The sequence below is a fragment of the Burkholderia sp. ZZQ-2 genome (assembly GCF_050768715.1).
GTDB lineage: Bacteria > Pseudomonadota > Gammaproteobacteria > Burkholderiales > Burkholderiaceae > Burkholderia > Burkholderia cepacia.
The window spans coordinates 57,407-99,266 of record NZ_LDVA01000386.1; the positions used below are offsets into that span (position 1 = coordinate 57,407).

General features: G+C 65.2%; 35 protein-coding genes and 1 pseudogene (1 of these 36 only partly in view). 18 read left to right on the forward strand and 18 right to left on the reverse strand.

Features of this window, described 5'->3' with window-relative positions; genetic code table 11:
- Window positions 1–26, reverse strand: the 5' portion of a protein-coding gene (locus tag ABY44_RS40160) for a glutathione S-transferase (protein WP_060174765.1). Its footprint begins 658 nt before the window's first position; 26 of the gene's 684 nt are visible here — the first part of the coding sequence; the start codon lies at window positions 24–26; the stop codon falls past the left edge of the window.
- 135 nt (window positions 27–161) lie between these two features.
- Here ABY44_RS40160 and ABY44_RS40165 point away from each other — a divergent pair, with 135 nt between their 5' ends.
- Complete coding sequence (locus ABY44_RS40165; protein WP_060174789.1) at window positions 162–737, forward strand: TetR/AcrR family transcriptional regulator; 576 nt, start codon at window positions 162–164, stop codon at window positions 735–737.
- 354 nt (window positions 738–1,091) lie between these two features.
- On the opposite strand, the gene ABY44_RS40170 is transcribed toward ABY44_RS40165, so the two are convergent.
- Together ABY44_RS40170 and ABY44_RS40175 are read right to left on the reverse strand one after the other, a co-directional pair.
- On the reverse strand, window positions 1,092–1,664 hold the full coding sequence (locus tag ABY44_RS40170) for a cupin domain-containing protein (protein WP_060174764.1): 573 nt from the start codon (window positions 1,662–1,664) through the stop codon (window positions 1,092–1,094).
- Window positions 1,665–1,745: 81 nt separating this feature from the next.
- Window positions 1,746–2,156 carry a hypothetical protein gene (locus tag ABY44_RS40175; RefSeq protein WP_027792411.1) on the reverse strand — a complete coding sequence of 137 codons (411 nt, stop codon included), beginning with the start codon at window positions 2,154–2,156 and terminating at the stop codon, window positions 1,746–1,748.
- A gap of 227 nt (window positions 2,157–2,383) precedes the next feature.
- On the opposite strand from ABY44_RS40175, the gene ABY44_RS40180 reads away from it, so the two are divergent.
- A complete protein-coding gene (locus tag ABY44_RS40180; RefSeq protein WP_060174763.1) occupies window positions 2,384–3,223 on the forward strand; it encodes an AraC family transcriptional regulator in 840 nt (279 codons plus the stop codon).
- 103 nt (window positions 3,224–3,326) lie between these two features.
- On the opposite strand, the gene ABY44_RS40185 is transcribed toward ABY44_RS40180, so the two are convergent.
- From ABY44_RS40185 to ABY44_RS40200, 4 genes are all read right to left on the reverse strand, one after another.
- On the reverse strand, window positions 3,327–3,899 hold the full coding sequence (locus ABY44_RS40185) for a Fur family transcriptional regulator (protein WP_081072834.1): 573 nt from the start codon (window positions 3,897–3,899) through the stop codon (window positions 3,327–3,329).
- Between the two features lie 123 nt (window positions 3,900–4,022).
- Window positions 4,023–5,492 carry an efflux transporter outer membrane subunit gene (locus ABY44_RS40190; protein ID WP_230948911.1) on the reverse strand — a complete coding sequence of 490 codons (1,470 nt, stop codon included), beginning with the start codon at window positions 5,490–5,492 and terminating at the stop codon, window positions 4,023–4,025.
- Window positions 5,479–8,613, reverse strand: coding sequence for an efflux RND transporter permease subunit (locus ABY44_RS40195; RefSeq protein ID WP_414143100.1), 3,135 nt, complete (start codon window positions 8,611–8,613; stop codon window positions 5,479–5,481). Before ABY44_RS40195 ends, ABY44_RS40190 begins: the two co-directional genes overlap by 14 nt.
- Window positions 8,585–9,733, reverse strand: a complete 1,149-nt coding sequence (locus tag ABY44_RS40200; protein ID WP_060174760.1) for an efflux RND transporter periplasmic adaptor subunit — start codon at window positions 9,731–9,733, stop codon at window positions 8,585–8,587. Before ABY44_RS40200 ends, ABY44_RS40195 begins: the two co-directional genes overlap by 29 nt.
- Window positions 9,734–10,071: 338 nt before the next feature.
- Between ABY44_RS40200 and ABY44_RS40205 the strand changes: the two genes are divergently transcribed.
- Complete coding sequence (locus tag ABY44_RS40205) at window positions 10,072–12,357, forward strand: TonB-dependent receptor (protein WP_081072831.1); 2,286 nt, start codon at window positions 10,072–10,074, stop codon at window positions 12,355–12,357.
- Window positions 12,358–12,537: 180 nt separating this feature from the next.
- Window positions 12,538–12,828 (forward strand): annotated as a pseudogene (locus ABY44_RS40210) (MFS transporter); the annotation flags it as partial.
- A gap of 118 nt (window positions 12,829–12,946) precedes the next feature.
- Here the strand turns inward: ABY44_RS40210 and ABY44_RS40215 are convergent.
- A complete protein-coding gene (locus ABY44_RS40215; RefSeq protein ID WP_060174757.1) occupies window positions 12,947–15,058 on the reverse strand; it encodes a hypothetical protein in 2,112 nt (703 codons plus the stop codon).
- Between the two features lie 460 nt (window positions 15,059–15,518).
- On the opposite strand from ABY44_RS40215, the gene ABY44_RS40220 reads away from it, so the two are divergent.
- On the forward strand, window positions 15,519–16,355 hold the full coding sequence (locus ABY44_RS40220; RefSeq protein WP_060174756.1) for an alpha/beta fold hydrolase: 837 nt from the start codon (window positions 15,519–15,521) through the stop codon (window positions 16,353–16,355).
- A gap of 130 nt (window positions 16,356–16,485) precedes the next feature.
- Here the strand turns inward: ABY44_RS40220 and ABY44_RS40225 are convergent, their stop codons facing one another.
- Window positions 16,486–17,373 (reverse strand): LysR substrate-binding domain-containing protein, encoded by an 888-nt coding sequence (locus tag ABY44_RS40225; protein WP_431643640.1) that lies wholly within the window; start codon window positions 17,371–17,373, stop codon window positions 16,486–16,488.
- Between the two features lie 198 nt (window positions 17,374–17,571).
- Between ABY44_RS40225 and ABY44_RS40230 the strand changes: the two genes are divergently transcribed.
- Complete coding sequence (locus tag ABY44_RS40230; RefSeq protein WP_060084123.1) at window positions 17,572–18,222, forward strand: LysE family translocator; 651 nt, start codon at window positions 17,572–17,574, stop codon at window positions 18,220–18,222.
- Between the two features lie 56 nt (window positions 18,223–18,278).
- Entirely contained in the window at window positions 18,279–18,653 is a 375-nt protein-coding gene (locus ABY44_RS40235; protein ID WP_059697202.1) for a gamma-glutamylcyclotransferase family protein, read from the forward strand.
- 42 nt (window positions 18,654–18,695) lie between these two features.
- Here ABY44_RS40235 and ABY44_RS40240 read toward each other — a convergent pair whose 3' ends face one another.
- The gene (locus tag ABY44_RS40240; RefSeq protein ID WP_060174754.1) at window positions 18,696–19,385 is read right to left on the reverse strand and encodes a DUF3142 domain-containing protein; all 690 of its coding nucleotides are present in this window, start codon (window positions 19,383–19,385) and stop codon (window positions 18,696–18,698) included.
- A 43-nt stretch (window positions 19,386–19,428) separates the two neighbouring features.
- The gene (locus ABY44_RS40245; protein WP_060174753.1) at window positions 19,429–21,609 is read right to left on the reverse strand and encodes a hypothetical protein; all 2,181 of its coding nucleotides are present in this window, start codon (window positions 21,607–21,609) and stop codon (window positions 19,429–19,431) included.
- A 431-nt stretch (window positions 21,610–22,040) separates the two neighbouring features.
- On the opposite strand from ABY44_RS40245, the gene ABY44_RS40250 reads away from it, so the two are divergent.
- The 3 genes from ABY44_RS40250 to ABY44_RS40260 all read left to right on the forward strand — a co-directional run bounded on the left by ABY44_RS40250 (window position 22,041) and on the right by ABY44_RS40260 (window position 25,124).
- Window positions 22,041–23,558 (forward strand): hypothetical protein, encoded by a 1,518-nt coding sequence (locus ABY44_RS40250; RefSeq protein WP_060174752.1) that lies wholly within the window; start codon window positions 22,041–22,043, stop codon window positions 23,556–23,558.
- A 32-nt stretch (window positions 23,559–23,590) separates the two neighbouring features.
- A complete protein-coding gene (locus tag ABY44_RS40255) occupies window positions 23,591–23,923 on the forward strand; it encodes a hypothetical protein (protein WP_034196211.1) in 333 nt (110 codons plus the stop codon).
- 148 nt (window positions 23,924–24,071) lie between these two features.
- Complete coding sequence (locus ABY44_RS40260; protein WP_431643641.1) at window positions 24,072–25,124, forward strand: AraC family transcriptional regulator; 1,053 nt, start codon at window positions 24,072–24,074, stop codon at window positions 25,122–25,124.
- A 45-nt stretch (window positions 25,125–25,169) separates the two neighbouring features.
- On the opposite strand, the gene ABY44_RS40265 is transcribed toward ABY44_RS40260, so the two are convergent.
- Window positions 25,170–26,582: a hypothetical protein gene (locus ABY44_RS40265; RefSeq protein ID WP_060174787.1), complete on the reverse strand. Its 1,413-nt coding sequence runs from the start codon at window positions 26,580–26,582 to the stop codon at window positions 25,170–25,172.
- A gap of 573 nt (window positions 26,583–27,155) precedes the next feature.
- Window positions 27,156–27,917, reverse strand: coding sequence for a 2-keto-4-pentenoate hydratase (locus tag ABY44_RS40270; protein ID WP_060125431.1), 762 nt, complete (start codon window positions 27,915–27,917; stop codon window positions 27,156–27,158).
- 366 nt (window positions 27,918–28,283) lie between these two features.
- On the opposite strand from ABY44_RS40270, the gene ABY44_RS40275 reads away from it, so the two are divergent.
- The gene (locus ABY44_RS40275) at window positions 28,284–28,757 is read left to right on the forward strand and encodes a universal stress protein (protein WP_027792431.1); all 474 of its coding nucleotides are present in this window, start codon (window positions 28,284–28,286) and stop codon (window positions 28,755–28,757) included.
- Window positions 28,758–28,772: 15 nt separating this feature from the next.
- Window positions 28,773–28,964: a DUF2964 family protein gene (locus tag ABY44_RS40280; RefSeq protein WP_021157890.1), complete on the forward strand. Its 192-nt coding sequence runs from the start codon at window positions 28,773–28,775 to the stop codon at window positions 28,962–28,964.
- Window positions 28,965–29,052: 88 nt separating this feature from the next.
- Here ABY44_RS40280 and ABY44_RS40285 read toward each other — a convergent pair whose 3' ends face one another.
- Window positions 29,053–29,256, reverse strand: coding sequence for a hypothetical protein (locus ABY44_RS40285; RefSeq protein ID WP_060174749.1), 204 nt, complete (start codon window positions 29,254–29,256; stop codon window positions 29,053–29,055).
- 105 nt (window positions 29,257–29,361) lie between these two features.
- Here ABY44_RS40285 and ABY44_RS40290 point away from each other — a divergent pair, with 105 nt between their 5' ends.
- Window positions 29,362–31,098 carry a site-specific integrase gene (locus ABY44_RS40290; RefSeq protein ID WP_060174748.1) on the forward strand — a complete coding sequence of 579 codons (1,737 nt, stop codon included), beginning with the start codon at window positions 29,362–29,364 and terminating at the stop codon, window positions 31,096–31,098.
- Window positions 31,099–31,134: 36 nt separating this feature from the next.
- Here the strand turns inward: ABY44_RS40290 and ABY44_RS40295 are convergent, their stop codons facing one another.
- A complete protein-coding gene (locus ABY44_RS40295) occupies window positions 31,135–31,851 on the reverse strand; it encodes a DJ-1/PfpI family protein (protein WP_060174747.1) in 717 nt (238 codons plus the stop codon).
- Between the two features lie 83 nt (window positions 31,852–31,934).
- On the opposite strand from ABY44_RS40295, the gene ABY44_RS40300 reads away from it, so the two are divergent.
- The 3 genes from ABY44_RS40300 to ABY44_RS40310 all read left to right on the forward strand — a co-directional run bounded on the left by ABY44_RS40300 (window position 31,935) and on the right by ABY44_RS40310 (window position 34,427).
- Window positions 31,935–32,867, forward strand: coding sequence for a GlxA family transcriptional regulator (locus ABY44_RS40300; RefSeq protein ID WP_060174746.1), 933 nt, complete (start codon window positions 31,935–31,937; stop codon window positions 32,865–32,867).
- Between the two features lie 238 nt (window positions 32,868–33,105).
- Window positions 33,106–33,429 carry a TfoX/Sxy family protein gene (locus ABY44_RS40305; RefSeq protein WP_021157895.1) on the forward strand — a complete coding sequence of 108 codons (324 nt, stop codon included), beginning with the start codon at window positions 33,106–33,108 and terminating at the stop codon, window positions 33,427–33,429.
- A gap of 89 nt (window positions 33,430–33,518) precedes the next feature.
- Window positions 33,519–34,427, forward strand: coding sequence for a hypothetical protein (locus ABY44_RS40310; protein ID WP_060174745.1), 909 nt, complete (start codon window positions 33,519–33,521; stop codon window positions 34,425–34,427).
- A gap of 30 nt (window positions 34,428–34,457) precedes the next feature.
- Here ABY44_RS40310 and ABY44_RS40315 read toward each other — a convergent pair whose 3' ends face one another.
- A complete protein-coding gene (locus ABY44_RS40315; protein ID WP_027792437.1) occupies window positions 34,458–35,609 on the reverse strand; it encodes a branched-chain amino acid ABC transporter substrate-binding protein in 1,152 nt (383 codons plus the stop codon).
- A 40-nt stretch (window positions 35,610–35,649) separates the two neighbouring features.
- On the reverse strand, window positions 35,650–36,879 hold the full coding sequence (locus ABY44_RS40320) for an NAD(P)/FAD-dependent oxidoreductase (protein ID WP_060174744.1): 1,230 nt from the start codon (window positions 36,877–36,879) through the stop codon (window positions 35,650–35,652).
- 231 nt (window positions 36,880–37,110) lie between these two features.
- Here ABY44_RS40320 and ABY44_RS40325 point away from each other — a divergent pair, with 231 nt between their 5' ends.
- Window positions 37,111–38,523, forward strand: a complete 1,413-nt coding sequence (locus ABY44_RS40325) for a PLP-dependent aminotransferase family protein (RefSeq protein WP_021157899.1) — start codon at window positions 37,111–37,113, stop codon at window positions 38,521–38,523.
- 10 nt (window positions 38,524–38,533) lie between these two features.
- Here the strand turns inward: ABY44_RS40325 and ABY44_RS40330 are convergent, their stop codons facing one another.
- Window positions 38,534–40,711: a DUF4132 domain-containing protein gene (locus ABY44_RS40330; protein WP_060174743.1), complete on the reverse strand. Its 2,178-nt coding sequence runs from the start codon at window positions 40,709–40,711 to the stop codon at window positions 38,534–38,536.
- Between the two features lie 553 nt (window positions 40,712–41,264).
- Between ABY44_RS40330 and ABY44_RS40335 the strand changes: the two genes are divergently transcribed.
- On the forward strand, window positions 41,265–41,860 hold a 596-nt coding region (locus ABY44_RS40335; protein WP_431643642.1), incomplete at its 3' end, for a GntR family transcriptional regulator.

Genomic DNA, 41,860 nt, shown 5'->3' on the forward strand with positions numbered 1-41,860 from the left:
TCGAAATCGGTGGTGCTGAAAGCCATGCGTGCCTCTCTATGCGGTTTGTCACACGGGGTCGGACGATATGGGGAGTGGATATCCACATCTACCTAACGTTCGTTAGGTTTACGGTAGAAGGTATAATTGCCGGTGTCAACAGTCGTGGAGGCGGTAGCAGAGTGAAGAACGAGTCAGGCCTGAGTTCCAGGGAGCGAATCCTGGTGGCCGCCACAAAGATTGCCCAGGCGCACGGCTACAGCGGGCTGAACTTTCGTGATCTCGCTGAAGCTGTCGGCATCAAGGCCGCGAGCATTTACCACCACTTCGCAAGCAAGGCCGATCTTGGCGCAGCGGTGGCGAGGCGGTATTGGGAGGAATCGGCAGCTGCGCTGGATGCGATTTTGGCCGAATCCGCAAATCCGATCGATTGCCTGCGCCGCTATCCCGATACGTTTCGCAAAGCGCTTGAGCATGGCAATCGCATATGCCTGTGCAGCTTCATGGCTGCCGAATCTGATGACTTGCCGGAAACGGTGACGAAAGAGGTCCAGACTTTTGCCGATGTGAATGTTGCGTGGCTGAGCAAGGTGCTGTCCGACGCGGCCGTGGTCAGCGCCGAGGATAGCGAACGGCGTGCTCGCGCCATCTACGCCGCCGTCGCTGGCGCTCAGCTCATTGCCAGGAGTCGCTCCGATATTTCTGTCTATGACGGGTTAATTGAAAGTTATCGCATTGCGGGTCTTCTGCCGGCATAGCCGCATCGAGCAAGTCGGCTTTGCGGACTTTCGTCTCAGCGAGGTACGGACGGCCGCTTTTCGCAGTGAACGGATCTACGAACGTAGGATCCGGCGTCACCATGATGTCGCTTCCTGATCGAATGGGGCCGGCCGCTCCGTGACGGATGACCGGCGCAGATCGACCCACTCCAGCCGGTCGCCGTGCCAACAGTGTAAGGGCAGGTAACGGAGCACTCCGGCCGGAAACGCCGTTCGACGGGGGAAAGGAGTCGAGGTACGGATCGGAGGGGGGCGGAAGCGATGGTGGGGGCACGAAAAGCGTCTACGGCCTCACAAGAGTCGCCGCGCGTCCATGTGCGCGCCGCGCGCCGGTCAAAGCAGCCGTGGCGTGCCGACCCAGACCAGCACGGCTTCGTCGTCGCGCGTGTTGGTCCAGATAGGCGGAATTGTCGATTCATAGTGCGCGCTGTCACCCACGCCGAGCACGAACGTTTTGCCTTCCAGCGTGATCGTCACTTCACCGCTGAGCACATGCACGAATTCCTCGCACGCGTGCGTGGTTTCTTTGCCTGGTCGCTCGCCGGGCGACATGCGCACGAGAATCGCTTCGAGTTGGCGGTCGCCCGGCCGAATCGACAGGCGCGCGAGCAGATCGGCGGAATCGGCGAAGGCGAAGTACCGCAGATCCTTACGGCGTCGCACGCAACTTTCCTCGGTCGGCGTATCGATGAAATAGCTGGCGGACACGCCCAGCGCTTTCGCGATGCTCGCGAGCGAAGTGATCGACGGGCTGGCGTGATCTCGCTCGACCTGCGAAAGAAAGGGCTTGGAAAGCTGCGAGACGGTCGCGACGTCGTCCAACGTGCGACCCTGGCGCTGTCGCAGCAAGCGAATCTTGCTGCCGACGGAGACGGAGCGCCGGGTTTCGACCGTTTTCGATGCCATTGACCTGCCTCATTTCTTCAGTGCTCGTACCGCCTCTTAACGCGCCGGCCTCCAGATTCCGACCGACCTCATTAGTCGGGCCTAGTGCGACCATGCATCCGTTTGCTCGCCCAGCAACAACCTCCGCGCCAGGGCCAGCGCCTCGTCTTTCGTCGCAACCGTGAGCATGGGATAGCCCCAAAATTTTTCGTATACCAAAGCGAACGCCTTGGTCGCCAGTCGCTTGGCGGTATTCGGTTCGATGTAGATCCCTGCCTTGACGAAGGTCCGCAATTCGCTCTTGTGGCGTTTCATCCAAAGCGAGGTTTGCTTCCTTTCTTCCGGCGAATGTTCGTGTTCGCCTTTATCAAGCCCCTCGTCGTTGAGTAAGACGAAAACTTCCTTCCGTGCGAGCAATCCCTCGAACTCGGCAAAAGGCGAGACTGTGGGGTCGGTGCCTGGTGCGTTTAGTCGCATCCAGACCAAGGGGAACTTCGAGGCGTCAATCAACATGCCAATACTCCTTCGGCGCATCACGGGAAATAGCTGGCAGCCCCACTTCGTCAAGAAAAATGGGATACCCCTCCGGACCGGCAGCGCAATAGCCCTGGCGAGCAGAACGACCAGCATGGTCAATCACACGATACCGGCGGAATAGCTGGACGTCATTGCACAAGTTGGCCATAATATTTTTCAATTAGGCCAGCGCCTCATCTTGGATCCGAAGCCCGATACGCATCATGTCAAGCATTGCCATCACCGATCCGGCCGTGGCCAAGGACGTGGATAACCTGCCCCGGCCCGTTGTCGCCCTGAGTGCCATGTCGGTAGCCAAGGGCTGGGAACATGCGAGGCATCGGCACCGCAGGGCGCAACTGCTTTACTCCGTCCGTGGCATCCTCAACTGCGAAATCGAAAACGGTGTCTGGATCGTGCCGCCGCAATGCGCGGTATGGATACCGGGAGACTTGCCCCACTCGGCACGGGGATCCGGTGAAACCGAATGTCATTGCCTGTTCGTGGAGCCTGATGCCGCACCGGATCTTCCGAAAACCTGCTGCACGATCTCCGTCTCGCCATTGCTGCGCGAGTTGCTTCTGAAGGTGGCCGGCTTCCCCGCGTCATACCCGTCGGGCGGCCGGGAAGACCGACTGATTGCCGCGTTGCTGGATGAGTTGGCGGCGGCTCCGGTAGAAGACCTGCATTTGCCGATGCCGCGTGATCCGCGATTGCGCCGACTCGCGGAATTGCTGTTGGCCGATCCTACCGACAAAACCTCAAAGGGCGATTGGGCCACCCGCATTGGCATGAGCGAGCGAAGCATGAGCCGGCTTCTGCTGCACGAAATCGGCATGAGCTTCGGACGCTGGCGCCGGCAACTGCATGTGATCCTTGCGCTTCAACGCCTGACCATCGGCGAAAGCGTGCAAACGGTGGCGCTGGAACTGGGCTACGAAAATGCCAGCGGGTTCATCACCATGTTCCGCAAGGCGGTAGGCAAGCCGCCAGCACGATACCTTTCCGATCGAACGACAAACGCGCAGTCTGATGCCGTACGCGGCATCGTGCTTCCCGATTAAGTCTCACCTTGAGTGGAGCGTGCCGTCGTCCACCGAGCATGGAGGCCAGGCAGCAAAAAGCGGTGAGGCGCTGTCAGATCGGGCGACCTCGGTTTAAGGTCACCTATTCTCTTCTCCTGTGGAACGGCCGACATTCCGCACACGTCACGGTGATGGTAAAAGCTGGCTCGTTGTCGAGATCGAAGCCTTCCTTGGTCGCCAGTGATCGGAGATGCTCGTGCAATGCCCGATCCTCAATAAAAACCAATCGCGCGCCACAGCGGCAGCGCACGGTGTCGTTCTGAAGGTTCTTCCTGTCCGGCTTGAGCGCGTAGAGTGCGCGGCCTTGTGCGCCCTCCGTGCGGACCAGCAAGCCGGAGGTCCATAAATCATTCAGCGCACGGTAGATCGAGGCCGGTTTGAGGCTGTCGAGTTGCGTGCAGAGGATGCGATACATTTGACTGGCATCCAGACAGCGCGGCGCCGCCTGTTCCAGTACGGACAGGACACGGGTACGAGCGATCGTCGGTCGCAGTCGGCTGGCCGCCAATCGTTGTTCCTGAGACGACATCGGCGGTGTGGTCGCCGGACAGGCTGATGTGGTGTGCTTCATCGTGTGTTTGCCAGACGGCAGGCTCTTGCTACCGAATGATGTAATCAGGTCAATGATCCGAGGCGGGTCGTCGCGCGGGTCCATATCCATATTCCTTCGCTATGCAGAACTTCCGGTTGTTCGCGACAACGCGGAGCCGCGTGGCTAATGGTTGGCATCAGACATCGGCGCGACGGTGAGATCGCCCACGCGCCGATGCCCTCAGCATTACTGCGTACTGGCCTGTTCCCAGCCACCGCCAAGCGCCTTGAATACGCTGACTCGCGCAGAACCGACTCGCTGGTCAGCAGCGGCCACCTGGGCTTTCGCGTCGATCAGACTGGTCTGTGCCACGATCACGTCGAGGTAGCTGATGGAGCCGGCGCGGTAGCGCTGGTCGGCCAGCCGGAAGGCATTCTCGGCACGGTTACGCGCCTCTACCAGCGCATCGCGCTGCTGCATCGCCGCGCCATAGGCGCTCAACGATTGCTCCGACTCCTTCAGTGCATTCAGCACGGCACCGTCGAAGCTGGCCAGCGACGCCACGCTTTGTGCCTTCGCCTGCGCAATGCGACTTCGAGCCACCATCATGTTGGGGAACGTCCACGAGATGAGTGGCCCAAAAGAGAAGGACAGGGTGCGATTGCCTTTCAGGTAGTCGTTGCGCAGGTAGTTACCCGAAGCGCCCAGCGTGACACGCGGATAGAGATCCGCCACGGCCACGCCGATGCGGGCGGTATCCGCCGCCAGTTGGCGCTCGGCCTGACGCACGTCGGGGCGACGACGCAGCAGCGCAGTGCCATCGCCGACCGGCAACGCACCGGAAATCTCGGGAGCCTTGGTGCAGGCACGCGCCGGTTCCGGCACTTGCGAGGGCGTGCGCCCCGTCAACGCGGCCAGCTCGAACAGTGCGGCTTCGCGCTGGCCTTGCAAGGGCGGCAATGCGGACTGGGCCTGGGCTAGCGTGAGGCCAGCCCGTTCGACATCCAGATGCGACGCCGAGCCCGCGTGCGCCTGGCTGTCGATGAGATCCAGGCTGCGCTGTGCCAGCTCGATGGACGAGCGCGCCACGCCGATGGACTCACCGTAGCTGCAGGCGTCCACATAGGCCCGCGTCGTCTCCGCAACAACAACGACCCTGGCGGCATCGTAGGCGGCGGCGACTGCATCGGTGTCGTCGCGAGCAGCCTCGATGTCGCGCCTGACCCGACCGAACAGATCGAGTTCATAGGAGACGTCGAGGCCCGCGCTGTAGCTCCATTGCGCGGGGGCCTGGCCAGTGCCGGACCACGTGGTCTGATCGCGCCCGTATCCCACGCCTCCTGACATACTGGTCGCAGGGAATTGCCCGCTGCGCGCTTCCGTGTAGATGGCCCGCGCGCGATCGAGGTTGGCCATCGCCACGCGCAGGTTGGGATTGGCCGACAAGGCTTCCTGCACCAGCTTGTCGAGCGCGGGGTCGTCATACAGCTTCCACCAGTTCGCGGGCAGCGCTTCGGCAACATCCGTATTGGATGGGCGACTGACGAAGGGGCCTGCAGCGGTTTCCGGTAAGGCCGGCGCGTGGTAATCGGGGCCGCTGGCGCAACCTGCGGTGATAACGGCAACGGCCACTGCCATGAAGGCAGCGCGCGGAGAGGGAAGCGTCGCCGGACGCGACACAACAGGCATCGCAGGAACCGGTTTAAAGGGCGACATCGGGAGCCTCCGCAGTAGCGAGTTCGCGGGCGCGAGAACTTTCCGCTGTTACCCGGTGATCCTTGGCGATGAAGCTGTAGATGGTGGGTAGTACGAACAGCGTGAAGAAGGTGCCGACCATCATGCCCATCACCACCACGATGCCGATGGAGAACCGGCTGGCCGAGCCTGCGCCGTCTGCAAACAACAGCGGCACAAGGCCGGCGACCATTGCCGCGGTGGTCATCAGCACGGGACGCATCCGCACCGCCGCGGCCTTCTCGATCGCCTCGATGCGGCTCAGGTTTTCGTGGTGCTGGATATGGTTGGCGAAAGTGACCATCAGGATGCCGTGCTTGGAGATCAGGCCGATCAAGGTGACCAATCCGATCTGGGTGTAGATATTGAGCGTGGCAAAGCCCAGCCACAGCGGCACCAGCGCGCCGCAGACCGCCAGCGGCACCGTCACCAGGATCACCAGCGGATCGCGCAGGCTCTCGAATTGCGCCGCCAGCACCAGGAAGATCACCACCAGCGCGAAGCAGAATGAGATCAGCAGACGGTTGCCTTCCTGCACGAACTGGCGGCTGTCGCTGAGCCAGTCCACACTGGTGCCGGGCGGCAGCGGCTGCGATTGCAGGAACTTCACAGCCTCGCCCATGCTCACGCCCGGCGCCGGCAGCATTTCGAGCGTGGTCGAATTCATCTGGCCGAACTGGGTGAGCTGGTTCGCTTGCGGGCGCATCTCGACATGCGTCACGGTCGACAATGGCACCAGTGCGCCGGAGGTCGTTTTGACATAGAAACGCCCGAGGTCTTCCGGTGTCATACGCTCGGCGCCGCGCACTTGCGGAATCACGTCGTAGGAGCGGTCGTGGAAGTTGAAACGATTGACGTAGTTTTCCCCGACCAGCACGGCAAGGGTATCGGCGACAGACTGCATGGTCACCCCCATTTCGCTGGCCTTCGCATTGTCGATCGTGATGTGCGCCTGCGGGCTGTCGTAGGACAGGTCGTTCTGCACGTAGAGGAACAGACCGCTGGCATAGGCCGCTGCCTTGATCTTCTCGCCGGTCTCGTACAGCGTCTTGAAGTCGTCGGGCGAGCGCAGCACCATCTGCACCGGCAGGCCGCCGCTGGAACCCGGTAGCGGGGGCAACTGCACGGCGGTCAACGTCTCGCCGTCGATGGCGCCGCCGGCGGCTTGAATCTGCCCCTGGATCTCGGTGGCCGACCGCTTGCGTTTCGACCAGTCCTTGAGGATCGCGCCACCCAGCATCATGTTCTGGCCACCGGCGGAGTCGCCGATGTTCATGAAGCTGCTGTCGAACTCGGGAATCTGCTCGAACAGCTTTTCGATCTGCTGAGCATAGCGGGCGGTGTAGCCGACGCCCGCATATTGCGGGGCCTTGGTGACGACGATGACGGCGCCCTGATCCTCGGTCGGCGCCAGTTCGCGGCGAGCGCCGGTGAACAGCACCGCGATGGCGGCCAGCACGGCCACACCGACCAGCAGCACCGCACCGCGAGCGGCTAGCGTGCGGGCCAGCAGGCGCCCATAGAACGCCGTCAGCCCTTCCATGTAGTGCTCGACCCGCTTCGCCAGCCGTCCCTCGCCCTGCCTGGAACTGAGCAGCATCGAGCTCATCACCGGCGAGAGCGTCAGCGCGACCACTCCCGAGACGATGACCGAGCCGGCCAATGTGAAGGCGAACTCCTTGAACAGCGCGCCGGTCAGTCCACCCATCATGCCGATTGGCGCATAGACCGCCGCCAACGTGATAGTCATGGCGATCACCGGCCCGACGATTTCGCGCGCGCCGAGCAGGGCCGCGCGCACAGGAGTCAGCCCCTCCTCAATGTGTCGATGGATGTTCTCCACCACGACGATGGCATCGTCCACCACCAGACCGATCGCCAGCACCATCGCCAGCAGCGTCAACAGGTTGATCGAAAAACCGCAGACCAGCATCAACGCAGCGGTACCGACCAGCGACAACGGAATGGTGACGACCGGAATGATCACCGCGCGGAACGTGCCGAGGAACAGGAAGATCACCGCGATCACGATCACGATGGCTTCCACCAGCGTGTGTTTGACTTCCTCGATCGAAGCATTGACGAAGCGCGCTACGTTGTAGTTCGGCGCTACCGTCAGTCCTGGGGGCGCCATTGCACGAATCCTGGTCAGCAGTTCGTTGGCCTGCTTGACGATCTCCAGTGGGTTCCCGGCCGGCGTGGGCTGGATAGCGACGAAGATCGCGGGTATGCCGGTGGCGAACGAGAGGCTATTGTAGTTTTGGCCACCTATTTCCACGGTGGCGACATCCGACAACCGCACGACGCCTCCGCCGGGGCTCGACTTCACGACCATCTGGCGGAAGTCCTCGACGCTGCGCAAATCGGTGGCCGCGCTGATGTTGGTGACAGTCAGCGCGCTCTTGAGCTGGCCCGGCGCGGCCTGCACGTTATTGGCGCGCAGCGCGGCCGATATCTCGCCGGCCGACAGCCCGCGCGCGGCCAACCTCACCGGGTCGATCCAGATGCGCATGGCCAGCGTCTGGCCGCCATAGACGTCCGCCGAGGCCACCCCCGGAATGCTGGTGAGCAGAGGTTGCGCAACCCGCGACGCGAAATCCGTCACTTGCGGGATCGACAGCGTCTTGCTGTAGAAGGCGATGTATTGCACGGCTGTACCGCCCTCGGTGGACTTGCTGATGACCGGATCGGTGATGCCCGCCGGCAACTGGTACTTGACCTGCTGCACCTTGGCAAGGATCTCGGTCATCGCGCGATCGGCGTTGGCGTTGAGCACCAATCGCGCCTTGATCTCGCTCTTGCCTTGCGTGGTGGTCGAACTCAGGTATTCAATACCGCTGGCCGTGGCGATGGACTGCGCGATCGGCGTGGTCACGAAACCCTGCATCACGTCCTGGGTTGCCCCTGGAAGCGTGGTACTGACCGTGATGGTGGCGTTTTCGAGATAGGGGTATTGCCGCACAGGCAACAGGAAAATCGACGTGGCGCCCATCAGCAGAATGAGCAGGCTGACGACCAGTGCCAGGATGGGCCGACGGATGAAGATGTCTGTAAAGCGCATGGCGTGGTTTCCTTTACCGCGCGCTGGCGCTGGAGGACGCAACGGCCGGGGCGTCAGGAGTCGCCGTTGCCGAAGGGGGCGTGCTGTTGATTTTTACGGTCGCACCGGGCGGAAGACGGTTCTGGCCAGCCATCACCACGATGTCGCCAGGCTTGATGCCTTGGGATACCAGAACCTCCTCCCCGAGCCGGCGGCCGGTGATGACCGGCACGGCAACCGCCTTGCCGACTCCCTGCGCGTCGGCGCCTTTCACGACCACCACGCTGTCACCAGAGGCCGAAGTCTGGATCGCCGTCAGCGGCAATACGATATTGTCCGTCGTGGCGGGCAATACCAGCCGCGCCGTCACATACATGCCGGGTTTCAGCAACCGGTCGGTATTGGGCAACAGCGCCTGAACGGCCACATTGCGGGTTTCTCCATCGATACGCGGTTCGATGGCGCTGATCCTGGCGGTGAATACCCTCCCCGGCACAGCATCCACCGTTACCTGAACCGGTGCGCCCGACGTCAGCCTGGGCATATCCTGCTGCGGCAACGTGAAGTTGACATAGAGCGGATCGAGCTGGGTCAGCGTGGCGATCGCGTCACCGGCATTGAGATACTGACCCAGATTGATCCGTCGGATACCTAACTGACCGGAGAACGGCGCGCGAATCGACTTTTGCTGAATGCGTGCGTCCAGTTGCCGGACTGCCGCGGCAGTCTGGGCAGCGTCCGCCTTATGTTGTTCGAGCAATTCGCGCGGTTCCGCGCCGGTAGGCGCCAACGCTTGCGAACGCCTGAGTTGCAACTGGGCGAAATCGGCTTTGGCCACGGCAGCGGCACGATCTGCTTGTTCGGGGGCATCGTAGAGCTGAATCAGCACCGCCCCTTCCTTCACGGACTGGCCTGCGTCGAAATTGACGGCGGTCACCCGCCCCGAGGTATCGGGAGCCAGCAGCACTTCATGCACGGCTTGCAGGCTGCCAACGGCCTGCCACTCGTCGGCCACACTGCGAGGCTCTGCGCGGATCGTCGAGACAGGCATCGGCGGCATGGCCTGTTGTTCTGCGCCGCCGCTTCGAACAGCGCGCCAGGCATACAGCAGGCCGAAGACCACGACCAGCCCAACAACGCTTATGACAATGGGTTTGGTACGGGAGATAGCGGCGGTGCTCATGCGCGCCCCGCTCGAGCAAAGGGGATCGAAATGGCGCTTGAACGGCCGCGCATGGCCGATCTACCGATGATATGTGAGTGCACGGGTATTCCTCGGGAAGGACGAAGTTCTCGGCCGGCCAGAGAACAGGCATGGCAGGCCACGATGAGGCGCAGCCTACCCGTGCAGCCACACTTCTACATTGCGAAATCTAGTCAATTTATTTCGCAATACGGCCATCTCGATGGAAAGACATACACTTGGCCTGATTGAACAAGGAATTGGCCAAATCTCGCTACGGAGGTGTGTCGGCGAATCGGTAAATTGACGATCCCGATAATGCAAATGAGTCTCGTTTAATGTCTAACACGCCTCATATTGAAGGGCAATGTGCGGTACATCGCTCTCCCTTTCATCAATCCCTTGGCAGAAGTTCAGGCTCGATCGATGCGATGCGCGAAGGGCTCCCGGCGTGTGGCTTGCGTGTCGTCCGTACCGTCCGACATACATTGCTCAACGCAACGATTGCCGCAGCCGTCGCCGTCGCTGCTCCAGACGTGTTCGCTACCGAAGGAAAGCAAGCGCAATCAACCACTGAGTCGCCGGATAGCGGCACGTCGGCATCGAGCGCAGAGAGCACGGTCCTTGAGCCCGTCACGGTCACCGCCCGGAAAACGACCGAACGCCTTCAGGATGTGCCTGAAAGCATCACGGTTCTGCAGGCGAAGACCTTGAAGGAATCGCCCTTCGATCCAGGTGTGGCTATCGCCGGCCATGCGCCCAATGTGCAATGGGTCAGCCGCGCCACAGGCTCCCAGTGGTTCTCAATTCGCGGTGTCAGTTCACTTGGGACGCCTGCCAACTACTCCGATGGCACGATCGCATTCAATGTCGATGGTGTGCCGAACAGCATGATGAGCGCGTCGAACATGTTGCTCGACGTCGACCATATCGAAGTGCTGCGCGGTCCCCAAGGCACGCTATGGGGAACCAATGCGCTGGGTGGCGCCATCAACGTTGTCACGAAGCAGCCTGACGGAACTCGGGATGTTCACGTGACAACCGAGGTCGGCGAACACGGCTATCGCATGGGCGAGGCAGTTCTTGGCGGCAATATCATGCCCGGACAACTTGACGGACGGATGGCGATCCGTTACGGCCATGAGAATGGCGATATCAGTAGCCGTTACACCGACAAGCTGGGCAAGCGCGACATAGGCGCATTCCGTGGAGGACTACGCTTCACGGGGCTGGACGACACGATCATCACAGTGACGGGCAACTATCTGCATGATCAGGCTAACTCCCCGCTGTATGTCCTGCGTAGCGCCAGTCAGTTTCCGACCAGTGGCATCCTGACCGAGCCGGACTTGAAGACAACGCAAGCGGGCGCCACCGTGACCGTCGAGCATTTTTTCAAGAATTTCCAGCTCACTTCCATCAGTTCCTACCAGCACAACAAGCTGGAAAGCGAACTCGATCTCGTGGACAAACTTGTCTATGACGCGATCGGGTTCCCCGCATCCAGTAACGTGGGCCACTCAACGGATCAGGAGAACATCTTCAGCCAGGAGATTCGGCTGAATTCACTCGAGGGTGCCCCGGTTCGCTGGGTCGTCGGTGCCAGTGCCATGCGAACCAACGGCATACGCTGGTGCAGCAGTACGCAGTGCGCGCCGCCTCCGTATTCCGGCTCAGTCGCGATGAAAAGCAATCTCGACACGACCAACCTAGGACTGTTCGGGGACGTTTCGATCCCCTTTGCGAACCGCTGGGAGTTCTCGATCGGCGGCCGGGTAAGCCATGACAATATCGAGATGAAGCAGGACAACTCCCTGGGCCTCGCTTCGCTGACCGGCTCCAACTCAACGTCGCAAACCTATCCGACAGGTCGGGTAGCACTATCCTTCAAGTGGACGAACGACATTCAAAGCTACGTGTCGGTTGCTCGTGGTCACGCGTCACGGGTGTACCCGCTCTTTAGCTATCCGGTCGATGGCATCGTGGGCAACCCCTATCCGGCCGCTTTGGGGTGGACTTACGAAGCGGGCGTCAAGGCCGATCTTCTAAGCCATCGTCTTCAGATCGATGCCAGCGTCTATCACAACGACATCAAGAACGGTGTCATGTCCTATCTCGATCCTTCGCTTGGCGCCTTTCGGACAACATATCAGGACTACAAGACCAGTGGTTTCGAATTGCAGGCGCGCGCGCTCATCGCTGAAGGCTTGAGCTTCTCCGGGGGCGTCGGCTACATCCATAGCGAACTCGGAGCCAACGGCGCCGCAGTCAATACGGTCACTGGCAATCCTGTTCCGAACACACCGAAATGGACGGCGACGGCCGGGCTGCAATACGAAACCTCGGCCAAGGCGATTCATTTGCCCGGCAAGCTCTCCGCCGACCTTCAATACCAATACACCGGCAAGCGCACCGCGGATATAGACAAATCTTATTACCTTGATGCCTATAGTCTTGTGAATGCCCAAATCGGATGGAAAAACAAGGATCTCGAAGTCTATCTGTTCGGCCGGAATCTTTTCGACAAACGCTATGAAACCTTCGGCAGCCTGTACTCCGGCATGCAACTGGTTTCGGTCGGTCGCGGCCGTACCTTGGGGGTAGGCCTGACCAAAAGCTTTTGATTGCCGCCAGTAGGGTCGTTTGGTCATCTAGCCGCCCCGGCGCATCGAGAGATTTCACGTTATGGCGAGCAAGGGGCAGCACTATCGGATCGTATTCGCGGGATGTGGCGTGGCTGGCCTGCCGATCGCGCCCACAATCGGCGCTCGAACTGTGCCCGAGCGTCCCCCAAGGATCACCTGATGGTCCGTCGCGCGGTGGCGCGCGCCACCTTCGGCACGGCGCTGGAATGGTTCGACTTCGCGTTGTACGGTGTCGTCGCGGCGACGATCTCCGAAGCTGTTCTTTCCGTCGCTCGACCCGACCGCGTCACTGGTGAGCTTCTGGGCGGGACTCGCGGCCCGTCCGCTCGGCGCGGTGATCTGCGGCACGCTCGGCGCAACCTGATGCTGGTCACGGTGTCGGTGATGGGGCCGTCGTCGTTCCTGATGGGCCTGTTCACCGTCACTTCATCAAGGGCCGTGATCGACCCTTAAGCGTCATTCATCGCTCTCCACAGCGGACGTTGAAGGCATTTAGCTGAATTGCCCAAGATTTTGCTACGTAACGGCGTCACCCAATCATCTGATGGGATTCGGCACACCTACCAAGTTAGTCGAGTCGTAGCTTGAGTTTGTCCTTGTAGATACCGAGGCGCAATTGCGCCCGATCAATGAACTGGTTGTAGAACAACAGTTCTGAATACAGCTCACCATAGCGGTTTCCAGTCTCCGGATCCTCAAGCGCGCCTGTGTGGAAGTATCCCTTCGTACTGGCAAATCTGGTCCATCCCGTTGGCATTCGTGAGTGGTTTAATTTGCTTCCGATTAGGTAGCCGTAAAATTTTCTTATTTTTCCATTAGATTTTGCAGCCAACAATCGCGCATACTGAGTCAAGTCATTGATGTGATCTTGAATCTCTACGTCAGGCGCTTTGAATTCAATGATAATGGCTGCACCCTCTTGATTGAAAAGTGCGATATCGGGCCGTTTCGCGGAATGCAGTTCATTATTTTCCGAAAAAAGAGCCTCAAGACTTTTGTCGATATCTGAGTCGAACAGATCCTGACCATCTAGCCATTTCAAAGTACTCAACGGCTTGTCAGAAGCAATGTGTTCAAAGTACTGATATTCCTCATTCAGAAGCCAGATGTCGTGATCTTTTGTGTCGGCACTGTCCTTTCCAGTCGGAAAAAAGACGTTGTGAATGATGCGCTCATGCTCGTTTCGCTTTCCATCTGCTTGCTGCTGGCATTCTAGCAACTTATCAACAGCATGCCGAAGCACTTCAATCATCGCGCTGCGCCGGACAACCAACTGCGACAAATTGGTCATGTCCATCTTTTTTATGGTGCTGGTATATTTCCAAGACAATTCATTTACTTTGTCCCGAAAATCATCCGACCTAGGATCCAGCTTTAGCAACTCCTCCTTAACCTTGAATAACCTAGATGTATCCCCGACGATGTCTTCCTGAAACCTCTTCAGAACCCGTTTAGCGATGTTTTCCTCGGTATCGCTGTAGTGAATTTTGATGTTGGCTCCTTCGAGCATTTGCTGTGTAATACCAAATTTTTGCTCCGTCGCTCGAACGAGATCATCCCTATTAAAATCCTTGGGCGTAATAATTCCGTAGACATAGTCTTCGAGGGAATCTACAACATCCTCGAGTGAGAATTTTTCATCCAAGTTTTCACTTTCACTACATTCGTACGGTATATCGAATCCATCGCGCTGCTGATTTACGGCCTCCTCCAGAAAATTACTTTCCACCAAAATAAGTTCAAATTTTCCGTCGATGGGCCTCTTTCTGTCTGCGGTCGATTTTATGTACCGGCGCGTGAGCTGTTGGACGATCGCGGAATTCGCGCACAAGGCCACTTCATGTTGAAAATTCGGAAAATCATTTTCCGAGAAAGAGTAACGGGTAACCTTCAGGTCTGGACTAGATCTAAGGTCTTTGCCATGTCCACAAACCAAGGGGATAAGCCTTGTTTCAGATGGGAAAGGTAGATCCTTTCCTTGAATGGTCGTGCTCTCGGAATTGTTTCCGTGATTAGATATGATTTCAATTGCGAAGTCACCAATCAACCCCTTCAAAACGATGAGTCGTTGAAGGAAAGACGTATATAGGTGAGCAGCAACCGCGCGACATGAAAACACGTCTGGAGTGTTCTCTTGTTCGGCCCTATGCTCGGAGTTGCGTGGTGTGTTGCGCCGGCGGCTCAGCTTAATGGTCGTAAAAAATTCAGAATCACGTGCGGGTGTTTCTGTGAACGATTCTTTCGAGATTTCGCGCGTAGTAGTATCAACGACAAGATTCCGACGTATAAATCTATTTCCCTGCTTGAATTCACTTTCAAGTGAGAGCTTATCGAAATGATGGAAGAACTGGATGCGCCCAGCTCCTTTGCATTTTCCAATACCCTGGATTCTAAGCTGATCTTTGTAAGTTGAGTCCTTCGTAATGAACGCCTTCACTTGATCGTCCCCAAATCCAGCGCCATTGTCTGTACAGGACACCTCGACATCGAAGCCGTCATCAAAAAGGGTTGTGTCAATAATTTCAGATTGGATTTTCACCAAAAAGGATGGGGCGTCCTTTTCAGAATTTCGCCGGATCAAATACGAGTCGATAGCGTTCGAGAGCATTTCTTCGAACACGACGTAGTCGCTGCTGTTGATGGCGGTATTCTTGAGTCCACCACGAATGTCGAGAGTCATGTTAGTGCCAACACGTTGTGTCTACGTTTGAATGGTATGCCATCTGCCTACTTATAGGTGCACACGAAAGACTTTCGGCCTGCATGTAAGCAGCAATGGCACGGCCGCGGAAAGGTATCTTCGTATGTGCATAAGACAGTAAGCTGGGGTCGCTCGATGACACAAGGAATCGCTTAAATGGCAAGCTCGCAACAGTGTAGATTGTCCCGAATCCAGGTCGCCGTGTCGAATGTCGCTTGTTGGCCGAACCGAGTCAGACGATCTGACGCTGTCTGTTCGGTCCAGTCCAGCCTTATACAGTTGACGCAGCGCCATCGTTCGCCCTTCGGGCGGGGGAGGGGGGGCACGTTGGTCGGATTGTTTACGGCCGCTTGCATCGTGGCGTCATCGTTTGACAATACTGTCCGATAATGGCTCCCGGCCAGTGTGCCATGTTCATCCACGTCACAGGAGCATCGCGATGCCATACGTCACAACGAAGGATCACGTCGAGATTTTCTACAAGGACTGGGGCCCGAAGGACGCGCAGCCCATCATGTTCCACCATGGCTGGCCGCTGTCGAGCGACGACTGGGATGCGCAGATGCTCTTCTTCGTCCAGAAGGGCTATCGCGTGATCGCGCACGACCGGCGCGGCCACGGCCGGTCGACGCAGGTGTCGGACGGCCACGACATGGATCACTACGCGGCCGATGCGTTCGCGGTCGTCGAAGCGCTCGACCTGCGCAAGGCGGTGCATATCGGCCACTCGACCGGCGGCGGCGAAGTGGCACGCTACGTCGCGAAGCACGGCGAGCCGGCCGGCCGCGTCGCGAAGGCGGTGCTGGTCAGCGCGGTGCCGCCGCTGATGCTGAAAACCGATTCGAACCCCGAAGGCTTGCCGCTCGAGGTGTTCGACGGTTTCCGGAAAGCGCTCGCCGACAATCGCGCGCAGTTCTTCCTCGATGTACCGAGCGGCCCGTTCTACGGGTTCAACCGCGAAGGTGCAACCGTGCATCAGGGCGTCATCCGGAACTGGTGGCGGCAGGGGATGGAAGGCAGCGCCAAAGCGCATTACGAAGGCATCAAGGCGTTTTCGGAAACGGACCAGACCGAAGACCTGAAGTCGATCTCCGTGCCGACGCTCGTGCTGCATGGCGAGGACGACCAGATCGTGCCGATCGCGGATGCCGCGCTGAAGTCGATCAAGCTGCTGAAGAACGGCACGCTGAAAACCTATCCGGGCTATTCGCACGGGATGCTGACGGTCAACGCGGACGTCCTCAACGCCGACCTGCTGGCTTTCGTGCAGGCGTAACCGTGACGCTCGGCGCAGGCCCGCTTCGGCGGGCTGCGTTGTTTTTGGACGGCTGGCGGCACCCGGTAACCGTGGCCGGTAGCGCCCGTCAGCGCCGTCGCCCAGGCGGCCGGTTCGCCGGCCGCAGGGTTCAGCCCGGCCCGTTGAAGCGGATGCCCGGAAACGTCAGGCGCGGCATCCGGTCTTCCAGGAACGTGAGGAGTTCGCGCACCTGCGCGGCTTTGCCGGAGTCTTCCGGCCAGACGAGATAGTACGCGTCGCCGGTATTGACGGCCGTCTTGAACGGCAGCACGAGCTGCTTCTCGTCGATTGCCGTCGCGCACAGCGCGAGATCGCCGATCGAGATGCCGTGGCCGGCGATGGCCGCCGCGATGCCCTGTTCGAGCATGTCGAACACCTGCCCGCGCGTGATGTCGACGTCCAGGCCGTGCCCGCTGCCCTTGAGCCAGCGGCGCCAGTCGCGCCGGTCGGGCGACGGGTGGATCAGCTCGCACGCCGCCGGATTCGTGCGTGCGACCGTCGCGGTCGCACGCGAGCACACCGGAATCAGCCATTCGTTGAACAGCTTCACGCACTGCGTGGCCTCGCCGAACTTGCCCGTGCCGAGCAGGATCGCGCAATCGTAGGATTCGCTGAAGAAATCGACGGTGTCGACATCCATCCACACGCTCGCGATCTGCACCTCGAATGCGGGCCGCGTGTCGCGAAAGGCGGCCAGCGCGTCGAGCAGCCAGCGCATCGTGAGCGTGGACGGCGCCTTGAGCCGCAGCACGTCGCGTTGCGACTGGAACAGCATGCAGGCTTCCTCGATCTGCCGGAAGCCGCGCCGCAGGCCCGACGCGAAGATCTGCGCTTCCGCCGTCACGGTCATCCTGGGCCCGCGCCGGACGAACAGTTTCCGGCCGAAGTAGGCCTCGAGCGTCCTGACGTGCTTGCTCACCGCGCTCTGCGTGAGGCTCAGTTCCTCGGCGGCAAGCGTAAACGAGCCGGTGCGCGCGGCGCTTTCGAATGCCCGCAAGGCGTAGACAGGGGGGAGCGGTTTGGCCTTCACGGGGTTTGAATATGAATAAAACTCATGTCATTCGACAGGATTTTCCGTTTTTCAGCAGCAGGCCGGGCGCGCCATACTGCAAAAAACCGTGCAATCCGCCGCGCTGAATCCAGATGATGCCATCGTAGCGCGCACGCGCGTCGATCCATCCAACAACTTTTTGTCATGGCACTCCATTACCCGCTGCTGTTCGCCTATCTCGCCGCGATCGTGCTGCTCATCGCGACGCCCGGCCCCGTCGTCATGCTCGTGGTCGGCACTGTCGCGCGGCGCGGGTTCCGCCAGGGCATGCTGACCGCGGTGGGCGCGAATGCCGCGAGCCTCGTGATGATCGCGGGGGCGATGCTGATGGTGTTCGGCGTCGTGCTCGTCAGCGATCGCCTGCTCACGGGGTTGCACGTGGCGGGTTGCGTCTTCATCGCGGTGCTGGCCGTCCGGACGCTGCTCGGCGAATGGCGCGCCGGCCGTACGCGCGACGGCAACGGTGCCGCACCAGGCGAACCGGCGTCGCAGGCGTGGCGCTTGCCGGGTGTGGTGCGCGGCTTTCTCGTCGGCATCGCGAACCCGAAGGACCTGCTGTTCTTCGTCGCATTCTTTCCGCAGTTCGTCGGCATCACGCCGGATTCCCGCGTGAGCCTGGCCATCCTGGCCGCGCTGTGGATCGCGGTCGATTTCACGATCATGACCGGCTACATGGCCGCGATCAACCATCCGCTGATTCACCGCAAGCAACGATGGATCACGGCCTCGTCGGCGGGTGCGCTGCTCGTGATTGCGCTTGCCGGGCTCGGCGGCGCGATCGCGGGTGGCGCGTAAGCCAGCGGGCGATCTGCGTTACGTTTCGTTTGTCCTGTTTTTTGTCGAGCTCAATCATGTCCGGCACCGCCCCGACTTTCTCCGAGCACCTCTTTTCCTATGGCACGCTGCAACTCGAACCGGTGCAGCTCGCCACCTTCGGCCGCAAGCTCGACGGTCGCGAGGATGCGATGCCCGGTTACGCGATGACGATGCTGAAGATCGACGATCCGGAGGTGGTCGCGACGAGCGGGAAGACGCATCATCCGGTGGTGGCTTATACCGGCCGACCGGGCGACCGCGTCACGGGCACCGTGTTCGCGATCACGCGCGAGGAGCTGCAGCACGCGGACGACTACGAAGTCGACGCGTATCGCCGCGATCGCGTGGTGCTGGAATCGGGCGTCAGCGCGTGGGTGTACGTGGATGCGGGTTCGCCGCGCCCGGAATGAATCCGGGGCACGGGAACGATCGACGTCGTCGCGTGTTTCCCGCTACTCGTTGCGCAGGAACACGACATAGCCGCGGAACCACGGGTTTGCCGCGAGGTAGGGCGGCGCATCCCATTCGCCGCCCTGGATGATGCCGATGCGAAACGGCAGCTGCAGCCGCGCGACGCGCGGCAGGTAGTCCGCATAGTCGGGGATCGTGCGGCGGCCCTGATAGGTCTGCACGACGACTTCGTCGACGATCCCCCTGAGCTGGTTGACCTGGTCGGTATCGATGCGGCTGCTCCAGTCGAGCAGCCCCGTGATGCTCAGCCGGCAATCGGCGGGCAGCGTCTCGCGCAGCGTCCGCAGGAATTCGAGGTAGTCCTGCAGGTGGCGCGTGCGTGCATCGAAGTCGATCTGGATACCGGTGATCGTGCGACCCGACGCGCGCCAGCGTTCGAGTTGCGCGAGCATGATCTGCGTGACGCGCGGCGTCCAGCGCAGCGTATGCGCACGATAGACGAGCCACACGCGCGCATGCGGCGCGGGTGGCAGCGCGACGCCCTGCGCGATCACGCGTACTTGCGACTCGTCCCGCGGCGATGCCTCGATCTGCCCTTGCAGCACGTAGACGGCGCGGGCGCCGCGCACGACCGCCTGCGGCTTCACGCCCGCCCACAGCCAGAACGTGTCGTACTGCGCGGCATCGACGGTGCCGGCCAGCGCGACGCGTCCGGCCAGCAGCAGCGCCATACACGTGATATACGCGACATACGCGACACGCTTCACGCGGCGCTTACCAGTAGTAGCGGAGTTTCTGCGCCCACACGCTGCCCGCGTAGCTGGCCTTCAGCGTATCGAACCAGCGCTTGCGCACGTTCTTCGGCACGTCCTTGCCGCCGCATTCGTTGGAGCCTGCCGGCGCATAGCACCTGATCGCGCGGTAGTACGCATACGCGCGGTCGTTCGGATTCGCCTGCGCATCGGCCATCACCGTCACGTAGCTCGACATCCGCTCGTACGGCTTGCCTGCGAACTGCGATGGCGCCGCGCCGAGCGTCGGCGGCACGCGCGCGGCGTTCGCCGCCGACGCGTTGCGCATCCACGGAGGCACCACATCGCCTTCGAGGTTGGCCGTGAGCGGGTTGACGCGCACGAACTCGGCGAGGCAGTTCAACCCTTTCGCGTCGGCCGGATTCTGCTGGAGCATCGCCGCGATGTCGCGCGCGGACGGGCACGTGTAGCCGTCTTCGGTTTTCGCACCGGACGCGACGAACGGCTTCAACGGATCGGCAGGCGTGCCGGACACCAGCGCGGCATCGGCGATGAACTCGGCGTAGTGCGAACGCGTGAGTTCCTTGTACAGCAGCGTGTACAGCGCGGTGTCGCGCAGCGCGCCGCCGGCCGCCGGGTTTTGTGCCTGCGCGCGCAGCAGGTCCGCGTTGGCGGCGCGCCGCAGCAGCACGGCGCGGATCGCGGCGTTCTGCACGGGCGAATCGTCGGCGAACGCATCGTTGACGAGCCCGGCCTGTTCCAGGTTGATCGCGAGCGCGAGTTCCAGCGCCTCGCGCTGGAAGCGGAATTTCGCGAGCGGGATCAGGTCGCGCCACAGCTGGCGCGCCTTGTCGGCCTGGCCGCTATCCTCCAGCGCGAACCCGCGCAGCGCCTGCTGGCTCAAGCCGAAGTAGTCGAGCGGCTCGGCGGGCGCCTGCGGCAGCAAGGCGAGCGCGGCGTCCGGCTTGTGCCCGATCTGGACATACCAGGTCGCGAGCAGGTAGTCGTAGAGCGCGGGCGCGTTCGCGAAGCGCGGCTTCTGCGCCTGCAGCTCGTCCAGGGTCAGCGGCTTGGTGCGGCTCGAATCGCTGTTGTCCGACGTGCGCATGCGCAGCAGGTCGACGGTCGCGAGCACGGTCGGCGACTGGATCTGGCGCGCATCGAATTCCGTGCCGAACAGCAGCTTGCTGTCGAGTTCGTTCGCCAGCTGGATCAGCGGCACGTTCGACGTCGCCGGCGACCAGCGCGCGAGCGCGCGGCCGTACAGGTCGGCCTGCTGCGTGACGTTGCCGCCGAGCCACGCGACCCGCCGCAACAGCCCGTTCGCGGAGGTCGCATAGCGTCCCTGCGGATAGATCTTCAGGTAGGTGCGAAACACCGTATTCGCGGCGTCGAGCGACACCTTCGTCACGCGGCCGAGCGACGGCGTCGGGTTGTCGTTGTCGAACACGTTGGCCTGCGCGGCGTTCAGCTGCGCGCGCCCGGCCATGTAGAGCCCGGTTTCCTTCAGCCACGGGTTCGCGCTGTGCGACGCGTTCGCGAAGGCCCGGGTCGCGGTGAGGAAGTCGGCGCGGTAGAACGCGTTCGTGCCGTCGAGATACGCGGCGAACTGCTGGCCGAGCGGCGACTTGACCGGCGGTTTCGTCCACGCGGCGCTCGCGGCGCCGGCGGCGCAGGTCTTCTGCGCGATGTCGGCACGGGCCGCGCGCAGGCGTGCGGCTTCGTCGGCGGGGAGGCCGCCGGCACCGCCCAGTGCGTCGTTGAACGCATCGGCGCCCGAGTTCATGCTGCGGCAGATGCTGCCTTCGCCGTCGGCATAGCGGTTCGACGACGCGTCGCCATCCGCCGCGTTGTCGGCCTTGGCGGTCGTGTCAGGCTCCTTCTGCCCGATGTAGATCCACCCGGAGAAGTCCATCGGAAACGGCACGATGATCTGGTTGATCCGGTCTTTCGCGGGGATCGTCTTCGGGTCCGGAAACGCCTGCGCGACCTTGGCGCTGTCGACCATCATCAGCATCGCGTTGATGCGCGTGTCGTTCGCGGGGCTCAGCATCGGCAGGTTGGCGCACGAGTAGGCGGTCTGCCGGAGGGTGGTGGGCGCGTAGCAGCCATCGTCGCCGCTGGCATGGGCAGCCGGAATCCAGAACAGGCCGGCCGCCAGCGCGGCGAACAGGTGTCGGTGCAGCAATGGGTTTCTGGGCATTTTTTTCTTGTGCCGGGTGTGGGGCCGCAGCGGCCGGGTCTCTCAGGTGAGGCGTTTCGCCCCGGCGCGTATCGTACCGCACCCGCGGCCCCGGCCGCGAGCGCGCGCAGGCGGGCCGGTGAAATGGAAGTCCACTCAGTGTGGACGCATCGCCACCTTGAATCCGGACCGCCTGAATTAAGATGCAGCCGGCAGCGACGGACCTTCGACGATAGACGTCGGTCGTCGTCCGCGCTGCCCGACGGGGGCGGTCTGCCGAGGGCGGTGTTCGCATCGATCCGCACGACGGAGCCGATCAGGACGGGGGGCGAACGGACGCCGGTTTTCGTGTCTGTTCAATAGCATTGCTTATCAAGAAGCCGATCGGTGCGGTACAGCGTGTCGGCGAACGGCAGACGAGAGTACGCCGGAAAGAGAAAAAGAGGATTCCGATGAAACCCATTGCATGGATGGTCATGGCAGCCGCGCTCGCGCTGTCCGCATGCGGCGGTGACGACGTTGCCACGAACGGCGGCGCATCGTTGTCGTCGCCGAACAATCCCGGTTCACCTTCCGGTCCGACCTCGCCCGGCGGCGGTTCGAACGGCGGCTCGAATGGCGGGCCGACGGGCGGCGGGACCACGCAGCCGCAGGCCGGCTGGTCGAAGGTCGCCGCGGTGGACGGCAAGGGGCCGGAAGGCGAGCCGAGCGTGACCATCGACGCGAGCGGCAACGCGCTCGCCACCTGGATGACCAACGGCACGGCCGGCACGACCGGCAACGAGATGTGGGGCGCACGCTATGTGCCGGGCTCGGGTTGGGGAAGCGCGACGCGGCTCGACACGAGCGACGGTTCGCATGCGATGAATTCGCTGACCGGGGTGCAGCCGCAACTGGTCGGCAACGCGAGCGGGCAGGCGGTCGCATTCTGGACCGAGTGGACGCCGGGCCCCAACACGTACGCCCTGTGGGCGCGCCCGTACACCCCGAATGGCGGTTGGGGCACCCCGGTCGCACTGGTGCCGGACATGGCCGGTTCGTCCTATTCGGCCGGCATGGACAGCCAGGGCAACGCGCTCGTCACATGGACACAGTCGATCAGCCTGCTCGACACGCGCATCGCGTGGACGCGCTATACGCAGGCCGGACAGTGGTCGCCGACGGCGCTGGTCCAGATGCCGGTGCAGACCGGGCCGGGCGCGGTGACCGGCGATACGGACAACGTGAGGCCGATGCTGTCGGTCCTGTCGTCCGGCCGCGCGGTGCTTGCATGGCGGCAGACCAACCATACGAAGTCGGCGTTGTGGACGGCTACCTACGACGCGACCAACGGCTGGACCAACGTCAACCAGGCCGTATCGAATACGAGCCTGTTCACGACGATCATCTCGCCGGTCGCCGGCATGGACGCGAAGGGCAACATCACGCTGCTCTGGGGGCAACTCGACGTGACGGGCGGGAAGATCTACACCGCCACGATGTCGCAGCGCTACGTCGCCGGAACCGGATGGCAGCCCTCGCAGCCGGTGGCGCCGGCGATCGTCGAGCCGACGGGTTTCATCGCGACGCCGATGCTCGCCGTCAACGAAAACGGCGTGGCCGCCGCGATGTGGGCGGAAGGGGGCGCGGTCCTGCAGGCGAGCGTATCCGATGCCGGCGGAAACTGGGGGACGCTGCAGCGGCTGACGGAACACCTGAACGGGGCGGCGCTCCAGTACCCGCCGCTGGTGATCGACGCAGCCGGCAACGTGACTGTCGCCTGGCAGGACACGGGCACACCGAACGCGTCGCTCCTCCTCGTGGCCGGCTATCGGAACGGCGCGTGGAGCACGTCGACGCTGGATCCGCAGGACGGGTCATGGCCGGCGCTGGCCGTCAATGCCGCGGGGGCGATGGCGCTCGTCTGGCAATCGTTCGTCGCGAACGTCGGCAGCCAGATCCAGTCCAGCTTTTTTACGCCGGGCTCGTAATCGTGCCCCACCGGGAATTCGAAGGAGAAACCATGAAGCAGATCCTGCAATGCGCCGTCACCTTGCGGACGGCGCTGGGCGCGGCGGCCGCCGGCCTCGTGTTGTCCGCGTGCGGTTCGACGCAGATGAACATGGTCGACGTGCAGACGTCGACCGCGAAGACGCTCGGGCTCGCGTCGTCGGACGAGATCACGATCGCCAACGTGCAGTACGGGAAGAAGGACGGGCTCGGCGGCCAGAAGGTGAGTTACGACGCGACGACCGGCAAGGGGCGGCGCTTCGGCTGTACGGTGTTCATGATTCCGGGGCTCACGCCGATCGATCGGCCGACGTACAACAACTGGGAATGCCATCCGCAACGCTGATGGCCGCGGCAACGACGGCGCCCGTCGCGGGGCGCCCGTCGACCGCCTGGGTGGACGATGTGCGGCGCCGGCCTTGCGCCGGCGCAATTGGGTCCGATAATCTGCGAACCGATCTCTCCTCTCGTGTCGGCTCGATAAAAACACTGTCATGGATCAAGCGGCATTCGTCCCCGTTTTCAAGTTTCGCACCATCGACTACCCCGAGCGGGATAGGTTCCACGTCTGGGTCAAGGACATGCTGTGCGACTGCCGCCTGGAAGACGACGGCGGCCACGGCGCGTTCGACGCGGAAGCGAGCGGCGCGGCGCTCGGCCCGCTGATCCTGTCGGGCCGCCACTGGCGATCGCGCGCGCCGGCCTACCGGGTTCATCGGACCACGCGGCGGATCCTCCTCGACGGACAGGATTCGATCCGCTTCACGCTGCTGCTCGGTGGCCGGCTGGCCAGCCACACCGGCGGGCCCGAACTGGTCAAGGGCGCCGGCGACGTGTTCGTGTACGACGTCGCGCAGATCAACGACTGCAGGGTCGAGGCCGGCGACGTGATCAGCCTGGTCGTGCCCAGGTACCTGCTGCCGAGCCATGCGACGCAGGCGCACGGCCAGACGCTGACGAGCGGCGTCGGGCGGCTGCTCGGCGACCACATGCTGTCGCTGTTCCGCAATCTGCCGAATCTGCGCACGCACGAGATCCCGAGCATCGTCCAGTCGATGCTGCTGCTGCTCGCCGCGGCGGTTGCCCCGACCGCGCAGGCGCTGCACGACGCACGCGGCCCGATCGACGGGGCGCTGGCCGAGCGGGTCCGCCGCTACATCGACGTGCATCTGCTGGAGCCCGACCTCGATCCCGACCGGATCTGCCGCGACATCGGCGTGTCGAGAGCGCGGCTCTACCAGCTGTTCAAGGAAGACGGCGGCGTGATGCGGCAGATCACGCGGCGGCGGCTGCGTCACGCGTACCACGTGCTCGGCGACCCGCAGCGCCGGCATCAGCGCATCGCGGAGATCGCGTGGGCGCACGGTTTTCCCGACGAGAAGTATTTCCACCGGCTGTTCAAGGCGGAGTTCGGCCATACGCCGAAGGAAACGCTCGAATGCGCGGCCGCGCCGATTCTGCTGCCGTGCGATGCGGCCGGCGATCGCTGGGCGGATGGCGGCCGGCTGGCAGGATGGACGCTGCCGTTCGGCGTGCTCACCAACTGAGCGGGCCGCGCGTTCCGGCCGCCGCGCGGCGGCTTGTTTCGTGCGTCACGCGTACACGCTGCTGGCCGCGCCGCCTTCATCGGCCTCGTCGATCGCGGCCCGCAAGTCGTCGATCGCCACCATCAGCTCGCGCACCTGCCGCAACGACGGGTACTGGTGCAGCACCGCATGCCATTGCGGCATCGTCAGCAGCGCGTGCCAGACGACGCCGAGGCCGTCAGGGGCGGTATGCGGCTGTTGCGCGAGCGCGCTCGCGTACTCGAGGCTGGCTTGCGCCGACAGCAACTGCATCCGGCTCGCGGCGCCCAGCAGGCGCGGCGTCGCGTCCGCGGACGCGTCGCAGCAATAGAGCACTTCCCGTTGCAGCGCGGCGTCGTCGGTCGTCAGCGCCCGCAGCGACGCGCCGTGCACGCGCACCGTGCCCTGGTGCGTCTCGAACGAATAGATCGTGTCCGGGTCGGCCTGCGCGAGCAGGGTCAGGCCGCGCAGCAGCCGCGGCAGATCGGTCGTCGCGGCATCCGCGGACGCTTTCGCTTCGACGAGGAAGCGCACGTTCCACGCGGGCGCCGGGTCGTCGCCGCGAGGGCGTTCGAGCAGGATCGCGTCCCATTCGGTTTTCGCGCGATCGTGCCGGCCCGGTATCGACGACGGCACGCGCATCGACGTCACCACCCGGTACGTGCGGCGTGCGTCGACGGCGTCGAGCCTGCGGGCCAGCGCGTCGAGCGCCTGCGCGGCCAGCGCTTCGACGGCTGCGCCGCGCTGCTGCGATGCGACGCCCTGTGCAACGGCGACCGAGCTGCCTTCGAGCGGACCCTGGCGGACCCACAGCGCACGGTAGCGGCGCACGTGCTCGTCCGATGCCAGGGCGTCGACGCGCAGCAGGCGTTCGAGCGCGGGGCTGTCTTTCAGCTTGACGATGTCCTGTTCGAAGGCCGGGTCGGTCTTCATGTCGGGCAGTGCGAGCAGGTGCCGCAGCGTGTCGTGCAGATCGGCCCACGACGCGCCGGTGGCGGCCGCATGCAGCCGCGCGAGCCCGTCGCGTTGCCACGGCCGGGCGCTGCGCTCGAGCTTGGCCGGGTGCGCGATCGCGTTGACGGCCGAGTGCAGCGCGCGACGGTCCTGCTCCGCGTGTGCCGACAACGACGCGTATTCGCGCACGCTCGGCGCATCGTGCCGCAGCACCGCGGCCTGAAACGCGGGATCGCCGGAATGCGTATCCATCGCATCGCGGATCATCTGCGCGAGGGCGTCGATGAAGCGCTGCCGCAGCGCCGCGTCGGTTGTGTGCCCGTCGCTTCGCATCCTGCGCGCTTCCTCGATCACGATCGCAAGCGTGGCGGCCGGGTTCGCGGCGTCGGCAGGCGACGACGCGCTGTCGAGCGGCGGCAGCCGGTAGCGGCGCACGACGGTGCGCAGGGTTTTGTCGAGCAGGGCGGGAAGCGGTGTCAGCGACATGTTCGATATCGGCGTGAAAGCGGTGCGCATGCCAAGGAGTAGGGCGCGGTGGGCGCGGGGATGTGCAACGTTATCACGTCGTACGGAAGATGCAGGGGGGCGCAGCGCGCTACGGGCGGTCGTTCAAGGGGATGTCGCCTGCCGGCTCGCTGATCGTCGGGGCGATCGTGCTGGTGCCTGCCTGCCTCGCCGCCGACCGTCCGTGGACGCTTCACCCGTCGTCGCGATCGCTGCCGGCACGGGCGGCGATCGCGTTCATCATTTACTTTCGGCTCGTGCAGACGCTCGGTTCGGTTGGCACGACGGGGCGCAGGCCTGTCTGCGCGTGCCGATCAGCATCGGCATCGGCATGGCGCTGCTCGGGGAATCTCGGTTGGCATCGGCGTGGCTCGGGCTCGCGTGCGTCGTTGCCGGCGTGGCCGCAATGACGTTGCCGTCACGACAGTGCGAGCAGCCGCGCGCCTGACACCTGCCGCGAACCCGGCCGCGCAACGCGCGCGGCCGTCGCGCTGCGGCCAGCGATCAGCGATCAGTGACAGGCCCGGTCAGCCGTGCCCGCGCGCGCCGCGTGCATCAGGCCGTCAACGTCACCGACAAACTGCCGAGCTCGCCGAAGCGAACCGTCAGCGCATCGCCGAGCGGCACGTCGATCGCGCCCGCGTACGATCCGGTCGTCACGATCTGCCCGGCGCGCACCGGGTCGCCGCGCGAGGCGAGGAAGTTGACGAGCCACACCAGCGGCTTCAGCGGATCGCCGTCCGGGTGGCGGCCGTCGATCGTGCGGTTCAGCGCGCCTTCGAACGACAGCGCCAGCGTCTCGAGCGGCACGTTCAGCCCGTCGGGCACGACCGGGCCGACGCATAGCCCCTGGTTGAATTGCCCGTCGGCCAGCAGCTCGAACTTCGACGCGCGCGCGGGCTCCGCATAGCGGCAGCCGAGCACCTCGAGCACGATGCGCACCTCGCGGATCGCGTCGCGCACGTCCTGTTCGTCGTACGGCTGTTCGCGCGCGGGCAGGTCGCGATCGAGCACGAACGCGATTTCCGGTTCGATCCGCACGATCGGGCCGCCGACGACGCGGTACGGCGCATCGGCCTCGCGGATCGTCGACGCGAAGATCGGTGCGAGGATCACGCGGTCGGGCGGCGGCAGCGCGCATTTCCATCCGCCGACGGATTCGCCGAGCAGGTCGGCCACGCGCTGCTGGATCGCGAGCGCGGTGTCGATGTCGTCGGGGCGCAGTGCATCGGGCAGCAGCGGGCCGGGCGAGCCGGCATGGCGGGCGGCGACGAGATGCTGGGCGGCGCCGTCCACGCGTTCGGTAGTCGTTGTCATGTCGGTTGAGCGAGTTGAAAGTGGGCCGGCAAATAAGGGCCGGACGAAAGTCGCACATCCGATGATAGCGCCTTCGGCATGGTGGCCGCTCGATTCCGGTGCGCACGGGCGGCGCGCGGCCGCCGCGGGCCCGGCGGATTCCGTCGCGCGCCGGCGGGTTCGACAAGCACGCGTATCGCGCGCCGCATACGCGAGGACGCACAAGGGTGCGGGCTCCGGCGCGCGTGCCGCGCCCTGCGTCGGCCGGTCGCAGCCGGCATGGTCGCTCGCTTGATCGCCGTCAACATTCGAACCCGCCGTCCGCCGATGATGGTGACAGGGCCGCGCGCACCCAGCCGCGCGGCAATTCACCCCAGCGAGGTTTGCATGTACAAGAAGATCATGGTGGCCGTCGACGGCAGCGCTTCGTCGAAACTGGCGCTTGCCGAGGCCGTAAAGGTCGCGCTGGCAGGCGACGCGCAAGTCAGTGCCGTGTATGTGGTCGACAAGTCGGTGCTGTTCACTTACGCGGGCCGTTTCGATCCGCACGCGCTCGTCGAGGAAATGCGCGACGACGGGCGCAAGGTACTGCGCGAAGCCGAACAGGTCATCGCGCTCGCCGGTGCGAAAGGCGAGGCCGAACTCGTCGAGACGGAGAGCATCGGCGAGGACATCTCGGAACGCCTGCAGCGCTACGTGAAGGAAGGCGGGATCGATCTCGCGGTGGTCGGCACGCACGGGCGGCGCGGCATCCGGCGCGTGCTGCTCGGCAGCGTCGCCGAGCGCTTCGTGCGCGGCTCGAAGTGCCCGGTGCTGCTGATTCGCGGCGACGATGCCGACGTAGCGGCTGCGGCCGCGTAACCCGGAGGGGGCGCAATGATACGCCGCCAATCTCGGATCGTCGTCGCGGCGATCGCCGTGTTCGTCTCGCTCGTGGGGATGATGGCCGTCGTGACGGGGCTATTGTTCGACAACGCGATGGCGCTGCGTGGCGGCGCGGTCGCGCTGGTCGTCGGCGTGGCCGGTTTCGTCGTGATGCTCAATCCGGGCGCGAAAGGCGAGGAGTGACGCGTTACGCGGCGTCGCTCCCTGAATCCTGAATCGACCGGTCGAACCACGCCAGCGCTTCGTCGTCGCGACCGAGGCGATGGAGCGCTCAGCCCTTGCTGTCGAGCGCATACGGGGCATCGGGTGACTGCGCGAGGCGCGCATCGATCAGCGCCATCGCACGATCGATCGTCAGGCCGGCGTTGACGAGGTCGTAACCGATACCGTTCAACAGGTCGACCGAGAAATTGCCTGCGTCGAGCGCGGTGTCGATGCGGCCTTCGTTCCGCTCGGCAATCGCCAGCGCGATCATCTTGGCCGCGATCTGTTCCCGGAGTGCCCGGCCGGGGTGCCGGCCGCCCCCGGAACGCCGCGCGCGACGTATCCGGCCGCGCGCGCTTCTGTCAAACTGGCGCCCATGAAACCGCGCCTCGCCTCACTGCCTTCTTCCGATTCCGCGCCTGCGCCCGCAGGCTATCCCGACGCCGACGAACTGGCCGCGCTGCGCGCATGGTACGCGGGCATGACCGTGCGTCAGGCCGTCGAACGCTACCTGCCCGATCGTCTCGGCGAAGGGCGCTCGGCGCGCGGCGTGATCGGCGGGATTCGCCGCCGCCTCGTGCGCGTCGCGCGACAGGTCGGCCGGCCCGATCTCGCGGAGCGTCTCGGTCATCCCGACGGTGAGCGTATTCGGGAGGCGAAGGCGGCCGCCGAAGCGATCGGCCTGCTGCGTCATGCGCGCGCGCCGGTCCCGCAGATCAGCGACGACGTCGGCCTGTGGCTGCCTGCGCGTGCGGTCGCCGCGCTGCGGGCGCACGGGATCGCGACGCTCGCCGATCTCACGGTGCGGATTCCGCGCCGGCGCCAGTGGTGGCGTGCGATCGCGGGCCTCGGCGTGGCCGGTGCGCGGCACATCGAGGCGTTTTTCGCCGCGCATCCGGACCTGACCGAACGGGCGCGCGCGCTGATCGCGGCGACGCCGCGCGGCAGCATCGTGCCGTGGGAGCAGTTGAAGCTGCCGCACGAGGTCGACGGCTCGGCCGGCACGTTCCGCGCGCCGCGTGCGACCAGCACGCTTGATGCGGACAACGATCACGCGGCCGTGCACGCGTGGCTGTCGCTGCACGAATCGGCCGCGACGCGGCGTGCGTACCGGAAGGAGGCGGAGCGGTTGATCCTGTGGGCGATCGTCGAGCGCGGCCGCGCGCTGTCGTCGCTGACGACCGAGGACGCGGTCGCGTATCGCGCATTCGTGCGGCGCCCGAGCCCGCACGAACGCTGGGTCGGGCCCGTGCGGCCGCGCGGCGCACCCGACTGGCGGCCGTTCTCGGGCGCGCTGTCCGCGCGTTCGGCGGCGTACACGCTGTCGGTGCTCGGCGCGTTGTTTCGCTGGCTGATCGAACAGCGCTACCTGCTGGCGAATCCGTTCGCGGGCGTCAAGGTGCGCGACACGCGTGGCGCGAACGCACTCGACACGTCGCACGCGTTCACCGAAGGCGAATGGCTGCTCGTGCGCACGATTGCCGACGGGCTCGAGTTCCGCACCGGCACGGCGGCCGGTGCGCCGCAGTCGGGCTGGACGCCGGCCGCCGCGCAACGGCTGCGCTTCATTCTCGATTTCGGTTATGCGACCGGGCTGCGCGCGAGCGAGCTGGTCGGCGCGACGCTCGGCGGCATCGAGACGGATGCGCACGGCGACACGTGGCTGAAGGTGGTCGGCAAGGGCGGCAAGGCCGCGCGCGTCGCGCTGCCGCCGCTCGCGCGCACGGCGCTCGACCGTTACCTGGTCGCACGCCGGCTGCCGGTCACGCCGGTGCGCTGGCGGCCCGATACGCCGCTGATCGCGAGCCTCGCGGAAGACGGCGCGGCCGCGATCACGAGCGTGCGGCTGTGGAAGGTGATGCAGCGTTTCTTCACGCAGGCGGCCGATCAGGTCGAGGCCGACAACCCCGCGCTCGCGCAGAAGCTGCGGCAGGCGAGCCCGCACTGGATGCGTCATACGCATGCGACGCATGCGTTGGCGCGCGGCGCGGAGCTGACGACCGTGCGCGACAACCTGCGGCATGCGTCGATCTCGACGACGTCGATCTACCTGCACGGCGACGACGTGAAGCGGGCGCGGCAGATGTCGAGCGCGTTTGCGGCAGACAAGTAACGGCGTCGCGCCGATCCGGCAGGGGTCGCGCGCGCGTCATGCCGGTTGTCGGCTCGCGTCGGGCAGCGCAAGGTGCTGCGCCGCACGCGCCACGACCGCATGACGATCGGGCCGCACGCGCTCGAACAGCGCGGACACCGACGCGAGAATGTCCGGCGCGGCCTGCTCGGGACGTCCGCAGTCGAACGGCGGCTCGGGCGCATATTCGATGCCGAGCTGCACCGCTTGCGCGTAGGCCGGGCCGGCCAGGTCGGCCATCACCGAGAGCGCCATGTCGATGCCGGCGGTGACGCCGCCGCCCGTGACGACCGGGCCGTCGCGCACCACGCGGCCTTCGTCGACGATCGCGCCGAACGGCGGCAGCAGGTCGCGCCACGCCCAGTGGCAGGCGGCCCGCCGGCCTTGCAGCAACCCGGCCGCGCCGAGCACCAGCGACCCGCTGCACACGGAGGTAACATAGCGGGCGCCGAGCGCGAGCCGGCGCACCTCGCGGACGAATGCATCGTCCGCGATCGCGTCGATCACGCCGAGCCCGCCCGGCACGCAGACGAGATCGGCGTGCGCGATGTCGGCGAGCCGCTCGACCTCGGCGACGGTCAGGCCGCTGTCCGCGCGAATCGATCCGCCGCGCACGGAGGCTCGCCGGATCCGCGCGCCCGGCAGACGCCAGAACACTTCGTCCGGCCCGGTGAAATCGAGCTGCGTGACATGATCGAACAATGCGAATACGACGATGAGCGGCGTGGTGGCCATCACGATCTCCCCAGGTATGAGCGGCGTGTAGCATCGCGCCGCGCGCTGTCCGCCGCAATGTCATTTCTCCCGCACTTTCTGCCATGACCCATCGCGTCGCCATGCTCGTGTATCCCGGTTTCCAGGTGCTGGATGCCGCCGGGCCCGTTTCCGCGTTCGAGATGGCCGACTACGCGCGCGCGCCGTATTACGCGGTTCGCGTCGTCGCGGCGCAGCCGGGGCTGGTGCGCAGTTCGTCGGGCGTGAGCTGGCACGCCGAGCCGTTGCCGGATGCGGCGGACCTCGATACGTTGCTGGTCGCGGGCGGCGACGGCGTCGATGCCGCGATGGCCGACGCAGCGACGTGCGCGTTCGTGCGGCGCTGCGCGGCGCGCGGCATCCGGGTGGCGAGTGTCTGTTCGGGCAGCCTGCTGCTGGCCGCCGCCGGTGTGCTGGACGGCCGGCTGGCGACCACGCACTGGGGCTGCGGCGAGCGGTTTGCCCGGGCGTTTCCGCAGGTGCGGCTCGCGCTCGACCGCATCTATGTGAACGACGGGCCGTTCTGGACGAGCGCCGGCATCACGGCCGGCATCGACCTGACGCTCGCGTTGATCGGCGAGGATCGCGGCGAGCGGCTGGCGCGCGCCGTCGCGAAACGTCTGGTCGTGTACTACCGGCGCCCCGGCGGACAGTCGCAGTTCTCGGCGCTGATCGAACTCGACAGCGCGCAAGGGCGCTTCAAGCCGTTGCTCGACCACATTCGCCGCAATCTCGGCGCACGCTTGCGCGTGAGCGACCTGGCCGAGCAGGCGTGCATGAGCCCGCGTCAGTTCGCGCGGGCGTTCCAGACGGAAACCGGCCTCACGCCGGCCAAGGCCGTCGAGAAACTTCGCGTGGAAGCCGCTCGTGCGGCGCTTGAAAGCGGGGCGGCGTCGCTGCAGCGCGTGGCGAACGAGTGCGGTTTCGGCGATACCGAAAACATGCGGCGCAGCTTTCATCGCTGGCTGGGCGTCGCGCCGTCGGTATTGCGTTCGTAGGCGGGCGTTGTCGCATTGTTACGTCGTCGATCGCGATCGTCTCGCTCGGCCGCGCGCCGTCATGTGACTGTCACGACACGACACGCAGCGTGTTGCGGGCCGCGAATGCCTGCACGTGCCTGAATGCGTCCGAATGCGCGTTCCGCCGACGAATGGATGACGCACCGCAGCGCATCCGCCGATCAGGCGGAACGGTCGGGCACACGCAGCGGTCATACACCTTTTGCAAGGAGCAGGGATGGCATCGAGCCAGGGGACAGTCGATTTCATCGTCGAGCAGATGGCGGCGGCCGGCACGGTATCGGCGCGCAAGATGTTCGGCGAGTACGGTATCTATTGCGACGGCAAGATGGCGGCGCTCGTCTGCGACGATCGGCTGTTCGTCAAGCCGACGCCCGAAGGCCGCGCGTTTCTCGGCACGTGCGAGGAAGGTTCGCCGTACCCGGGCGCGAAGCCGCACCTCGTCATCTCGGGCGAGCGCTGGGACGATCGCGAATGGCTGTCGGCGCTGATCCGGATCACCGCCGCGCAGTTGCCGGTGCCGGTGAAGCGGCGTCGATAACGGCCTTTTCGCGTGCAATGTTGCGCTGCGGCCAGGCGTATTCTGTGACACATGCGCGCGACCATCGCGCGCCAGGCGGGAGCACAAGAATGAAGACATCCGGACATCCGCGCGGCACGTGGCTCGCCCGCCGCGCCTGGTACGCGCTCGTCGCGGCCCTGTGTACGGGCTGGAGCGCGCTGTCGTTCGGCGCGGACGATGCGGCGGCGCTGCTCGACCGTTACCGCAGCCTCGGCGCGCAACTGAAGGACAACGCGTTTCACCGGCCGCTGGTGCTCGAATCGACGGAAGCGTCGTCGTCGCTGAAGGGCGACATCTACGCGGTGGTCGACTATCCGTTCGCGGTCGTGAGCGGCCAGCTCGACGATCCCGCGCAGGGCCCCGCGAACTGGTGCGCGGTGCTGATCCTGCACCTGAACACGAAATACTGTCATGCATCGGGCGGCGGCAACGGCCCGGTGCTCGACGTGAACCTCGGCCGCAAGATCCAGCAGAAGCTGTCCGACACCTATCGCGTGCAGTTCCGCTATCGCGTGGCGGCCGCATCGCCCGACTATTTCCAGGTCGACCTGACCGCCGACAGCGGCCCGATGGGCACGAAGGATTACCGGATCGCGCTGGAGGCCGTGCCGGTCGGCGCGTCGCGCACGTTCCTGCATCTCACGTATTCGTATGGTTTCGGCACGGTCGGCCGCATGGCGATGAAGACCTACCTCGCGACCGTCGGCAGCGACAAGGTCGGCTTCACGAACGTCGGCGGATCGGCCGCGCAGCCGCAGTACGTCGGCGGCGTGCGCGGGCTGCTGGAGCGCAACACGATGCGCTACTACCTCGCGATCGATGCGTATCTCGCGACGCTCGACAAGCCGCTCGACCAGCGCCTCGCGCGCTGGTTCGACGCGACCGAGCAGTATCCGCAGCAACTGCACGAGGTCGAGCGCGGCGCGTATCTGCAGATGAAAGCGCAGGAGGTGCAGCGGCAGCAGGCGGCGCGATGACGGTGTGGTTCCCGGTCGCACCGCCGCGCGTCAGTTCGACGCGCCGCCGACCGTGCGGATGCTGTGCCACTGACCCTGTTCGACGCGGAACAGCGTGTACGGCGGCTTGATCAGGTCGCCGCGCTCGTCGAACGAGATCTTTCCGGTCACGCCGGTGACCGATACGCCGGGCAGGCTCGCGACGATCTTGCCGCGATCGAGCGAATCGGCCTTGCGTACCGCCGCGATCATCGCGAGCGCCGCGTCGTACGAGAACGGCGCATAGAGCTCGACATCCTGGTTGAAGCGTGCCTTGTAGCGCTGCGCGAACGCGACGGCGGACGGCAGCTTGTCGAGCGCCGGCCCCGGTTCGAGATCCTGCGTGCCTTCGCCCGAGGTGCCGGCGATCTTCAGGAATGCATTGCTTTTCAATGCGCCGGCGCCGAACAGCTGCGCGCGGATGCCGAGCGAGCGCATCTGCTTGACGAGCATCGCGCCCTGTTCGTCGAGGCCGCCGAAGAACAGCAGGTCGACGTTGTTGCTCTTCATCGTCGTCAGGATCGCGCGGAAATCGACGGCCTTGTCGTTCGTGTATTCGCGCGACACGATGCTGCCGTGCGCATCCTTCACGCCCTTCTCGAACGCGTCGGCGAGACCCTGGCCGAACGCGGTGCGATCGTCGATGATGCCGATCCGTTTCGCCTTCAGCTGCTCGACCGCGAAACGGCCGGCCACCACGCCGCCGACGCCGTCGTGCCCCATCGTGCGGAACACGTTCTTGAAGCCTTGCATCGTCAGCTGCGGATTGGTCGAGCCGGGCGTGATCATCGCGACGTTCGCCTGCTTGTAGACGGCCGACGCGGGAATGCTGCAGCCCGAGTTGTAGTGGCCGATCACGCCGACCACGCCGTCGTCGACGAGCTTCTGCGCGACCTGGATCGCGATGCGCGGATCGGCCTGGTCGTCCTGCACGTCGAGCACGAAGCGCACGGGCTTGCCGCCCACGGTCGGATGTTTCGCGTTTTCTTCGTCGAGCGCGAGTTGCGCACCGTATTGCAGATCCTTGCCGACGCGCGCGACGGGCCCCGTCAGCGGGCCGGCGAAGCCGATCTTGACGGTCTCCGGGTCCGCGGCCTGCGCGGATGCGCCGACCGTGCCGATCGAGCAGACGGCCAGCCAAGCCAGCCAGTTACGACGATTCATGATGGATGCCTCCTTGCAGTGGTGAAAGTCGCGGTGCGCGTCAGAATCGCGCGGCCCGGTACGGTGCGAGGTCCAGCGGCGGTGCGCGCTGGGCGACGAGGTCGGCGACGATTTGCCCGGTGATGCCGGCGAGCGTCACGCCGAGATGCTGATGGCCGAATGCATGGATCACGCGCGCGCTGCGCCGCGCGCGGCCGATCACGGGCACGCCGTCCGGCAGCGTCGGCCGGAAGCCGAGCCAGCTGCGCGTCGGTGCGCCGAGCGACGGCACGGCTTCGCGCGCGGAACGCGTGAGCAGGGCGACGAGCGACGGATTCATCGGCGCGTCGAAGCCGCCGAGTTCGACGGTGCCGGCCGCGCGCAGCCCTTCGTCGAGCGGCGTCATGTAGAAGCCGCGCTCGGCCCAGCCGACCGGCCGCGTGACGATCGGCTCGTGCGCGCCGAACTGTACGTGATAGCCGCGCTCGGTATCGAGCGGCACCGTGTCGCCGCACGCGGCCGCGAGTGCGCGCGAGCGGGCGCCGGCGGCAATGACGACGTGATCGAACGTGCGCACGGCGCCGCCCGCATGCACGTTCACGCTGTCGCCGGCGGGCTCGATCCGTTCGACGCGCGTGCGTTCGAGCGCGGCGCCGCCGGTGGCGAGGTGCGCGAACAGGGCGTCGAGAAATCCGCACGGATCGGAGAAGTGCCAGCTTCCGACGAACAGCACGCCGCGCGTGAAGATCGGCGCGAGTGCGGGCTCGAGCCGGCGGATCGCGCTCGCGTCGAGCGTTTCGAACGGCACGCCGAGCCGGCGCCGCAGCGCGAGCGACGGCTGCGCGGCGTCGAACGACGCCTGCCGCGCATACAGGTACAGGCATTCGCGCGGCCGCACGAATGCCGCGAGCCGCGACGGTGCAAGCAGCGGCGCATAACCGTCGGCGGCGCGCGACAGCAGCGCGGCCAGCGCGGTCGCGCTGCGTGCGTGGCGCGCGGGCGTCGATGCGAGCAGGAACCGCGCGAGCCACGGCGCGCCGTGCAGCAGGTACGGCCAGCGGATGCGCAGCGGGCTGTCGGCGGCGAACAGGAAGTGCGGCATGTCGCGGAACACCGACGGGCCGTTCACCGGCACGCAGCCGTACGGCGCGAACGTCGCGGCATTGCCGAACGACGCGCCCTGGCCGATGCCGGCCGGATCGAACAGCGTCACGCGATGCCCGTCGCGCTGCAGCCATGCCGCCGCGCCGAGCCCGATGAAGCCTGCACCCACGATGGCGACATTCGCCATGACGCGTTCCCTCCGGTCCACATGATTCACACAAAGTTGCGATCAAGAATCACACAGTAATTTTTTGTGTGCAATCAAAATGAAATTGTGTGGCGCTAGTGTTTACCCGATTTCAACTGGCTGATTCGACAGACTTTTCAACTGACGTTTGACTGGAAGGGGATGTCGGATACAATCGCTGGGCAGGTCAAAATGGCAGACAAACGCTTTTTGTGTGGTCACGGGCGATAAATGGCATCAGACAAACTTTCCGGCGAGCGCGACGGCGGCGCGCCGGCGCAGGCGAAGCGGCCGACCTACGTCGAGGTATCGAGCTCGATCGAGGAGGAAATCCGCAGCGGCATGTATCCGCCGGGCAGCCGCCTGCCGCCGCAGCGCCAGCTCGCGACCGAGCTCGGCATCAACGTATCGACCGTGTCCCGTGCGTACAAGGAATTGCAGCTGCGCGGCCTCGTGATCGGCAGCAAACGGCGCGGCTCGCTCGTCACCGGCGGTGCGATGCCGAGCATCGAGCCGGCCCGCGCGTCGCTCGCGGCGGGCAACGGCGTGATCGACCTGACGGTGAACCGCCCGGCCACCGGCGAGTTTCTCGCGAGCCTCGCGCAGACGTTCGGCACGCTGCCGAACGACCCGCGTTTCGCCGCCCTCCAGGAATACCAGCCGCCGCAGGGCCCCGACTGGGCGCGCGCCGCCGGCGCGCAGTGGCTCGCCGCGCCGGGCTTCGCGCCGTCGCGCGACCAGGTGGTCGTCACGAGCGGCGCGCAGCACGGGCTGTACGCGGTGCTGAACAGCCTGATCGGCACCGACGGCGTGATCGTGGCCGACCGCCTCACGTATTACGGGCTCAAGGCGCTTGCGCCGGTGTTCCAGTTCGAGATCGTCAGCGCGCCCGCCGACGACGACGGCCTGCTGCCCGACGAGATCGAGCGGATCTGCCAGCGCATGCCGGTCAAGGCGATCTTCGTCGTGCCGAATCTGCAGAACCCGACCGTGACGACGATGAGCCTCGCGCGCCGGATGGCGCTCGTCGACATCGCGCGCCGCCATCACGTGACGATCATCGAGGACGACGTGTACGGCCCGCTCGTGCGCGACCGGCTGCCGGCGATCGCGGGGCTGTGCCCCGAGCTGACGTTTCATATCGGCGCGACGTCGAAGATCCTCGCGCCGGGGCTGCGCCTCGGCTATCTGAGCTGCCCGCGCGACAGCGTCGCACTGTGCGCGGAGGCGGTGCGCACGACCGCGTGGATGCCGGCCCCCACGTCGATGCTGATCGCGACCGTGTGGATCGAGGACGGCACCGCCGAGCGGATCATGGGTGCGCAACTCGCGGAGATCCGCGCGCGCGTCGATCTGGCGCGGGAGCTGCTGCCGGCCGGGCAGTTGAAATCCGACCCGGCGTGCATGTTCGTGTGGTTGCGCCTGCCGCCGCCGTGGCGCGCCGACGACTTCGCCGCGAACGCGAAGGCGCGCGGCGTGATCGTGATGCCGTCGTCGACGTTCGCGGTCGATCGCGCGGAGATCGAGCACGGCGTGCGCATCAACCTCGCGTGCCCGGCCTCGCGCGACGAACTCGTCAACGGGCTGCGGATTCTCGCCGGCACGCTGAAGGACCGGCCGCGCGCGCTGTTCGGTTCGATCTGACGGCGTCCGCTCAATCGAGCAACCCCGCGACGACGTCGACGATCCGCTGCAGCAGCGCTTCGTCGTAAGGCAGCCACGGCACCGCGCTCAGCGGCGACGGCGGCGGCTCGATCGCGGCATCGACGGGTTCGCCGTCGCGCATCACACGCCCGGTCGCGCAATGCACCGACCACGCGCCGACGCGCACATGCCGTTCATCGATCGTCATCTTCCCTTGCGCCACCGGCCCGGCGAACACGAGCGACAGCACGTGCCGGCGATGCCGCGCCATCGTGCCCAGCGGCACGTCCGACAACCGGTTCAGGCGCTGCCAGCGTTGTGCTTCGCGCTCGCGCTGGCGCACCGGGTCGACCGTGAGCGCGGCCGTCGCCGCGCGGGTTGCGTCGTCGTCGAGCGCGAACGCGGCGACGCTGACGAGCAGATCGACCGCGCGCGCCACTTCCGAGAACACCACACGATCGATTTCGCCGATCGGCAGCGGTATCCAGCGCCGGTCGTGCCGGCGTTCGAAGTGCAGCCGGCGCGACGTGCCGTGGCTTTCCGAGCCCGGATAGAGCCGCGCATCGACGAAGAAGGTCGCGCGCACGTCGCCGAATTCGCGGACGAGCCCGTCGTCGTACGCGCGGATCGACCAGCCTTCGCGACGCGCGACGCCGACCAGCTGCCGGCTCGACAGCACGTGGCCTTCGAACATTGCGGAATCGCTGGCGGACGCGTCGCCGTCGGCCGGTACGTAGTATTCGCGGAAGGCCTGCCTGACCGGCTGCCGCAGCGTGCGGCCGACGATCGCGCGTTGCCACGCGAGCCGCTCGTCCGCATCGGCCAGCAGCGGATGCCATAGCCGGATGTCGCTGTCGCCGGCGATGTCGATCGCGTGCCCGGCCGCGTCGCGCAGCACGACCTTGCCCTTTGCGATCTCGGGCATGAACGACTGCGTCGACCCATCGCGGCCGCGCGCGTGCCAGATCGTGCATGCCGCGAACGCGGCGCCGGCCGGCGCATCGACGAGGCGCTCGCGCCATTCGGCGTGGCCGAGCGTCATCGACTGCCAGAAGCCGGCTTCCATGCAGGTCGCGAGCATCGCGAGCTGCTTCTTGTCGGGCTTTGCGTCGAGCGTCATGCGTAGCGCGGTGTGCGGCCGCTCGCCGAGCGCGCGTTCGGCCGGCTTCAGGTTGCGTGCCAGCTTCTTCTGCACGCCGGCGTGACGCACGATGGCGAGTGCGTCGCGCAGCGCGCGCACGCCCTCGGGGGTCGGGATCGTCTCGACCGCGTGGCCGAGCGCGATCGCGAGCGACTGGGACGGCGCGGTCTTCGCGGCCGTCGGCGCGACGCACACGCCGGTCAGCAGCGGCCCGATCAGCGGGCGCAGCCACGCTTCGTCGCGATAGGCGGCCACGCGGGCGGCGCGGGCGACGACCTGCGCGTCGTCGGTCGTGAATGCACGATCGGCCTCGTACGGGACGGCGCCCGCATGGAGCGCCGCCACGTGTTGCGCGGCTTCCGTCAGCGCATCGCACGCGAACGCGACATACGCGGCGTCTTCCGCGAGCGTGACGGCCGGATCGCTCAAGTCGAGCCACAACCGCCTCGGCGCGAAATAGCCGTTGTTCGTCGCGGCCAGCGCGAGCAGCCCGGCCAGCCCGAGTTCGGGCAGCACGTCGAGTTCGCGCACGCGAAACGGCGAATCCGCCAGCGCCTGCGCATACGCGTCGCGTCGCGCCGAGAAGTCGCGGCGGCCGGCGAACCGGTCGAGCGTATACACGCCATACGTGCTGGACGCGGTGCGCTCGTCGCCTTCCTCCGGCTCGCCCGCGATGCGCGCGAGTTCGGCCTGCAGCGCAGGCGACGGCAGCGCGTCGAGGCAGGGCAATTCCTCCAGTGCACGTTTCCAGCCGCCGGCCGGGATGTCGCGGAACAGTTCGAGCGCGGCATCGGCGTCGACGAGCGGCACGAGTCCGAGCGCATCGATCTGCCGGTGCAGCCAGCGCGCGAAATCGGCGCGCGGATCCTCGAATGCCTCGTCGTGCACCATGATCTCGTACTCGACACGGCGCAGGGCCGGCCAGACCGCGCCGAGCGCGTGTGCGTCGAGTGTCGACAGGTCGATCGGCGCGCCGGTGAAGCGCTGATGGTCGGCACGGCTGGTCAGCCGCGCGACGAGCTGGTCGACGAGGGCGCGATCAGTCATCCGCGGGCCTCGGTGCCGGCCGTGTCGTTCCTGCGCCATTTCTGTACGGTCCGGGCGGTGCGGATCACGCCGCCGAGGTCGGATGCCTGTTCGATCGTGTACTGCATGGTCTGACTCCGGGAATGAAAACCGAGCGGACGCACAGTATTGCACCCCAATTGATGCAGCCGGGCGGAAGGCCGTGCGGCGGGCGTTCCGGGCCGATCCGGCCACGCTGTGTGCCGCTTCCGGCGGCCCGGCCATTTCATAAGACGTACAGTTCTCCCGCGATGCGCGATTCGCGCCGAACTGTACTCTTGTTCGCGTGGACGATGTGTGTACTCGTCGCCAACTGTTCTGCTCTTAAGATTCCATCATCAAGGGCACAGTGCCGCAGATCCAGTCGTACCGGAACCCTGTTGGCGCATCTTCAAGAGCGAGCCAGTGCGATGGAAAAGGCAAAACCGGAGGGAAAGATCAGGAACCACGATGGCCCGGTCGACGGGCGGAACACGTGCGTATCGGATGCGCGCAGCGGGGCGGGGCGGCTGCGCAGGCCGGCGGGAGGCACGCGATGAAACTCTATGAAAAGCTCGCGGACGACATCGAGCGCCTGATCCGCCAGGGCGTGTACCGGCACGGTGACCGGATTCCGTCGGTGCGGCAGGCAAGCCAGCAGCACCGGATCAGCATCACGACCGTGCTGCACGCGTATCTGCTGCTGGAAAGCCGCGGGCTGCTCGAAAGCCGCCCGCAGTCCGGCTATTTCGTGAACCTGCGGCGCGACGACGGCCATGCGCCGGTGCGCGAGCTGCGGCCGTCGAAGCCGATCGCGATCTCGTCGTCGGTCGACGTGAGCCGGCTCGTGCTGTCGACGCTGCGCTCGATCGGCACCGACGACGCAGTGCCGCTCGGCTCGCCGTACCCGGATCCGAGCCTGTTCCCGTTCGAGAAGCTGAACCGCTATGCGTACGCGGCCGGCCGCGACAAGTCGCTGTGGGGCGTGACGGACGGATTGCCGCCCGGGCATCCGCGGCTGATCCGTCAGATCGCACGGCGCTACCTGGAAAACGGGATGTCGGTGGACCCGAACGAGATCATCGTGACGGTGGGCGCGACGGAGGCGATCAACCTGTGCCTGCAGGCGGTGGCGAAGCCGGGCGACACGAT

What these genes read in the sequence shown, in the direction of transcription:
- ABY44_RS40170 (WP_060174764.1), bottom strand. Translation starts at nt 1,664, where the DNA reads ATGGCATCGAAAACGGTCGAAACCCGGCGCTCCGTCTCCGTCGGCAGC.
- ABY44_RS40175 (WP_027792411.1), bottom strand. Translation starts at nt 2,156, where the DNA reads ATGTTGATTGACGCCTCGAAGTTCCCCTTGGTCTGGATGCGACTAAAC.
- ABY44_RS40180 (WP_060174763.1), top strand. Translation starts at nt 2,384, where the DNA reads ATGTCAAGCATTGCCATCACCGATCCGGCCGTGGCCAAGGACGTGGAT.
- ABY44_RS40185 (WP_081072834.1), bottom strand. Translation starts at nt 3,899, where the DNA reads ATGGACCCGCGCGACGACCCGCCTCGGATCATTGACCTGATTACATCA.
- ABY44_RS40190 (WP_230948911.1), bottom strand. Translation starts at nt 5,492, where the DNA reads ATGTCGCCCTTTAAACCGGTTCCTGCGATGCCTGTTGTGTCGCGTCCG.
- ABY44_RS40200 (WP_060174760.1), bottom strand. Translation starts at nt 9,733, where the DNA reads ATGAGCACCGCCGCTATCTCCCGTACCAAACCCATTGTCATAAGCGTT.
- ABY44_RS40205 (WP_081072831.1), top strand. Translation starts at nt 10,072, where the DNA reads ATGTCTAACACGCCTCATATTGAAGGGCAATGTGCGGTACATCGCTCT.
- ABY44_RS40215 (WP_060174757.1), bottom strand. Translation starts at nt 15,058, where the DNA reads ATGACTCTCGACATTCGTGGTGGACTCAAGAATACCGCCATCAACAGC.
- ABY44_RS40220 (WP_060174756.1), top strand. Translation starts at nt 15,519, where the DNA reads ATGCCATACGTCACAACGAAGGATCACGTCGAGATTTTCTACAAGGAC.
- ABY44_RS40230 (WP_060084123.1), top strand. Translation starts at nt 17,572, where the DNA reads ATGGCACTCCATTACCCGCTGCTGTTCGCCTATCTCGCCGCGATCGTG.
- ABY44_RS40235 (WP_059697202.1), top strand. Translation starts at nt 18,279, where the DNA reads ATGTCCGGCACCGCCCCGACTTTCTCCGAGCACCTCTTTTCCTATGGC.
- ABY44_RS40240 (WP_060174754.1), bottom strand. Translation starts at nt 19,385, where the DNA reads ATGGCGCTGCTGCTGGCCGGACGCGTCGCGCTGGCCGGCACCGTCGAT.
- ABY44_RS40245 (WP_060174753.1), bottom strand. Translation starts at nt 21,609, where the DNA reads ATGCCCAGAAACCCATTGCTGCACCGACACCTGTTCGCCGCGCTGGCG.
- ABY44_RS40250 (WP_060174752.1), top strand. Translation starts at nt 22,041, where the DNA reads ATGAAACCCATTGCATGGATGGTCATGGCAGCCGCGCTCGCGCTGTCC.
- ABY44_RS40255 (WP_034196211.1), top strand. Translation starts at nt 23,591, where the DNA reads ATGAAGCAGATCCTGCAATGCGCCGTCACCTTGCGGACGGCGCTGGGC.
- ABY44_RS40260 (WP_431643641.1), top strand. Translation starts at nt 24,072, where the DNA reads ATGGATCAAGCGGCATTCGTCCCCGTTTTCAAGTTTCGCACCATCGAC.
- ABY44_RS40265 (WP_060174787.1), bottom strand. Translation starts at nt 26,582, where the DNA reads ATGTCGCTGACACCGCTTCCCGCCCTGCTCGACAAAACCCTGCGCACC.
- ABY44_RS40270 (WP_060125431.1), bottom strand. Translation starts at nt 27,917, where the DNA reads ATGACAACGACTACCGAACGCGTGGACGGCGCCGCCCAGCATCTCGTC.
- ABY44_RS40275 (WP_027792431.1), top strand. Translation starts at nt 28,284, where the DNA reads ATGTACAAGAAGATCATGGTGGCCGTCGACGGCAGCGCTTCGTCGAAA.
- ABY44_RS40280 (WP_021157890.1), top strand. Translation starts at nt 28,773, where the DNA reads ATGATACGCCGCCAATCTCGGATCGTCGTCGCGGCGATCGCCGTGTTC.
- ABY44_RS40285 (WP_060174749.1), bottom strand. Translation starts at nt 29,256, where the DNA reads ATGATCGCGCTGGCGATTGCCGAGCGGAACGAAGGCCGCATCGACACC.
- ABY44_RS40290 (WP_060174748.1), top strand. Translation starts at nt 29,362, where the DNA reads ATGAAACCGCGCCTCGCCTCACTGCCTTCTTCCGATTCCGCGCCTGCG.
- ABY44_RS40295 (WP_060174747.1), bottom strand. Translation starts at nt 31,851, where the DNA reads ATGGCCACCACGCCGCTCATCGTCGTATTCGCATTGTTCGATCATGTC.
- ABY44_RS40300 (WP_060174746.1), top strand. Translation starts at nt 31,935, where the DNA reads ATGACCCATCGCGTCGCCATGCTCGTGTATCCCGGTTTCCAGGTGCTG.
- ABY44_RS40305 (WP_021157895.1), top strand. Translation starts at nt 33,106, where the DNA reads ATGGCATCGAGCCAGGGGACAGTCGATTTCATCGTCGAGCAGATGGCG.
- ABY44_RS40310 (WP_060174745.1), top strand. Translation starts at nt 33,519, where the DNA reads ATGAAGACATCCGGACATCCGCGCGGCACGTGGCTCGCCCGCCGCGCC.
- ABY44_RS40315 (WP_027792437.1), bottom strand. Translation starts at nt 35,609, where the DNA reads ATGAATCGTCGTAACTGGCTGGCTTGGCTGGCCGTCTGCTCGATCGGC.
- ABY44_RS40320 (WP_060174744.1), bottom strand. Translation starts at nt 36,879, where the DNA reads ATGGCGAATGTCGCCATCGTGGGTGCAGGCTTCATCGGGCTCGGCGCG.
- ABY44_RS40325 (WP_021157899.1), top strand. Translation starts at nt 37,111, where the DNA reads ATGGCATCAGACAAACTTTCCGGCGAGCGCGACGGCGGCGCGCCGGCG.
- ABY44_RS40330 (WP_060174743.1), bottom strand. Translation starts at nt 40,711, where the DNA reads ATGACTGATCGCGCCCTCGTCGACCAGCTCGTCGCGCGGCTGACCAGC.